Annotated in this window: 52 protein-coding genes, 1 tRNA gene and 1 pseudogene (1 of these 54 running past the window's edge); 27 read left to right on the plus strand and 27 right to left on the minus strand. The window is 69.7% G+C overall.

The window, feature by feature from the left end; all coding sequences use genetic code 11:
- Positions 1-375: 375 nt before the first annotated feature.
- Positions 376-451: transfer RNA gene (locus ACG04R_RS27040), tRNA-Ala, on the minus strand.
- 51 nt (positions 452-502) lie between these two features.
- Here ACG04R_RS27040 and ACG04R_RS27045 point away from each other — a divergent pair.
- Both ACG04R_RS27045 and ACG04R_RS27050 read left to right on the plus strand, forming a co-directional pair.
- The gene (locus ACG04R_RS27045) at positions 503-1,393 is read left to right on the plus strand and encodes an alpha/beta hydrolase (protein WP_394417421.1); all 891 of its coding nucleotides are present in this window, start codon (positions 503-505) and stop codon (positions 1,391-1,393) included.
- A 133-nt stretch (positions 1,394-1,526) separates the two neighbouring features.
- Positions 1,527-2,138 (plus strand): annotated as a pseudogene (locus tag ACG04R_RS27050) (prohibitin family protein); the annotation flags it as partial.
- Positions 2,139-2,461: 323 nt separating this feature from the next.
- Here the strand turns inward: ACG04R_RS27050 and ACG04R_RS27055 are convergent.
- Genes ACG04R_RS27055 through ACG04R_RS27085 form a run of 7 tightly spaced genes read right to left on the minus strand, consistent with a single transcriptional unit; the run spans position 2,462 to position 11,578 of the window.
- Positions 2,462-5,050, minus strand: a complete 2,589-nt coding sequence (locus tag ACG04R_RS27055) for a [protein-PII] uridylyltransferase (RefSeq protein ID WP_394417424.1) — start codon at positions 5,048-5,050, stop codon at positions 2,462-2,464.
- Position 5,051: 1 nt separating this feature from the next.
- Entirely contained in the window at positions 5,052-5,873 is an 822-nt protein-coding gene (gene map, locus ACG04R_RS27060; RefSeq protein WP_394417427.1) for a type I methionyl aminopeptidase, read from the minus strand.
- 7 nt (positions 5,874-5,880) lie between these two features.
- A complete protein-coding gene (locus ACG04R_RS27065; protein WP_394417430.1) occupies positions 5,881-7,341 on the minus strand; it encodes an efflux transporter outer membrane subunit in 1,461 nt (486 codons plus the stop codon).
- Positions 7,338-8,378, minus strand: a complete 1,041-nt coding sequence (locus ACG04R_RS27070; protein WP_394417433.1) for an HlyD family secretion protein — start codon at positions 8,376-8,378, stop codon at positions 7,338-7,340. Before ACG04R_RS27070 ends, ACG04R_RS27065 begins: the two co-directional genes overlap by 4 nt.
- Positions 8,375-8,584, minus strand: a complete 210-nt coding sequence (locus ACG04R_RS27075) for a DUF1656 domain-containing protein (RefSeq protein WP_394417436.1) — start codon at positions 8,582-8,584, stop codon at positions 8,375-8,377. Before ACG04R_RS27075 ends, ACG04R_RS27070 begins: the two co-directional genes overlap by 4 nt.
- Positions 8,581-10,641: an FUSC family protein gene (locus tag ACG04R_RS27080; protein WP_394417439.1), complete on the minus strand. Its 2,061-nt coding sequence runs from the start codon at positions 10,639-10,641 to the stop codon at positions 8,581-8,583. The genes ACG04R_RS27075 and ACG04R_RS27080 overlap by 4 nt, the downstream gene beginning before the upstream one ends.
- A gap of 1 nt (position 10,642) precedes the next feature.
- On the minus strand, positions 10,643-11,578 hold the full coding sequence (locus ACG04R_RS27085) for a LysR family transcriptional regulator (RefSeq protein WP_394417442.1): 936 nt from the start codon (positions 11,576-11,578) through the stop codon (positions 10,643-10,645).
- 397 nt (positions 11,579-11,975) lie between these two features.
- On the opposite strand from ACG04R_RS27085, the gene ACG04R_RS27090 reads away from it, so the two are divergent.
- Complete coding sequence (locus ACG04R_RS27090; RefSeq protein WP_394417445.1) at positions 11,976-12,320, plus strand: DUF4148 domain-containing protein; 345 nt, start codon at positions 11,976-11,978, stop codon at positions 12,318-12,320.
- Positions 12,321-12,404: 84 nt separating this feature from the next.
- Here the strand turns inward: ACG04R_RS27090 and ACG04R_RS27095 are convergent, their stop codons facing one another.
- Positions 12,405-13,229, minus strand: a complete 825-nt coding sequence (locus tag ACG04R_RS27095; protein WP_394417448.1) for an undecaprenyl-diphosphate phosphatase — start codon at positions 13,227-13,229, stop codon at positions 12,405-12,407.
- A gap of 67 nt (positions 13,230-13,296) precedes the next feature.
- On the opposite strand from ACG04R_RS27095, the gene ACG04R_RS27100 reads away from it, so the two are divergent.
- The 3 genes from ACG04R_RS27100 (at position 13,297) to ACG04R_RS27110 (ending at position 16,194) form a co-directional block, all read left to right on the plus strand.
- Positions 13,297-14,007: a TetR/AcrR family transcriptional regulator gene (locus ACG04R_RS27100; RefSeq protein WP_394417451.1), complete on the plus strand. Its 711-nt coding sequence runs from the start codon at positions 13,297-13,299 to the stop codon at positions 14,005-14,007.
- Between the two features lie 45 nt (positions 14,008-14,052).
- A complete protein-coding gene (locus ACG04R_RS27105) occupies positions 14,053-14,706 on the plus strand; it encodes a protein-L-isoaspartate O-methyltransferase family protein (RefSeq protein WP_394417454.1) in 654 nt (217 codons plus the stop codon).
- Positions 14,707-14,844: 138 nt separating this feature from the next.
- The gene (locus tag ACG04R_RS27110) at positions 14,845-16,194 is read left to right on the plus strand and encodes a TolC family outer membrane protein (protein ID WP_394417457.1); all 1,350 of its coding nucleotides are present in this window, start codon (positions 14,845-14,847) and stop codon (positions 16,192-16,194) included.
- A gap of 42 nt (positions 16,195-16,236) precedes the next feature.
- On the opposite strand, the gene ACG04R_RS27115 is transcribed toward ACG04R_RS27110, so the two are convergent.
- Positions 16,237-17,115, minus strand: coding sequence for an MBL fold metallo-hydrolase (locus tag ACG04R_RS27115; protein ID WP_394417460.1), 879 nt, complete (start codon positions 17,113-17,115; stop codon positions 16,237-16,239).
- Positions 17,116-17,193: 78 nt separating this feature from the next.
- On the opposite strand from ACG04R_RS27115, the gene ACG04R_RS27120 reads away from it, so the two are divergent.
- Genes ACG04R_RS27120 through ACG04R_RS27145 form a run of 6 tightly spaced genes read left to right on the plus strand, consistent with a single transcriptional unit; the run spans position 17,194 to position 20,662 of the window.
- Complete coding sequence (locus ACG04R_RS27120; RefSeq protein WP_394417463.1) at positions 17,194-17,508, plus strand: metalloregulator ArsR/SmtB family transcription factor; 315 nt, start codon at positions 17,194-17,196, stop codon at positions 17,506-17,508.
- A gap of 4 nt (positions 17,509-17,512) precedes the next feature.
- The gene (locus ACG04R_RS27125) at positions 17,513-17,947 is read left to right on the plus strand and encodes a YeeE/YedE family protein (RefSeq protein WP_394417466.1); all 435 of its coding nucleotides are present in this window, start codon (positions 17,513-17,515) and stop codon (positions 17,945-17,947) included.
- Positions 17,948-17,957: 10 nt separating this feature from the next.
- A complete protein-coding gene (locus ACG04R_RS27130) occupies positions 17,958-18,374 on the plus strand; it encodes a DUF6691 family protein (protein WP_394417469.1) in 417 nt (138 codons plus the stop codon).
- A 3-nt stretch (positions 18,375-18,377) separates the two neighbouring features.
- Positions 18,378-19,007, plus strand: coding sequence for a DUF599 family protein (locus ACG04R_RS27135; protein ID WP_394417472.1), 630 nt, complete (start codon positions 18,378-18,380; stop codon positions 19,005-19,007).
- 36 nt (positions 19,008-19,043) lie between these two features.
- Positions 19,044-19,823 carry a peroxide stress protein YaaA gene (gene yaaA, locus ACG04R_RS27140; RefSeq protein WP_394417475.1) on the plus strand — a complete coding sequence of 260 codons (780 nt, stop codon included), beginning with the start codon at positions 19,044-19,046 and terminating at the stop codon, positions 19,821-19,823.
- Positions 19,820-20,662 (plus strand): 2OG-Fe(II) oxygenase, encoded by an 843-nt coding sequence (locus tag ACG04R_RS27145; RefSeq protein ID WP_394417478.1) that lies wholly within the window; start codon positions 19,820-19,822, stop codon positions 20,660-20,662. Before yaaA ends, ACG04R_RS27145 begins: the two co-directional genes overlap by 4 nt.
- A gap of 33 nt (positions 20,663-20,695) precedes the next feature.
- On the opposite strand, the gene ACG04R_RS27150 is transcribed toward ACG04R_RS27145, so the two are convergent.
- Complete coding sequence (locus tag ACG04R_RS27150; protein WP_394417481.1) at positions 20,696-21,250, minus strand: LuxR C-terminal-related transcriptional regulator; 555 nt, start codon at positions 21,248-21,250, stop codon at positions 20,696-20,698.
- A 170-nt stretch (positions 21,251-21,420) separates the two neighbouring features.
- Here ACG04R_RS27150 and ACG04R_RS27155 point away from each other — a divergent pair, with 170 nt between their 5' ends.
- The 5 genes from ACG04R_RS27155 to ACG04R_RS27175 all read left to right on the plus strand — a co-directional run bounded on the left by ACG04R_RS27155 (position 21,421) and on the right by ACG04R_RS27175 (position 27,779).
- Entirely contained in the window at positions 21,421-22,128 is a 708-nt protein-coding gene (locus tag ACG04R_RS27155; protein WP_394417484.1) for a CoA transferase subunit A, read from the plus strand.
- Positions 22,129-22,131: 3 nt separating this feature from the next.
- Entirely contained in the window at positions 22,132-22,770 is a 639-nt protein-coding gene (locus tag ACG04R_RS27160; protein WP_394417487.1) for a 3-oxoacid CoA-transferase subunit B, read from the plus strand.
- Positions 22,771-22,886: 116 nt separating this feature from the next.
- On the plus strand, positions 22,887-24,596 hold the full coding sequence (locus ACG04R_RS27165; RefSeq protein ID WP_394417490.1) for a DUF1800 domain-containing protein: 1,710 nt from the start codon (positions 22,887-22,889) through the stop codon (positions 24,594-24,596).
- A 7-nt stretch (positions 24,597-24,603) separates the two neighbouring features.
- Positions 24,604-25,980, plus strand: a complete 1,377-nt coding sequence (locus ACG04R_RS27170; protein WP_394417493.1) for a DUF1501 domain-containing protein — start codon at positions 24,604-24,606, stop codon at positions 25,978-25,980.
- Positions 25,981-26,012: 32 nt separating this feature from the next.
- Positions 26,013-27,779 (plus strand): gamma-glutamyltransferase family protein, encoded by a 1,767-nt coding sequence (locus tag ACG04R_RS27175; RefSeq protein WP_394417496.1) that lies wholly within the window; start codon positions 26,013-26,015, stop codon positions 27,777-27,779.
- A 627-nt stretch (positions 27,780-28,406) separates the two neighbouring features.
- On the opposite strand, the gene ACG04R_RS27180 is transcribed toward ACG04R_RS27175, so the two are convergent.
- Both ACG04R_RS27180 and ACG04R_RS27185 read right to left on the minus strand, forming a co-directional pair.
- Positions 28,407-28,901: a disulfide bond formation protein B gene (locus tag ACG04R_RS27180; protein ID WP_394417499.1), complete on the minus strand. Its 495-nt coding sequence runs from the start codon at positions 28,899-28,901 to the stop codon at positions 28,407-28,409.
- On the minus strand, positions 28,901-29,368 hold the full coding sequence (locus ACG04R_RS27185; protein WP_394417502.1) for a RidA family protein: 468 nt from the start codon (positions 29,366-29,368) through the stop codon (positions 28,901-28,903). The genes ACG04R_RS27180 and ACG04R_RS27185 overlap by 1 nt, the downstream gene beginning before the upstream one ends.
- An 81-nt stretch (positions 29,369-29,449) precedes the next feature.
- Between ACG04R_RS27185 and ACG04R_RS27190 the strand changes: the two genes are divergently transcribed.
- Positions 29,450-31,843: a DNA internalization-related competence protein ComEC/Rec2 gene (locus tag ACG04R_RS27190; protein ID WP_394417505.1), complete on the plus strand. Its 2,394-nt coding sequence runs from the start codon at positions 29,450-29,452 to the stop codon at positions 31,841-31,843.
- Here the strand turns inward: ACG04R_RS27190 and mltB are convergent.
- The 6 genes from mltB to ACG04R_RS27220 form a co-directional block, all read right to left on the minus strand.
- A complete protein-coding gene (gene mltB / locus ACG04R_RS27195) occupies positions 31,806-32,903 on the minus strand; it encodes a lytic murein transglycosylase B (protein WP_394417508.1) in 1,098 nt (365 codons plus the stop codon). The genes ACG04R_RS27190 and mltB overlap by 38 nt on opposite strands.
- A gap of 72 nt (positions 32,904-32,975) precedes the next feature.
- The gene (locus ACG04R_RS27200) at positions 32,976-34,055 is read right to left on the minus strand and encodes an ankyrin repeat domain-containing protein (protein WP_394417511.1); all 1,080 of its coding nucleotides are present in this window, start codon (positions 34,053-34,055) and stop codon (positions 32,976-32,978) included.
- A gap of 17 nt (positions 34,056-34,072) precedes the next feature.
- Positions 34,073-35,092 carry a hypothetical protein gene (locus tag ACG04R_RS27205; protein ID WP_394417514.1) on the minus strand — a complete coding sequence of 340 codons (1,020 nt, stop codon included), beginning with the start codon at positions 35,090-35,092 and terminating at the stop codon, positions 34,073-34,075.
- Between the two features lie 42 nt (positions 35,093-35,134).
- Complete coding sequence (locus ACG04R_RS27210) at positions 35,135-37,156, minus strand: transglutaminase TgpA family protein (protein ID WP_394417517.1); 2,022 nt, start codon at positions 37,154-37,156, stop codon at positions 35,135-35,137.
- Positions 37,153-38,136, minus strand: coding sequence for a DUF58 domain-containing protein (locus ACG04R_RS27215; RefSeq protein WP_394417520.1), 984 nt, complete (start codon positions 38,134-38,136; stop codon positions 37,153-37,155). Before ACG04R_RS27215 ends, ACG04R_RS27210 begins: the two co-directional genes overlap by 4 nt.
- Before the next feature lie 43 nt (positions 38,137-38,179).
- Positions 38,180-39,016: a plasmid replication/partition related protein gene (locus tag ACG04R_RS27220; RefSeq protein ID WP_394417523.1), complete on the minus strand. Its 837-nt coding sequence runs from the start codon at positions 39,014-39,016 to the stop codon at positions 38,180-38,182.
- A gap of 188 nt (positions 39,017-39,204) precedes the next feature.
- Here ACG04R_RS27220 and ACG04R_RS27225 point away from each other — a divergent pair, with 188 nt between their 5' ends.
- Positions 39,205-39,903, plus strand: coding sequence for a FadR/GntR family transcriptional regulator (locus ACG04R_RS27225; protein WP_394417526.1), 699 nt, complete (start codon positions 39,205-39,207; stop codon positions 39,901-39,903).
- Between the two features lie 3 nt (positions 39,904-39,906).
- Here the strand turns inward: ACG04R_RS27225 and ACG04R_RS27230 are convergent, their stop codons facing one another.
- Together ACG04R_RS27230 and ACG04R_RS27235 are read right to left on the minus strand one after the other, a co-directional pair.
- The gene (locus ACG04R_RS27230; protein ID WP_394417529.1) at positions 39,907-40,383 is read right to left on the minus strand and encodes a hypothetical protein; all 477 of its coding nucleotides are present in this window, start codon (positions 40,381-40,383) and stop codon (positions 39,907-39,909) included.
- A gap of 54 nt (positions 40,384-40,437) precedes the next feature.
- A complete protein-coding gene (locus tag ACG04R_RS27235) occupies positions 40,438-41,370 on the minus strand; it encodes an AAA family ATPase (protein ID WP_394417532.1) in 933 nt (310 codons plus the stop codon).
- Between the two features lie 30 nt (positions 41,371-41,400).
- On the opposite strand from ACG04R_RS27235, the gene ACG04R_RS27240 reads away from it, so the two are divergent.
- Both ACG04R_RS27240 and ACG04R_RS27245 read left to right on the plus strand, forming a co-directional pair.
- Positions 41,401-42,336, plus strand: coding sequence for a histone deacetylase family protein (locus ACG04R_RS27240; protein WP_394417535.1), 936 nt, complete (start codon positions 41,401-41,403; stop codon positions 42,334-42,336).
- 114 nt (positions 42,337-42,450) lie between these two features.
- Positions 42,451-43,749 carry a mechanosensitive ion channel family protein gene (locus ACG04R_RS27245; protein ID WP_394417538.1) on the plus strand — a complete coding sequence of 433 codons (1,299 nt, stop codon included), beginning with the start codon at positions 42,451-42,453 and terminating at the stop codon, positions 43,747-43,749.
- Positions 43,750-43,753: 4 nt separating this feature from the next.
- Here the strand turns inward: ACG04R_RS27245 and ahr are convergent, their stop codons facing one another.
- The gene (gene ahr, locus ACG04R_RS27250; protein ID WP_394417541.1) at positions 43,754-44,770 is read right to left on the minus strand and encodes an NADPH-dependent aldehyde reductase Ahr; all 1,017 of its coding nucleotides are present in this window, start codon (positions 44,768-44,770) and stop codon (positions 43,754-43,756) included.
- 216 nt (positions 44,771-44,986) lie between these two features.
- On the opposite strand from ahr, the gene ACG04R_RS27255 reads away from it, so the two are divergent.
- A complete protein-coding gene (locus ACG04R_RS27255; protein WP_394417544.1) occupies positions 44,987-45,712 on the plus strand; it encodes a hypothetical protein in 726 nt (241 codons plus the stop codon).
- On the opposite strand, the gene ACG04R_RS27260 is transcribed toward ACG04R_RS27255, so the two are convergent.
- On the minus strand, positions 45,709-46,176 hold the full coding sequence (locus tag ACG04R_RS27260; RefSeq protein ID WP_394417547.1) for a GNAT family N-acetyltransferase: 468 nt from the start codon (positions 46,174-46,176) through the stop codon (positions 45,709-45,711). The two genes, ACG04R_RS27255 and ACG04R_RS27260, sit on opposite strands and share 4 nt — an antisense overlap.
- A gap of 103 nt (positions 46,177-46,279) precedes the next feature.
- On the opposite strand from ACG04R_RS27260, the gene ACG04R_RS27265 reads away from it, so the two are divergent.
- Positions 46,280-46,567 carry a hypothetical protein gene (locus ACG04R_RS27265; protein WP_394417550.1) on the plus strand — a complete coding sequence of 96 codons (288 nt, stop codon included), beginning with the start codon at positions 46,280-46,282 and terminating at the stop codon, positions 46,565-46,567.
- A gap of 10 nt (positions 46,568-46,577) precedes the next feature.
- Here ACG04R_RS27265 and ACG04R_RS27270 read toward each other — a convergent pair whose 3' ends face one another.
- The gene (locus tag ACG04R_RS27270; RefSeq protein WP_394417552.1) at positions 46,578-47,549 is read right to left on the minus strand and encodes an NAD-dependent epimerase/dehydratase family protein; all 972 of its coding nucleotides are present in this window, start codon (positions 47,547-47,549) and stop codon (positions 46,578-46,580) included.
- Positions 47,550-47,692: 143 nt separating this feature from the next.
- On the opposite strand from ACG04R_RS27270, the gene ACG04R_RS27275 reads away from it, so the two are divergent.
- Complete coding sequence (locus ACG04R_RS27275) at positions 47,693-48,697, plus strand: AraC family transcriptional regulator (protein ID WP_394417554.1); 1,005 nt, start codon at positions 47,693-47,695, stop codon at positions 48,695-48,697.
- Here ACG04R_RS27275 and ACG04R_RS27280 read toward each other — a convergent pair.
- Positions 48,694-50,232, minus strand: a complete 1,539-nt coding sequence (locus ACG04R_RS27280) for a fumarate hydratase (RefSeq protein ID WP_394417557.1) — start codon at positions 50,230-50,232, stop codon at positions 48,694-48,696. The two genes, ACG04R_RS27275 and ACG04R_RS27280, sit on opposite strands and share 4 nt — an antisense overlap.
- A gap of 86 nt (positions 50,233-50,318) precedes the next feature.
- Here ACG04R_RS27280 and fumC point away from each other — a divergent pair, with 86 nt between their 5' ends.
- A complete protein-coding gene (fumC, locus tag ACG04R_RS27285; protein WP_394417560.1) occupies positions 50,319-51,704 on the plus strand; it encodes a class II fumarate hydratase in 1,386 nt (461 codons plus the stop codon).
- Between the two features lie 243 nt (positions 51,705-51,947).
- Here fumC and ACG04R_RS27290 read toward each other — a convergent pair whose 3' ends face one another.
- Positions 51,948-52,541, minus strand: coding sequence for a TIGR00645 family protein (locus ACG04R_RS27290; protein ID WP_394417563.1), 594 nt, complete (start codon positions 52,539-52,541; stop codon positions 51,948-51,950).
- 116 nt (positions 52,542-52,657) lie between these two features.
- On the opposite strand from ACG04R_RS27290, the gene acs reads away from it, so the two are divergent.
- Complete coding sequence (gene acs, locus ACG04R_RS27295) at positions 52,658-54,619, plus strand: acetate--CoA ligase (RefSeq protein ID WP_394417566.1); 1,962 nt, start codon at positions 52,658-52,660, stop codon at positions 54,617-54,619.
- A gap of 88 nt (positions 54,620-54,707) precedes the next feature.
- Here acs and ACG04R_RS27300 read toward each other — a convergent pair whose 3' ends face one another.
- On the minus strand, positions 54,708-55,004 hold the full coding sequence (locus tag ACG04R_RS27300; RefSeq protein ID WP_394417569.1) for a c-type cytochrome: 297 nt from the start codon (positions 55,002-55,004) through the stop codon (positions 54,708-54,710).
- 66 nt (positions 55,005-55,070) lie between these two features.
- On the opposite strand from ACG04R_RS27300, the gene ACG04R_RS27305 reads away from it, so the two are divergent.
- On the plus strand, positions 55,071-55,241 hold the 5' portion of the coding sequence (locus ACG04R_RS27305; protein ID WP_394417572.1) for a TIGR04438 family Trp-rich protein. The gene runs 90 nt beyond the window's last position; the window shows 171 of its 261 coding nt (coding positions 1-171); it begins with the start codon at positions 55,071-55,073; the stop codon falls past the right edge of the window.

Below are 55,241 nucleotides of genomic sequence, written 5' to 3' on the forward strand. Positions count from 1 at the left end.
GACGAGGCGGGCTGACCGAGCTCAGCGCTACAGTTGTCCACAGCCGGCGTCAGCCGATGCCGGCCCCAAGCCCTGGGTCAAAGTTCAATCGGCAGGGTGGGTCAAATTTAGATCGGCGCCAACACATTGAGCAAAGGGCAGGTGGATCGGCCCACCGCAAACACCAGGCGCGGCTTGGCGCCTAAACAAGATCGCGCTGGACGGCGGCTGGCTGCTCCGTTTCCCTAGGATCAGATTCCTATGCCGACTTGCTCAGTGCAAACAGACCAGCCTAGATGCATATCTTTGCCGGCGTCTCCAGGATGCATAAAGCTGCCATTGCGGCAGCTTTATGTGTCGAGGCCCAAGAGGTTTCCCTCTGAGGCCTGCATCGGTTGGTGGAGAGGAGGAGGATCGAACTCCCGACCTCCGCATTGCGAACGCGGCGCTCTCCCAGCTGAGCTACCCCCCCACGCGAGTCGCGCAGTATAGCCCCCGCGCCGGGCTGCTATCGTGAGCCGCCATGACGTCACGCAAGACAGCGGCCTGGTTCGAGGCCCAGTACGACAACCGGAAACGGGTGGCCGACAGCGCCGAGGTTCTCAAGCGCTGGGCCGAGGCCTCGGCGCTGGTGCGCCGCCACGCGAATTGCCGGCTGGATCTGCGCTACGGCGCGGACCCTGGGCAGACGCTGGACGTCTTCACGCCCGACCCCGCCTTCGCTGGCGGCTTTGCGCCGGTGCTGGTGCTCATCCATGGCGGCTGGTGGCGGTCGCTGGACAAGTCGGACTACAGCTTCCTGGCGGCCAGCTTCACCGACGAAGGCGCGCTGGTCGTCGTGCCCAATTACGACCTGTGCCCGGACGTGCGCATCGAGCACATCGCGATGCAGCTGACCGAGGCCGTGGCCTGGGCCTGGCGGCATGCCGCCGAGCATGGCGGCGACCCGAGCCGCATCGTGTTGCTGGGGCATTCGGCCGGCGGGCATCTGGCGACGATGCTGAGTTGCTGCGACTGGAAGCGCGTGGCCAGGGACCTGCCGCGGCGGCTGGTGCAGGGAACGATGTCCGTGTCGGGCGTGCATGACCTGGCACCGTTGCTGCGCGTGCCTTTCCTGCAGAACGACCTGCGGCTGGACGCGGCCGCCGTGCGCCGCCTGAGCCCGGTTCACTTCCCCGCGCCGGCCGTGCCGCAGACGTTGTTCGCGCTGGCAGGGGCGCAGGAGAGCGAGGAGTTCCGCCGCCAGAACCGGCTCATCCGCGACGCCTGGGGTGCGCGTGCCGTGCCGGTGTGCGAGGAACTGCCGGGCTGCAACCACTACACCGTGCTGCACGACCTGGCCGACCCCCAGGGGCGCGCGCATCAACTGGCCCGGCAACTGCTGGGCCTGCGCTGGTACAGCGGGCTGCTATAGATGCGTTCCTAACGCGCCTGCTGGCACAGTGCGGCTGCGTCGGGGGCGCGTGCCGGCCCGATACCAACATAAAGGGAGGACCTTGATGAGCTTCGAACCGAACCGCTTTCCGAACGGCCTGTTGCGCCTGATCATGGCGGTCGTCGCGATCTTGCTGCTTTGGCTGCTGGCGCCCTATGGCACCGTGCCCGCGGGCTCGCGCGGCGTGATGACGACGTTCGGTCATCCGGCGGACGAGGTGCTTGACGAGGGCATCCACTGGCGCGTGCCGCTCGCCCAGACCATCCACCTGCTTGAAACGCGGGTGCAGAAGAGCGAAGGAGAGGGCGACGCGGCGTCCAAGGACCTGCAGGCCGTGCACACGCGCGTCGCGATCAACTACCACCTCGAGCCGCACCAGGTGGCGCAAGCCTTCAAGACCATCGGCCCGAGCACGGATGTGATCGCTGACCGCATCATCCTGCCGGCGGCGCAGGAGTCGATGAAGGCTGTCACGGCGCGCTTCACGGCGGAGGAACTGATCACGCGGCGCACGGACGTGCGCGAGGGCATCGCGTCGCTGCTGCGCGAGAAGATGCAGCGCCACGGCCTGGTGCTGGACGAGTTCGCCATCGTCAATTTCCGCTTCTCGGAGAGCTTCTCCAAGGCGATCGAGGCCAAGGTGGGCGCCGAGCAGGACAAGCTGCGCGCGGAGCGCGACCTGCTGCGCATCCGTGTCGAGGCCGAGCAGAAGGTGACGCAGGCCAAGGCCGAGGCCGAGTCGCTGGCGCTGCAGCGCGCGCAGGTCACGCCGGAGTTGCTGAAGCTGCGCGAGATCGAGAACCAGCGCGCGGCCATCTCGAAGTGGAATGGCGTGCTGCCGACGACGACCTACGGCCAGGTGCCGCTGATCGGCATCGCCGCCGGCACGGCAAGGGCTGCTCGCATTGCAGGCCGAGCGCCGGGCCGCTCCCAAGCCGGCCCGCCTGGGCGACGTGCTCGTGGCTCGATGCCGCGAGCATCGCCGTCCCCTCGGGGGACCGCCCAGACCCACCCGCGTTCAGCGGCGGGGCTGCGCGAGGGGCATATTCATGCCGGCAGCGACACCGCGTCCAGCAGCTCGCTCTCGATCTGCAACTGCGCCTTGTTCTGCTGCAGCGCCGGGCCGTCGAGCAGGAAGGTGTCTTCCACGCGCTCGCCCAGCGTCGAGATCTTGGCCAGCTGCAGGTTGATGCCGTGGCGGGCCAGCACGCGGGCGATGGCGTAGAGCAGCCCCGCGCGATCGCTGGTGCTGATCGTCAGCAGCCAGGCAGTGGCGCGCTCGTCGGGGCGCAGCGAGATGCGTGGCGTGTAGGGGAAGCTCTTGACGCGGCGCGACAGGCGCCCGCGCCGCGGCTCGGGCAGCGGGCCGCCGGCCTGCAGGATGGCGGCAAGCTTCTGCTCGACCATCGGCACGAGGTCGCGGTGGTGCACGTCGGCCTCGGGGCGGATGGCCTGGAAGGTGTCCAGCGCGTAGCCCTTGCGCGTCGTGTGGACCTTGGCGTCGAGGATGCTGAAGCCGGCGGTGTCGAAGTAGCCGCAGATGCGCGCGAACAGGTCGGGCTGGTCGGGCGCGTAGACCAGCACCTGCAGGCCTTCGCCGATGGGCGAGGGGCGGGCGCGCACGACCGGCACGGTGGTCTCGACGTGGCGCCATAGCGAGCGCGCGTGCCAGGCCAGTTCGGCGCCGTCGTGGCGGGCGAAGTAGCTGACGGCCAGCGTGGCCCACAGCGGCTCCTCGGTGCCTGGCAGCTGCGAGTGCAGTGCCAGGTCCTGACGGGCCTCCTGCTTGCGGGCCTCGATCTCGGCGTCGGCATTGATCTTGGCGCCGCCCAGTGCGCGCAGCGTGATGCGGTAGAGGTCTTCCAGCAGCTTGCCCTTCCAGGCGTTCCAGACCTTGGGGCTGGTGCCGCGGATGTCGGCCACGGTGAGCAGGTACAGCGCCGTCAGATGGCGTGTGTCGCCCACCTTGGCCGCGAAGGCGGCGATGACCTCGGGGTCGGCGAGGTCCTCCTTCTGCGCCACGCGGGACATCGTCAGGTGGTGCTCGACGAGGAACACGCACATGGCCGTGTCGTCGGCGTTCAGGCCGTGCTGGCGGCAGAAACGCTTCACCTCGACGGCACCCAGCTCGGAGTGGTCGCCGCCGCGGCCCTTGGCCACGTCGTGGAAGAGGGCGGCGATGTAGAGCAGCTCGGGCGCGTCGAACTGCGCGGCGAGCTGCGAGCAGAACGGGTACTCGTGCGCGTGCTCGGGCACGAAGAAGCGCCGCACGTTGCGCAGCACCATGAGGATGTGCTGGTCCACCGTGTAGACGTGGAACAGGTCGTGCTGCATCTGGCCGACGATGGCGCGGAACACCCACAGGTAGCGGCCCAGCACCGACGTCTGGTTCATGAGCCGGAAGGCGTGCGTCTGGCCTTCGTGATGCCGCAGCATCATCATGAAGGTTTCGCGGTTGACCGGGTCGCGGCGCCAGGCGGCGTCCATCAGGCCGCGCGCGTTGTAGAGCGCGCGCAGCGTGCGTGCCGACAGGCCCTTGATGCCGCGCGTCTGCTGGTAGACGAGGAAGGTGCGCAGGATGGCGTGCGGGTCGCGCTGGTAGAGGTCGTCGCTGGCGACCTCCAGCATGCGGCCGCGGTCGAGGAAGTCGACCTGGCCTTCGATGGGGCGCAGCATGCCGGGCTGCGCGTCGTTGATCTGCTCTTCCAGGTTGAGCAGCAGGATCTGGTGCAGCTGCGTGACGGCCTTGGCTGCCCAGTAGTAGCGCCGCATCAGCACCTCGGAGGCGCGTTGCGAGGCGGTGCTCTGGAAGCCGAAGCTCTGCGCCACGGCGGTCTGCAGGTCGAAGACGAGACGGTCCTCGCGCCGGCCGGCCACCGCGTGCAGCCGGGCGCGGATGAGGCGCAGCTGGCCTTCGTTGCGCTGCAACTGCTTGCTCTCGAACGGCGTGATGAGCCCGCGTGCGCTGAGCGCCTTCCAGGTCTTGCCGAAGCCCGCGGCGCTGGCGATCCAGATCAGCATCTGCAGGTCGCGCAGGCCGCCGGGGCTTTCCTTGCAGTTGGGCTCCAGCGCGTAGGGCGTGTCGTCGAACTTGGTGTGGCGCTGCAGGCTCTCCAGCGTCTTGGCGCGGAAGAATGCCTTGGGGTCCATGGCCAGCATGAAGCGCTTGTGCATCTGCCGGAACAGCTTCACGTCGCCGTCCAGCGGGCGGGCTTCGAGCAGCGCGGTCTGCACCGTCACGTCGCCTTCGGACTCGCTGAGGCATTCGCCCAGCGTGCGCACCGAGGAGCCGATTTCCAGCCCCACGTCCCAGCAGGACGTGATGAAGCTCTCGATGGCCGTCTTGACCGGCCCGGCCTGGTGCGCCTCGACCCCGTCGGGCAGCAGCACGAGCACGTCCACGTCCGAGTGAGGGAACAGCTCGCCCCGGCCGTAGCCGCCGACGGCGGCGAGGCAGGCGCCTTCCGGCATGCCGGCCTGCGTCCACAGGCCACGCAGCGTGTCGTCGACATGGCGGGCGAGGCGGCGCACCAGGCGCTCGGCGCCGGCCTGCGTCGGGCGCTCGGCCAGGAAGCCGTCAATCAGGGACTGCTTGCCGGCCTTGAACTGCTGGCGGAGATCGGCGAGGGTCACCACGTCAGGCCGCCGCCGTGGCGTTCTGCGTGATGAAGGCCGGCGGCGGTGGGCTGCCGGCGGAGAGCGTCATGACCTCGTAGCCGGTGTCGGTGACGAGGATGGTGTGCTCCCACTGGGCCGACAGCGAGCGATCCTTGGTGGCGATGGTCCAGCCGTCGCCCATTTCCTTGATCTCGCGGCGGCCGGCGTTGATCATCGGCTCGATCGTGAACATCATGCCGGGCACCAGTTCGTCCAGCGTGCCGGGGCGGCCGTAGTGCAGCACCTGCGGCTCCTCGTGGAAGACACGGCCGATGCCGTGGCCGCAGAACTCGCGCACGATGGAGAAGCCGGCGTTCTCGGCGAAGGTCTGGATGGCGTGGCCGATGTCGCCCAACCGCGCACCGGGCCTGACCTTGGCGATGCCCTTCCACATGGCCTCGTAGGTGAAGGCGCACAGGCGCTTGGCGGCGATGGAGCCGTCGCCGACGACAAACATGCGGCTGGTGTCGCCGTGCCAGCCGTCCTTGATGACGGTGACGTCGATGTTGACGATGTCGCCGTTCTTCAGCGCCTTGTCATTCGGGATGCCGTGGCAGACCACCTGGTTCACCGACGTGCAGATCGACTTGGGGTAGGGGATGTAGCCCGGGGGGCAGTAGTTCAGCGGCGCTGGAATGCCCTGCTGCACGTTGACGATGTAGTCGTGGGCGAGCTTGTCCAGCTCGTTGGTCGTGACGCCCGGTTTGACATGGGCGGTGAGCATGTCCAGGACTTCGGACGCCAGGCGTCCGGCGATGCGCATGCCTTCGACATCGGCAGCGGTCTTGATCGTGATGGCCATCGGCCGATTATCGTGGCTGTGCGTCGGGCGGCTGGGCGGTGTCGCCGGATTCCCAGCCTCCGCCGAGGGCGAGGAAGACCTGCACCTGGTCCCGGGCGATCTCGGCGCCCTCGGCTGTCAACGCGACGTCGGCGGCGGCCAGTGTCTGGCGGGATTCCAGCGCCGTCGTCAGCGGCCGGCGCCCGGCCTCGACATAGCGCTGCTGGTCCTGCGCCACGGCGGCGGCCTTGGCGCGGGCCTGGCGCAGCGCCGACAGCCGCTCCAGGTCGTGCCGGTAGCGGCTCAACGCGGACTCGACCTCGGCCAGCGCCTGCAGCACCACGCCGTCGAAGCGGGCCAGCGCGGCCTGCTGGTCGGCCTCGGCCATGCGCACGCGGGCCCGCGAGCCGGCGTCCGGGATGCGCCAGCTCAGCAACGGCCCGAGGCTGAAGGTTTGGGTGGCCGGTTCGCCCAGATGGCCGGCCAGCCCGAGCACGCCCAGCGACGCGCCGAAGCTGATGCTGGGATAGAGCTCGGCCGTGGCCACGCCGATGTGCGCCGTGGCCACGGCCAGCTCGCGCTCCGCCTGGCGCACGTCGGGGCGGCGCTTCAGCAGCGTGGCGCCGTCGCCGGCCGGGATGGCCTGTGCCAGCTCGGGCGGCGCGGCGCAGGCGACCTGCTCCGGCGCCAGCTCCTGTGGCGTGCGCCCGAGCAGGTAGGCCAGGCGGTACAGGCCCGCCTCGCGTTCCGCGTCGAAGTGCGGCAACGCCGCGCGCTGCGTCTCGACGAGGCCCTGGGCCTGCAGCACGTCCGCGCGCGTGGCGCGCCCCTCCGCCTCCTGGCGCTCGGCCAGCGCCAGGCTGCGTTCGCGCAGCGCCAAAGCGCCCATGGCGGCGTGCTGCTGCGTCTGCGCATGGCAGACCTGCAGATAGGCCTGCACGACCTGCGAGACGACGCTGATGCGCGCGAGGTCTCGGGCCGCCTCGACGGCCTGCAGGTTGGCCTCGGCTGCTTCTTCACCGCGCTTCAACTGGCCCCACAGGTCCAGCTGGTAGGAGGCGCCAACCACCAGCTCGCCCTCGTTCATGACGGGCAGCTGTTCGGGCAGCAGGAAGGCCTCGCCCGACTCCCGGGCGCGCTTGACGCCGGCCTTGACGCCGGCGTGAGGCAGGCGCTCGGCGTCCACGGCGGTGACGAGGGACGCGGCCCGGCGCAGGTGGGCCGTGGCGACGCGCAGCGAGGTGTTGGCCGCCAGTGCCTGCTCGACGAGGGCGTCCAGCTCGGCGCTGCGGTAGAGCCGCCACCAGCCGTCGGGCAGCGGTGCTGCGTCGGCGGCGGGGCCGCTGGCCTGGGCGAAGGCGGCCTTGGCCGTGGGCCGCTGAAGGGCGGCATTGTCGGGCAGGTGGTAGTCGGGGCCGACCGTGGTGCAGGCGGCCAGCGCCGCGGCGGCCAGCAGTGGCAGGCGTTGCAGGAGGGAGCTGCGTGTCATGACTGGCCTTGCCGGGCACGCTGGCCCTGTGCGGGGGCGTCGTCGACCACCGACACCGTGGCGGTGCGGCCGATGACGGGGCGCTGGCTGGCGGGCCAGTCGTCGATGGCGATGCGCACCGGCACGCGCTGCGCGAGCCGCACCCAATTGAAACTCGGGTTCACGTTGGGCAGCAGGTTGGCGCCGCTGGAGCGGTCGCGGTCCTCGATGCCGGCGGCGATGCTCTCCACGCGGCCGCGCAACTGCCTGTCCTCGCCCATCAGCTGCAGCGTGACGGCCTGGCCGGTGTGGATCTTCTGCAGCTTGGTCTCCTCGAAATAGCCGTCGGCGTAGACGCCGGTCGCGTCGACCATGGACAGCACGTAGCGCCCGGCGCTGACGTAGTCGCCGACGTGGGGGGCGTTGTCGTTGAGGTAGCCGTCGACGGGACTGCGCACGGTCGTGCGTTCCAGGTTCAGCTGCGCCACGCGCACGGCGGCTTCGGCGGCGGCGCGGGAGGCGTCTGCGGCCGCATGCGCCGCCTCGGCCAGCGCCACGGTCGCCTCGGCCTGCTGGACCTTGACGTCGCCCTGCTCCAGCGTTTCCTGCGCCACCAGCCCGGACAACCGGTGGCTGCGCTCCGCCTCGCGGCGCGCCTGGGCGAGTTGGGCACGCTGGTTGTCCAGCGCGGCCCGCGCCTGCGCCGCGCCGGCGCGCGACTGGGCCAGCGTGGCGCGGGCCTGCTCCAGCGCGAGCTGGAAGCGGGTCGTGTCGACCTGGAACAGCACGTCGCCGCGCGCGACGCGCTGGTTGTCGTGCACGCGCACCTCGGTCAGCGGCCCGGACACGTCCGGTGCGACCTGCAGCACGGTGGCGCGCAGCCGCGCGTCACGCGTCCACGGGGCCTCGGCGTAGCGCTGCCAGACGTCCTTGAGCGCCACCAGCGCGACGAGGGCGATGCCGGCCGTGACGAGCACGGGGGCGGTGCGGCGAGCGAACTGGAGCGCGCGGTTGCCGGCGGCGTGGCGCAGCCGCGTGGCGAAGAGTTTTCTTGTCATTGGGTCCATCCGGCCGTCCAGCGGACCGTGGCCTGCAGCACGATCACGAAGACGGAAACATTGAAAAGGGCGCGGTGCCACACCCAGCGGTAGAAGGGCGTGTGGCTCAGCAGCGCCCGCAGTGCGGCCGAGGCCAGATAGGCCATGGCCAGCGGCAGCGCCAGTGCGGGCAGGTAGATGCCGTAGAAGGTCAGGTCGCCGATCATTTCTCTTGGGCGCCGGCGGGCGCGGGCGGGAACAGGGTCAACTGGATTTCGATCAGCGCGTGCAGGGCTTCGCGCGGTGCGTCGGCGGCGTCGTGGCCGACGGCACCGAGGGCAGCGGCCAGGCGGCGTTCCAGCGTCGGGCGCGGCGGCAGAGCAGTGGAGGCCGGCGTGCGCAGGCGGCGGCGGTAGTGGATTTCCAGCGCGTCCAGCAGGCGTTGCAGCGTCAGGCGCGCGGGCGGCCGCAGTTGGCGGCGCAGGCGCAGCAGCAGTGCCGCGCTGAGGCCGACGCGCAGCTCAGCCAGCCCCTCGGTCCCCTGCGAGCCGCTGGTGGCAGCCAGCCGCGGCATCATCTGCGCCAGCCGGTCCAGCATGTGGGCGCGCAGGCGGTCGTCGTCGCCCCGGTGCCGGCCGGCTGCCGTGCGGGCCAGGTCTTGCCAGGCCGAGCGCAGCAGCCGGTGCGCGCTGAGCCGGGTGCCGAAGGGGCGCGCCAGCTGGGTCCAGACCAGCGCCCAGATGCTGCCGGCAATGCCCGCCACGCAGCCGTTGGCGAGCGGCATGAAGTCGGGGCGGTAGGCGTCCGCGACGGCCAGGTTCAGCGTCACCGTGACGCTCAGGCCCAGCGCCAGCGCGGCGAAGGCGGGTCGGGCCAGGTAGCTGCCGGCCACCAGGAAGAACGGTGCCAGCACGAGCACCAGCGTGACGAACTCCTGCGCCGCCGGCAGCGCGCAGAACAGCAGCACGGCGCCGACGACCAGCCCCAGCGTGTTGGCGAGCAGAAAGGTCAGCTGCATCGCCAGCGGCTCGTCCTGCTGGGCGAAGAAGCTGCTAGTCACGGCGCACATCGCCACCGCGCTCGCACCGTCGCTCCAGCCGCTGAAGATCCAGAACAGGCAGGCCAGGAAGGTGGCGCTGCCGGCCGTGAATGCGGCATAGGCCTGCAGGCCGCGGTCGTGGTGGTGGACCTGGGGGTGGCGGCGCCAGCGCGTGAACGCCGGCCGCCAGCCGTCGGCCCAGCGGCCGTCGGCCAGCATCTGCTGCAGCGAGCGGCAGTCCTGCCACAGCTGCACGAGGCTCTCCAGGCGCCGCAGCACGTGACGTAGTTGCAGCGCGTGCGGGTCGTCGCGCACTTCGGCACGGGCGAAGGTGTGCAGGCGCAGCAGCAGCGCTGCGCTGGCCTCGCCGGCGCCGGCCGGCAGCGGCGCGCGCATCCACGTGTAGATGTCTTCGAGCAGCGCCGCCACGAACGCGGGCTCGCCGGCCGGCGAGCGGCGCAGCCCTGCGACCGCATCGCGCAGCGAGCCGAGGATGGGCAGCAGCGCGGACAGGCGCAGCCGCAGTTCGCGGGCGACGCGGGCGGCGTCGCGGTGGTCGCTGTCGTGGCGGAGGTGGTTGATGAGCTGGTCCAGCGCCAGCACGTCGCCGGCCAGGCGGTGCACGCTGACCGAGCGGCGCGCGGCGGACTCGCCCAGCAGCACGCCGGCGGTCCAGTCGGCCGCGTCGTCGAACCAGGCCGAGAACCGGCCTTCCAGCGCCGGCGCGGCCCGCCCCGGCAGCACGAGGGCCGAGACGAGTGCTGCGCAGGTCATGCCCAGGAAGATTTCTTCGCAGCGCGCGACGGCGATGGCGAACACCTGGTCGGGTGCCTGCACGACGGGCAGCGCGATCATCGGCAGCGTGATGGCCGACAGCATGTAGACGTAGCTGCTGGGCATGCGGTCGCGGAACGACAGCTGCAGCAGCACCCCGACCCAACTGGCGATGAACAGGCTCAGCAGCAGCGGCGTGTCGACCAGCAGCGGCACGACGAGAACGGCGGCGAAGGCGGCCAGCAGCGTCCCGATCAGGCGGTAGAGGCCCTTGGACTGCGTGGCTCCCGTCAGCGGACTGGAGACGACATAGGCCGTGGCCATGGCCCAGTAGGGGCGGGGCAGGCCGGCGGCCAGGGCCAGGTACAGCGCCAGCATGGCGGCAGCGAAGGTCTTGGCCGACGTGAGCCACTCGCCCGTGGAGGGCAGTTGTGCGCGCAGGCGGCCGAGGAGCGGGGCGGCGGCATCCATCTCACTGCGCATCGACCAGCGGCGCCCAGGGGTCGGTGGCGCCGCCGGGGAAGACCTCGAACAGGTAGTCGAGGAAGGCCCGCGTCTTGGCCGGCACGTACTTGCGCGTCGGCATGGCCGCGTGCAGCGAGATGCGGTAGAGCCGCCAGCCCGGCAGCACGCGCACCAGCCGGCCTTCGGCGAGCGGCTGGGCGGCGGCATAGCTGGGCAGCGGCACGATGCACAGGCCGGCCAACGCGGACGACAGCACGATGTCCATGCGCCCGCTGGTCAGTGGCGGGTCCTTGGGCGTGAAGCGAAATCCCGAGGCCGTGGGGTCCGAGCCGTCGGGGTGCAGCACCATCTCCTCGCCGGGGTGGTTCGTCAGAAGCTCGTGGTCCATCAGGTCGGCGGGCCGGGCGAGCGCGCCGAAGCGGGCGATGTAGGACGGTGCGGCGCAGAGGATGACGTCCGAACAGGCCAGCTGCCGGGCCACGAATTCGCCGTCGACGGGTGCGCCGCGCGACGCGATCAGGCTGACGTCGTAGTTCGCGTCCAGCGACTCCACCAGGCCCGGCGACGACAGGCTGACCGTCAGCGCGGGATAGCGCCGCCGGAACTCCACCAGCAGCGGGGCAATCTGGCTGGTGGCGAAAGCCGACGGCGCGACCACCTTCAGCACACCGCTGACCGCCAGGCTGCTGGAGCGCACGGAGGCGTCAGCCTCCTCCAGCTCCGACAGGATGCGCCGCACGCGCTCCTGGTAGGCCTCGCCGGCCTCGGTCAGCGACATGCGCCGTGTCGTGCGGTTGATGAGTCGCACGCCGACATGGGCCTCCAGCTCGTTGATCAGGCGCGTGACGGCCGACGGGGCGAGCCCCATGTCGCGGGCCGCGGCGGCAAAGCCCTGCAGCTCCACGACGCGACAGAAAGCCTTCAATGAGTGCAGCCGATTCAAGGTGGGTCCTCTGGTTCTTGCCCGTGTGAGCGGGGCCACCGACGGCCGTCACCCGCACGCCTGGCAACGGTCCAGGGCGGCGAAATGACTCTAGGTTCCAGGGCAGGGTGGGGCAATCGGCTGCGTCAGAACGCAGACTTCTGGGAATCGCAACAATCGCCGGCCGCCTGGGCGTCGGGTTGTTGCGGGAGCGGCAACTGTGACTTGGAGAACAGTGCGCCAGCAACAGTGTGGTGGCCGATATTTCTGCCGCTTGCAATGGTTCATTGCCTCGGGCGGCCTTTTTCGTGGCTGGGCCGAAACCTACATTGACTTCGACGACAGCAATTGCCCGGACAAGACAAGCGCTAGCGCCAATTCAACGTCTGTTCAACCCACAACTGATCGAGGTCTCACCATGCTCAAGCAATCCATCGCCGCCGCCGTCCTGGCCGTCATCGCCACCAGCGTGCTGGCCCAGGGCGACGCCCGTTTCACCCGCCCGGCCGCGCCCGAGGTCGCCGCGACCCGCGCGGAGGTGCTGGCTGATCTGGAAATCTATCGCCAGTCCGGCCTGGAACATTACGACCGCCTGGAGAGCCCGGACTTCGGTTCGCCCGTCTACCGCGCCGCGCAGAAGCGCTACCAGGACCTGCGCAACTCGCCGAGGTACGCCGCGCTGGTGCGCGCCAACGCCGACCGCCTGGGCGAGCGCGTGCAGTTGGCCGGGCAGGCCGCACCGAGCGGCAGCGGCGGCCAGTAAATCGAAACCTCTGCTTCGGCCGGCCCGCGGCCGCTGAGGCAACTGGGGCTGGCCGCTTCCCAGCGGCCAGCCCCGGTGCCGATCTCAGTCGGCCCAGACGACAGTGCCGGTCACCCAGGTCGCCAGCACGACGATGCCGAAGGCGATGCGGTACCAGGCGAAGGGCACGAAGGTGTGGCTGGACACGTAGCGCAGCAGCCAGCGTACGCAGGCCCAGGCGGCCAGGAAGCTGACGACGAAGCCGACCGCGAACAGCGGGAAGTCGGCCATGGACAGCGCGTGGCGCTCTTTCCACAGGCTGTAGCCGCCGGCGGAGATCAGCGTCGGGATGGCCAGGAAGAACGAGAAGTCCGTTGCCGCCTTGCGCGACAGGCCCAGCAGCATGCCGCCGATGATGGTGGCGCCCGAGCGGCTGGTGCCGGGGATCATGCCCAGGCACTGCACCAGACCCACCTTCAGCGCGTCCAGTGGCGTCATGTCGTCCACGTTCTGCACGCGGGAGACCGGCTTGGCGACCTTCTCCACCCACAGGATGATCAGCGCGCCGACGATGAAGGCGCCGGCCACGACCGGCGCGTTGAACAAGTGGGCCTTGATCATCTTGTAGACCGTCAGCCCGACGATGCCGGCCGGCAGGAAGCCGAGGGCGATGTTCAGCACGAAGCGCTGCTGCTTGGCGCTGTTCGTGATGCCGCCCAGCGCCTCGCGGATGCGGGCCCAGTAGACGATGAACACGGCCAGGATGGCGCCGGTCTGGATGGCGATGTCGAAGACCTTGGACTTGCTGTCCGTCATGCCCAGCAGGCTGCCGGTCAGGATCAGGTGGCCGGTGGACGACACGGGCAGGAACTCCGTGAGTCCTTCGACGATGCCCATGATGGCGGCTTTGATCAGCAGGATGACGTCCACGTACAACTCCGGAAAGACAGCGGTTGGAAAAGGCGGCGCAGTGTAGCGAGCCTCTGTTGCAGAAGCCGTGCCTGAACTTGCCGCCGGCTGGCGTGATCGCTACATTACTGACCCTTCGGTCATTAACCCTGCCGCCTTGGCCTCCACCGCTCCCCGTCAACGCCGCAAGGACGCCCGCCCGCAGGAACTGCTGGACGCGGCGCTGGCGCTCATAGTGGAGAAGGGGTTCGCCGCGACCCGAAGCGAGGAAGTCGCCGCGCGCGCCGGCGTCGCCAAGGGCACGCTGTACCGCTACTACCCGAGCAAGGACGAGCTGTTCAAGGCCATGGTGCGCGAGAACCTCTCGATGCACATCGCCGAGTCGGCCGCGCAGGCGGCGCAGTACCAGGGCCCCATCGCCGGGCTGCTGCAGCAGATGATGCAGGCTTGGTGGGCCAAGGTGGGGCACGGTAACGCGGGCGTCGTCTGCAAGATCATGATGATCGAGGCGCGCAACTTCCCGGAGCTGGCCAAGTTCTACGTCGACGAGGTCATCAACCCTTCCAAACGCCTGATCGGAGGGCTCATCGAGCGCGGTATCGCCAGCGGTGAATTCCGGGCCGTGCCCATCGAGGCCACGGTGCACCTGCTGATCGCGCCGATGCTGCACATGCTGCTGCACGAACACTCGTTCGGTGAGCACGACATCTGCCACGAGACCATGACCGCCGAGGAATTGCTGGATGCTCAGATGGCGCTGCTGCTGCACGGGCTGCTGGCGGACTCGTCGCGCACCTAGAATTTTGCTTTTCAGTCCGCCGTACCGCGCCCTCCGGAGAACAAGATGAATCTCGAACAAGCCCGCTTCAACATGATCGAGCAGCAGATCCGCCCCTGGGATGTGCTCGACCCCAGCGTGCTGGAACTGTTGCACGTGGTGCACCGTGAGGACTTCGTGCCCGAGGCGCACAAGTCCCAGGCCTTCGTCGACACCGAACTGCCGCTGACCGACACGCGCCGCATGCTGGCGCCCCGCGTCGAGGCCCGTCTGCTGCAGGAACTCAAGGTGCAGCGCCACGAGAAGGTGCTGGAGATCGGCGCCGCCACGGGTCACCTGGCCGCGCTGCTGGGCCACAAGGCCCAGCGCGTCATCGCCGTCGAGGCCGATGCCGGCCTGGCCGCGTTGGCCACCGCCAACCTCAAGCGCGCCGGCGTGCTCAACGTCACCGTGCAGAACCAGGACGGCGCCGCCGGTCTGCCCGCCGAGGAGCCCTTCGATGCCATCCTGCTGTCCGGCTCGGTCGCGGCTGTGCCGCAAGTGCTGCTGAACCAGCTCAAGGTCGGTGGCCGCCTGGGGGCCATCGTAGGCAGCGAACCGGTCATGCGTGCCGTGCTTGTCACGCGCACCGGCGCCAGCGACTTCAAGACCGTGGAGCTGTTCGACACCGTCGCCGGCCGCCTGCCGGGCTTCGCCGAAGCGTCGGCCTTCAGCTTTTGATCCCGGGTGCCGTCCGTCGTCGCCAGACGCCGTCTGCCGCCCCAGGGCGGCAACTCGTCACATGGCTTCAGTCATCGGCGGACTTTGCGTCTATAACCCCGGCCGCTGCTTAAATCATTGCTCCAGCCAAGGAATCCCATGCCCCTCGCCCCAGCCCAACGCCTGATCCTGCAACCGCTGGTCATCGCCGCCAGCCTTCTGCTTGCCGGCGCGGCCCAGGCCCAGAGTCTGCAAGAGCTGTACGACGCGGCGCGGGGCTATGACGCGACCTATCTCGCCACCAAGGCCAGCGCCGACGCTGCCGCTGCGCGTGCGGCGCAGGCCGAGGCGTTGGTCAGGCCTTCGCTGGGCCTGTCGGCTTCGGGCACGCAGGCCCGCACTGACCCGCCGGGTGGTGGCAACAACCTCAACGCCCGCACGCTGACAGCGGGTCTGCAGGGCAAGTACTCGGTCTACAACGCGGCCAACGCGCCCACGATCGACAAGGCCCGCCGCGGCTACGAGGTGTCGCAGGCCGACCTGGCGACGGCAGAGCAGGATCTCATCGTGCGCCTGGCCACGGCCTATTTCGACGTGCTGGCCGCCAAGGATGCGCTGACCACGTCGCAGGCCAACAAGACCGCCATTGCCGAGCAGTTGGCTTCGGCCAAGCGCAACTTCGAGGTCGGCACCGCCACCATCACCGACACGCGCGAAGCCCAGGCCCGCTACGACCTGGCCGTGGCCCAGGAACTGGCCGCCGACAACGACCTGCGCGTCAAGCGCGTGACGCTGGACCAGTTCGTCGGCCGCGTCGGCGTGGAACCCAAGGGCCTGGCCACGCCGGTGGCGCTGCCGGCGCTGCCGAGCGACAACGTCGACACCTGGGTGGCCGCCGGTGACGAGCAGCACCCTTCCATCCGCAAGGCACGCCTGGGCCTGGAAGTGGCGCAGCTGGACACGCAGATTGCCCGCGCCGCCGACATGCCCTCGCTGGACGCCAACGCCACGCTGGGCGGCCAGAACCTGCACAACAACCTCAACGGCGCGGCTGCGTCGGCCTCGGGTGTCGGTACCACCAAGACCGCCAGCATCGGCCTGACCTTCACCTACCCGCTCTACACCGGCGGCCTGACGCAGAACCGCATCAAGGAAACCCTGGTGCTGGAGGAGAAGGCCCGCAACGACCTGGACTTCGCGCGCCGCAGCGTCTCCGAGGCCACGCGCCGGGCGTTCTTCGGGGTGCAGTCGCTGAAGGCCCAGGTCGCCGCCTACGAGGCCGCCGAGGCGTCCACCAAGCTGGCGCTGGAGGCCACGCAGCTCGGCTACAAGGTCGGCGTGCGCGTGAACCTGGACGTGCTGAACGCGCAGACCCAGCTCTACACGACACAGCGTGACCTCGCCAAGGCGCGCTACGACGTGGTCGTCAACGGCCTCAAGCTGCGCCAGGCCTCGGGCCAGCTGCGCCCTGAAGACCTGAGCGCCGTCAACACGCTGCTGGTTAAGTAAGCGCCGGCCGCCTGCGAGGAACCCCGCCGCGGCGGGGTTTTTTCATGCCTTGCCGCCCAGCACGTTGAGCGGGATCTTCAGGTAGCTGATGCCGTCGTCCTCGGCCGGCGGCAACTGTCCGGCGCGGATGTTGATCTGGATGGACGGCAGGATCAACGTGGGCACGTCCAGCGTGGCGTCGCGGGCCTGGCGCATCCGCACGAACTCGGCCTCGGTGATGCCGTCGCGCACATGGATGTTGCCCGCGCGCTGCTCGGCCACCGTGGTCTCCCAGGCAGGCGTGCGGCCGGCGGGCGGGTAGTCGTGGCAGACGAACATGCGCGTCTGCGGCGGCAGCGCCAGGATGCGACGCATGGAGGCATACAGCGTGTGCGCGTCGCCGCCTGGGAAGTCCGCGCGGGCCGTGCCGACGTCGGGCATGAAAAGCGTGTCGCCGACGAACACCGCGTCGTCGACGACGTAAGCCATGTCGGCAGGCGTGTGGCCGGGCACCAGCAGTGCCCGGGCCTCGACCTCGCCGATGTGGAACACCTCGTCGTCCTTGAAGAGGTGGTCGAACTGCGCGCCGTCGGGCAGGAAGTTGCGCTCCAGGTTGTAGAGCTTCTTGAACGTCGCCTGGACCTCCCGGATGTGCTCGCCGATGGCGATGCGTCCGCCGACGCGCTCCTGCAGGTAGCGGGCGCTGGACAGGTGATCGGCGTGGGCGTGCGTCTCCAGAATCCACTGCACCGTGAGCCCGTGCTGGCGGACGTAGGCGAGCAGGCGGTCGGCCTGGACGGTGCTGGTGCGGCCCGACTTGAAGTCGAAGTCCAGCACCGGGTCCACGATGGCGGCGCAGTGGCTGGCGTTGTCGACGATCACGTAGGAGACGGTGAAGGTCTTGTCGTCGAAGAAAGCCTGGACGGTGGTTCTGGCGGCCATGAGGGCTCCTGGTTGATTCAATATGTTGACTTACATTATATTGGTTGATAAAGTGAAGTCAACTTCACGGAACCAACCATGCCCACTTCCGTCATCCACCCCGACATGCTGCGCCTGGCCGCGGGCCAGGCGGTCAGCGCCCTGAAAGTACTGGCCAACGAAGACCGGCTGCTGCTGCTGTGCCAGCTGTCGCAGGGCGAGATGTCCGTCGGTGATCTCGAAGAGGCGCTGGGCATCCGCCAGCCTACGCTGTCGCAGCAGCTGGCGGTGCTGCGCGCGGAGGGCGTCGTGGACACGCGACGTGATGGCAAGCGCATCTTCTATAGCGTCGCCGATGCCCGCCTGCTGCAGGTGCTGGCGGTGCTCTACGACCTTTACTGCCCGAAGGAGTGAACCGATGAATATCGACTGGAATGCTTTCACGCCGGTGGCCTCGTTGGTGGGCGGCGTGCTCATCGGGGGCGCGGCAGCGCTTTTCGTGCTGCTCAACGGCCGCATCGCCGGCATCAGCGGCGTGCTGGGCGGATTGTTCCGGCCAGTCCGAGGCGATATCGGCTGGCGACTGGCCTTCCTGCTGGGCCTGCTCGGCGCGCCGCTGGTGTATGGGCTGTTCACGGCCGTGCCGTTGCCGCGCATCGACGTGGGCTGGGGAGCGTTGGTTCTCGCCGGGCTGCTGGTGGGCGTGGGCACGCGCTACGGCGCCGGCTGCACCAGTGGCCATGGCGTCTGTGGCCTGTCCCGTCTGTCGCCGCGTTCGCTGGTGGCCACGCTGGCCTTCATGGGCGCCGGCTTCGCCACCGTATTCGTGCTTCGTCACCTCCTGGGCTTCTGAGGGAATCGCCATGCTTGTGATCACCGCTTTGCTCGCCGGCCTCGTGTTCGGCCTCGGCCTCATCCTCTCGGGCATGGCCAGCCCGGCCAAGGTGTTGGGCTTCCTCGACCTGGCCGGCTCCTGGGACCCGTCGCTTGCGCTGGTCATGGTCGGTGCCATCGCCGTCGGGCTGGTCGCGTTCGCGATCGCCAGGCGGCGCACGACTACGCTGCTGGGAGTGCGGCTGTGGTTGCCGACGGTGACCGCCATCGACCGCCGGCTGGTCGTCGGCAGCCTGCTGTTCGGTATCGGCTGGGGGCTGGCCGGCTTCTGCCCGGGGCCGGCGCTGGTGGCGCTGGGCATGGGCGTGCCGAAGGCCGTGGTCTTCGTCGCCGCCATGCTCGCTGGCATGGGCCTGTTCGAGCTGCTTGAGCGCCGCCGGGGCTGAGCCATGAATGCGGACTGGACCTGGGTCTGGCTGACGCTGGCGGTGCTCGCGCTGTACGAGGCCTTGCTCGTGTTGCCGCGGAGCCGGGCCCTGGCCCGGCACGCCGGCCTGCGCGAGGAGTGGTTTCGTGTGGTCTCGGTGCACAAGGGCTCGGAGGTGCTGGCGGTGCAGACGCTGCGCAACTCGCTGATGTCGGCCACGATGCTGGCCTCCACGGCCGCGCTGGCCCTGATGGGCACGGTCTCGCTGGCGGCGCCGTCGCTGCACGAGGGCTTCGATGCCGCCGGTGGACAGGCGACGCTCGGGCCACGCCTGGTGCTTGAACTGGTGCTGCTGGCGCTGCTGTTCGTGTCGCTGGTGTCGAGCATGATGGCCGTGCGCTTTTACAACCACGCCGGGTTCATCGGCGGCATGCCGGTCGACTCGGAGGCGAGGGTTCGCTGGACGGGCGCGGGTGTGCGCTACGTCCGCCGCGCCGGCGTGCTGTATGGCGTGGGTCTGCGCCAGCTGGTGCTGGTCGTGCCCGTCGTCGCCACGCTGCTGCTGCCGGCGTCCGGCCCGGTGGCCGCGGTGGTGGTGGCCGTGGTGCTGTACTCGCTGGACCGCTTCAACGACACCGGCGCCCTCAGCTGACGGCGCGGGTGCAAACAGGCGCGAAAATCCGCGCCCATGCTGTTCCTGCTCTCGCCTGCCAAGTCGCTCGACTACGACACACCCACGCCGCCCGAACTCGCCGACGCGCTGACGCGCCCCCAGTTCCTCGACGACACGGCCGCGCTCATCGACGTGCTGCGCACCAAGACCGTGGACGACGTGCGCGAGCTGATGGACCTATCCGAGCCGCTGGCCCGGCTGAACGTCGACCGCTATGCCGCCTGGAGGCCCCGCTTCACCGACAAGAACAGCAAGCCGGCCGTGCTGGCCTTCAACGGCGACGTCTACGACGGGCTGGATGCGAAGACGCTTTCCGCCGACGACATCGCCTGGGCGCAGGCGCACGTGCGCATGCTGTCGGGCCTGTACGGCGTCCTGCGGCCGCTGGACCGCATGCAGCCGTACCGGCTGGAGATGGGCACGCGGCTGGCCACCGACGCCGGCGCCAGCCTGTACGACTGGTGGGGCGACCGCCTCGCGCTGCACCTCAACAAGCTGGCTTCGGGGCAGAAGGCGCCGGTCATCGTCAACCTCGCGTCGCAGGAGTACTTCCGCGCCGCGGACCGCAAGGTGTTGAAGCCGCGTGTCGTGGAGTGCCAGTTCGAGGACTGGAAGAACGGCGACTACAAGATCATCAGCTTCTTCGCCAAGCGGGCTCGCGGCCTGATGGCCCGCTTTGCCATCCAGCAGCGCCTGGAGACGCCGGACGGTCTCAGGGCCTTCAATCTGGACGGTTATCGTTGGGCCCCCGAGGTGTCTTCCCCCGATCGTCTGGTCTTCCGTCGCAAGTCATGAGTCAACAAGTCATCACCCCCGAACTCTGCGAGTGGATCACCGAGCAGACCCGCGCCGGCCATGCGTCCGAGAGCGTGCTGGCGGCCATGCTGGGCAGCGGCTGGGACGAGTCCATCGCCCGCCAGGCGCTGGCGCGCACGCTGGGCCAGGCGGCCACGCCGACGTTGCCGGCCGGCGCGACGCCCGGCTTGCCCGAGCCCGACCTGAGTCGCTTCGCCCCGGTCATCGACGCTGGTGACCGCCAGGTCAAGGTCATGATGGCGCTGCGCCAGCCGCGAGTGGTCGTGTTCGGCGACCTGCTGTCCGAGGAGGAATGCGACGGCATCATCGCCATGGCCACCAAGCGCCTGGCGCGTTCCGAGACGGTGGCCACCGCGGCGGACGGCAGCGAGGTGAACGCGGCGCGCACCAGCGACGGCATGTTCTTCGAGCGCTGCGAGACCGAGCTGATCCGCAAGGTCGAGTCGCGCATCGCCACGCTGCTGCGCTGGCCGCTGGACCATGGCGAAGGCCTGCAGGTGCTGCGCTACCGCCCGGGCGCCGAGTACCAGCCGCACTACGACTACTTCGACCCCGGCCACGTCAGCACGCCCAACATCTTGAAGCGCGGCGGCCAGCGCGTCGGCACGCTGGTCATCTACCTGAACACGCCGGTGGCCGGCGGCTCGACCATCTTCCCGGACATCGGCCTGGACGTTGCGCCCGTCAAGGGCAATGCCGTGTTCTTCAGCTACGACCGGCCGCACCCGTCCACGCAGACGCTGCACGGCGGCTCGCCGGTCATCGAGGGCGAGAAGTGGGTGGCGACCAAGTGGCTGCGCCAGGGCGTGTTCAACTGAGTTCCGGCCTTCGGGCCGGCCTGGGGCGTCTGTTCATGCCGACAGCAGCTTGTTGATCAGCTCGGGTGTGCTGCCCGCCTGGTATTTCTTCATCAGCCGGGCGCGGTAGACATCCACCGTGCGGGGGCTCACGCCCAGGCGGCGGCCGATGAGCTTGCTCGTCTGGCCCTCGACCAGCAGTGCTGCGATCTCCCGCTCGCGGGGCGTGAGGTCGGCGCTGATCTGCCGGCGCGCCGACAGGTCCTCGAAGCTCCAGATGCCACGGGCGTGCGGGTCGGCCGGGTCCAGCGCGCGGCCCGTTACGTGGCACCAGAATGGCTCGCCAGTGGACAGCCGCCGCATGACGCGGTCGTCCGCATAGTGGCCCAGCACGTCCAGGCTCGCCACGATGCGGGCGCCGGTGCGCTCGAACTCCGCCGCGCTCGGGTACATCACCGCGAAGCTCTGGCCGACCAGCTGGGCTCGCGTGGCGCCGAACATCTGCAGCACGCGCTCGTTGCAGTCGACGATCTGGCGCTGGACCGACAGCACGAGGCCGACCGGGGCCAGCTGGAAGGCGCTGCGGTAGTCAAAGGCGTCGGAGCTCACGCGAAGGGCAGGGGTGGCAGGGCGGATGATCCTACCCGGGCGGGTGCGTCGCCCGAGCCGTCCCGGGGTGGCTGGCGGCCGCCGCAGCAGCGGCGCATTAGTCAAATTTGCGTAATCGACGTGACCGGAGTCGGGCGCTACGCTTCGCGCTTCTTGCAGCAGGAGACAGCATGAACAAGGTGTACCCGAGCGCTGACGAAGCGCTTCGTGGCGTCGTGAAGGACGGGCAGTTGCTGGCCGTTGGTGGTTTCGGCCTGTGTGGCATCCCGGAGGCCCTGATCAAGGCGCTGCGCGACAGCGGCGTGAAGGACCTGACGGTCATCTCCAACAACGCGGGCGTGGACGGCTTCGGCCTGGGCCAGCTGCTGGAGACGCGGCAGATCAGGAAGATGATCTCCAGCTATGTCGGCGAAAACAAGGAGTTCGAGCGCCAGTATCTGGCCGGCGAACTGGAGCTGGAGTTCACGCCGCAGGGCACGCTGGCCGAGAAGCTGCGCGCCGGCGGCGCCGGCATCCCGGCCTTCTTCACGAAGACCGGCGTCGGCACCATCGTGGCCGAGGGCAAGGAGCTGCGCGAGTTCGACGGCGAGACCTACGTCATGGAGCGGGCGCTCGTGCCGGAGGTGGCGCTGGTCAAGGCCTTCAAGGCCGACAAGAGCGGCAACCTCGTCTTCCGCCGCACCGCGCGCAACTTCAACCCGGCTGCGGCGATGGCGGGCAAGCTGACGGTGGTGGAGGTGGAGCAGCTCGTCGAGACCGGCAGCATCGACCCGGACGACGTGCACCTGCCGGGCATCTATGTGCACCGCATCGTCGTCAACGCCAATCCGGAAAAGCGGATTGAGAAGGTGACCCTCTCTCCCAAGAAGGAGGCCTGAACCATGGCCTGGACTCAAGATCAGATGGCTGCCCGCGCGGCCCAGGAGCTGGAAGACGGCTTCTACGTGAACCTCGGCATCGGCATCCCGACGCTGGTGGCCAACCATGTGCCCCCAGCCAAGGAAGTCTGGCTGCAGAGCGAGAACGGCATGCTGGGCATCGGCCCGTTCCCGACCGAGGACGAAGTCGATGCCGACCTCATCAACGCCGGCAAGCAGACGGTCACCACGTTGCCTGGCTCCAGCATCTTCGGCAGCCACGACAGCTTCGCGATGATCCGCGGCGGCAAGATCAACCTCAGCATCCTGGGCGCGATGCAGGTCAGCGGCAAGGGCGACCTGGCCAACTGGATGATCCCCGGCAAGATGGTCAAGGGCATGGGCGGGGCGATGGACCTTGTGGCCGGCGTGAAGCGCGTCATCGTGCTGATGGAGCACGTGGCCCGCAAGAAGGACGGCACCGAGGACCTCAAGATCATCCCGAACTGCACGCTGCCGCTGACCGGCGTGGGCGTGGTGGACCGCATCATCACGGACCTCGGCGTGTTCGACGTCGAGCCCGAAGGGCTGAAGCTCGTCGAGCTGGCCGAGGGAGTGACACGCGAGTTCGCCCAAAGCAAGACGGGCGTGCCCCTGCTTTGAATCGCGGGAGATGTTTCTCCCGGTAAGTGCAATGACGTTTCTCACGCCACGCGCTTGAGGGGCGTACGCGGGGTTGTAGGGTTGGCATCATCCAGCCCGCAACTCCGCCACGCCTCATGCAAGACCTGCCCGACCTGATCGCCTCTGCGCCGCCTCCCGCGGCCAACGAGGCGGGTTCCTCCGCCTCGTTGGCCGCGGCTGCGCTGGCCGCGGCCTCGCTGCTGAGCGCCTGTGGTGGAGGCGGTGGAGGCAGCAGCAGCGCCGCCCCCGGCTCGGAGCCGACCGCCGCGCCGCCGCCGCCGCCGGCTCCGCCCACCGATGCGGAGGCTGCGCGCTTCCTCGCGCAGGCGGGCTTCGCGGCGAAGAGCGCCGACATCGCCACCGTCAAGGCCAACGGCTATGCCGCGTGGCTGGACGCGCAGTTCGCGCTGCCGGTCAGCGATGGTCATTTCGACTGGATGGTGGCGCAGGGCTACGCGGTCGACGCCAACCGCAACAGCTTCGCGGGCCTGGACAACACGCTGTGGCGCAAGTTCATGTCGGCCCCCGACACGCTGCGCCAGCGCGTCGTGCTGGCGCTGTCGGAGATCTTCGTCATCTCGATGGCCGGCCTGCCGGTGCAGTGGCGCGGCTTCGTCGGCGCGGCCTACATGGACATGCTGGAGGCGAATGCCTTCGGCAACTACCGCGCGCTGCTGGAGGCGGTGACGCTGTCCACCGGCATGGGCGTCTACCTCAACATGCGCGGCAACTTGAAGGAAGACCCCAAGACCGGCCGCGTGCCCGACGAGAACTACGCGCGCGAGGTCATGCAGCTGCTCACCATCGGCCTGCTGCAGCTCAATGCCGACGGCAGCGTCAAGCTGGGCGCGGACGGCAAGGCCATCGAGACCTACAACCAGACCGACATCACCAACCTGGCCCGCGTCTTCACCGGCTGGGACTACGACGGCACCAGCGCCACCGACCCGGCCTACGTGAAGAAGCCCATGGTCAACATCGCGTCGCGCTTCTCCACCGGTGCGAAGAAGGTATTGAACGTCGACATCCCCGCCACCGCCGATGGCCCGGCCGCGATGAAGACGGCGCTGGACACGCTGGCCAACCATGCCAACGTGGGCCCCTTCATCGGCCGCCAGCTGATCCAGCGCCTGGTCACGTCCGACCCCAGCGCCGCCTATGTGGGCCGTGTGTCTGCCATCTGGGCCGACAACGGCAGCGGCGTGCGAGGCGACCTGAAGGCCGTCATCCGCGCGGTGCTGCTGGACACCGAGGCGCGTGCACTTTCCACGTCGCCGTCCGCCGGCAAGTTGCGCGAGCCGATCCATCGGCTGCTGCAGTGGGCGCGCAGCTTCGGCGCCACGTCGCCTACCGGCGCCTGGAACGTCGGCGATACGAGCAACCCCGCCACGCGGCTGGGCCAGAGCCCGCTGCGCAGTCCGTCGGTATTCAACTTCTTCCGCCCCGGCTACGTGCCGCCGGGCTCCACGCTGGGCGCCAACGGCGTCACCGCGCCGGAGTTCCAGCTCTGCAACGAGAGCACGACCGCGGGTTATCTCAACTTCCTGCAGACCACCATCGCCAGCGGCGTGGGCGAGGTCAAGGCCAGCTACACGGCCGAGCTGGCGTTGGTGGCTGACCCGGCCGCGCTGGTGGCCGACCTCGCTCTGCGGCTGGGTGGCGGTGGCATCTCGGCGGCGACGCAGTCGACCATCTCGACGGCCATTGCCTCCATCGCCGTGACGACCGACGCCGGCAAGCTCAACCGCGTCTACGCGGCCATCCTGATGCTGATGGCCTGCCCCGAGTATTTGATTCAAAAGTGAGGCCGGCATGAAGCTCAACCAACTCCCCGAGCTGCAGCGCCGCGAGTTCCTGCGCCGTGCGTCGGCCCTGTCCATCGCCGGCACGGCTGCGCCGTGGGCGTTGTCGCTGGCCGGCATCGGCGAGGCCGCTGCGGCCACGGCGCCGACCGACTACAAGGCCCTCGTCTGCCTCTTCATGTACGGTGGCAACGACTACGGCAACACGCTGGTCCCCTACGACACGAGCAGCTACAACGCCTACGCCACCATCCGCCAGACGCTGGCCACGCCGCGCGACACGCTCGCGGCCACCGCACTGCCCGCCGGTACCGACGGCCGGCAGATGGCACTGGCACCGCAGCTCGGCAAGCTCAAGAGCCTGTGGGATGCCGGCAGGCTGGCCGTGCAGCTCAACGTAGGCACGCTGGTGCAGCCCACCACGCTGGCCCAGTACAAGGCGCTGAGCGTGCCACTGCCGCCCAAGCTGTTCTCGCACAACGACCAGCAGTCCGTCTGGCAGGCCAGCTCGCCCGAGGGCGCCACGTCCGGCTGGGGCGGCCGCATGGGCGATCTCTTCCTGGGCGGCAACGGCACGTCGACCTTCACCTGCATCAACGTGTCGGGCAATGCCGTCTTCATGGCCGGCAAGCAGGCCGTGCAGTACCAGGTGGCCACCTCCGGCGCGGTGCCCATCAACGGCGTGACGAAGTCGCTGTACGGCTCGGCGGCCTGCTCCACGGCGCTGCGCTCGCTGATCACGGCCGACCGCACGCACTGGATGGAGGCGGAGCTGAACCGCGTCGTCAAGCGCTCTATCGACGCACAGTCCACGCTCAGCACGGCATTGGCCGCGGTGCCCGCGCTGACGACGACGTTCGACACCAGCGCCAGCCTGTCCTCGCAGCTGCTGATGGTGGCCAAGCTCATCGCCGCGCGCCAGGCGCTGGGCGCGACACGGCAGGTCTACTTCGTGTCGCTGGGTGGCTTCGATCTGCACGACCTGCTCGTCGCTCAGCACCCGGCGCTGCTCACGCAGGTCAACGATGCACTGGCCAGCTTCTATGCAGCCACCGTGGAGCTGGGTGTGGCCGACAAGGTCACCACCTTCACCGCCAGCGACTTCGGCCGCACGCTAACCAGCAACGGCGACGGCAGTGACCATGGCTGGGGCAGCCACCACTTCGTGCTGGGCGGCGCCGTGAAGGGCGGGCGTTTCTACGGCACGCTGCCGTCGGTCAGCGTCAACGGTCCTGACGACGTGGGCCAGGGCCGGCTGCTGCCCACCACGGCGGTGGATCAGCTCGCCGCGACGCTGGCGACGTGGATGGGCGTATCGGCCACCGACCTGCCGACCGTCCTGCCGCAGATCACCAACTACACGGCGCGGGATCTGGGCTACTTCTGACAGGGCCGGGGCGTGCTGCCTAAGATGGCCGCATGCCCTTCAAGCCTTTCTGGATGGCCGTGCTGATGGCCTCGGCCACCGCGCTGGCCCAGCCGGTCGAGCAGCCCGAAGCTGCCACCACGCGTACCGCCAGGACGCCTGGCCTCACCAAGCCGGCCCAACACTTCGCCGTCACGTCCGCCAACCCGCTGGCCGCACGCGTGGGCCTGCAGATGCTGCGTGCCGGCGGCTCGGCCATCGACGCCACCATCGCCATGCAGGCCGTGCTGGGCCTCGTCGAGCCGCAGTCCAGCGGCATCGCCGGCGGCGCTTTCCTGCTGCACTGGGATGGCAGGCAGGTGCAGGCCTACGACGGCCGCGAGACCGCTCCCGCCGCGGCCACGCCGCAGATGTTCCTGAAGCCCGACGGCCGGCCGCTGGCCATGCGCGACGCCGTGCTGAGCGGCCTGTCCACCGGCACGCCCGGCGTGCTGGCCATGCTGGCCGAAGCCCACAAGGCCCACGGCAAGCTGCCGTGGGCGCGGCTGTTCGAGCCGGCCATCCGCCTGGCCGAACAGGGCTTCGCCATCAGTCCGCGGCTGTTCGAGCTGTTCTCGGCCGAGACGGCGCTGCGCAGCGACCCGCAGGCCGGGCCGTATTTCTTCGACGCGGCCGGCAACGCCAAGCCGGTCGGCACCATACTGAAGAACCCGGCCTACGCGGCGGTGCTGCGCGGCATCGCCCGGCAGGGCACCGCGGCGTTCTACGAGGGGGCGGTCGCCGAAGACATCGTGCGCCGCGTGAAGGGCCATGTGCGGCCCGGGCTGCTGACGACGGCCGACCTCGCGGCCTACCGGCCCGTCGTGCGCCCGCCGCTGTGCAACGACTGGCGTGCCTACCGCGTCTGCGGTTTCGGGCCACCGACGTCGGGGCACCTGACGCTGATGCAGATCCTGGGCCTGCTCGACACCCAGCCCAAGGCGGTTGCCGCCAAGGGCATCACGGCCGACTGGATGCATGCCTACGCCGAGTCCGCCAAGCTGGCCTTTGCCGACCGCGCGCAGTTCATCGCCGACCCCGGCTTCGTCGGCGCGCCGGGCGGCGACTGGCTCAACCTGCTGGCGCCGGCTTACCTGAAGGAACGCGGTGCACTGATCGGCGAACGCGCGATGGCGCCCGCGACGGCCGGTGACCCCGGCGCCGTCAGGCAGGCCTTCGCCCCGCAGGCCGAGCAGCTGGAGTCCGGCACCAGCCAGGTCAGCGTCGTCGATGGACAGGGCCAGGCCGTGTCCATGACCACCAGCGTCGAGGCCGCTTTCGGTAACCGCGTCATGAGCGACGGCGGCACGGGCCTGGCCGGCGGTTTCATGCTGAACAACCAGCTGACCGACTTCTCGTTGAACCCGACCGGCGCGGACGGCAAACCGGTCGCCAACCGCGTGGAGGCCGGCAAGCGCCCGCGTTCAAGCATGGCGCCCACGCTGGTGTTCGACCGCGGCGGCCAGCTCCTCATGGTGGCCGGCTCGCCGGGCGGGCCGGTCATCATCCACTACGTCGCCAAGGTGCTGACCGGCGTGCTGGCCTGGGGGCTGCCGGTGCAGCGCGCGGTGGACCTGCCCAACTTCGGCCACTTCAACGGTGGCCAGCTCATTGTCGAGCGCGGGGCGCTGACGGCGGGGCAACTGGCGGACCTAAGGGCACGCGGCCACATCGTCATCGAGACCGACTTGACCAGCGGGCTGCAGGTGCTGATGCGCGTAAAGGGCGGCTGGACGGGCGGCACCGATCCGCGCCGGGAAGGCGTGGTGCTGGGCGAGTAGGGCGGCACGGCAGGAGATTGGTTGGGTTGCTTTGGCGAAGAGCCTTCTGACCCGGTGCCGTGCCGCCGGAATCCGCCCGGCGAGGGCGTGTAACTTTTCTCTGTCGCGCCAGAGAAAAGTCACCAAAAGAGAGGCGCCAACGCAATCCACACTCGAGCGGGAAGTCGCGCTCGCAAGCTCGGAGCTAGACCCGCCCACCTGCGAACCGCTTCGCTCTCGCCCACCACTTGTGCCGGGCACCACAACTCGAACCGGCATCCCGCTTACCGCGCGGCTGCACGCCGGCGCTAGGCAGCCTGAATACCGAACAGCCGCGCCGCCCTGGGCGGCGCTGCATTGGGCTGCTCTGCTGAGCACGGCGTGCAGCCGCGCGTCGGACGGGCAGGTGGGGCGATGGCTGGTGCTCGTCACAAGTCAGACGCGAGAGCGCAGCGGTTCGCATGTGGGCGTGCCGCTTTCGACTGTTGCACGGCGCAGCTCATGCACGTGGTGATCGTGTGCGGTTCAGCGCATCTTCTTTGGTGACTTTCTTCTGGCAAGACAGAAGAAAGTCACCCCGCCGCCGGGCGGGACTCCCGGCAATGCACCGAGCAGATGCTTCCTGCGCAAAAGCAACCCGACTGACGATCAGCGTTTCGTGAGCACGATGAGGCCGAGCGCGCCCAGACCGGCAAACAGCAACCCGCTCCAGACCTCATACGGCAGCCCCAGCAGCTTGTAGGCCGCCGCCTCCGAGCAGTTGGCCGTGATCATGAAGACCGACGGCCACAGCTCTTCAAGGCCCAGCGCGGTGACGATCTTGTCGGCCAGGCCCAGTGCGCAGCTGGCGCTTTCGGCCGCCACCTCGTGCTGGAACACCGCCGCCGTCAGCCCGGCGGCGCACATCACCAGCACCAGCACCACGGCCGCCTGACGCAGCGAGCGCTTGGCCTGCACCAGCCAGCCCAGCAGCGACAGCGCGCCGATGACGAGGAAGATGGCGCGCTGCAGCACGCACCAGGGGCAGGGCTTCACGCCGAACTGATGTTGGGCGATCAACGCCACGCCGACGGCGGCGAAGCTCGCCACGGCCATGCCTGCCAGCGCGCGGGCCGGCAACTTGGAAGGCTGAACGAAGAGCATCAGTCGCGCACTTCCGCGATCAGCTCAATCTCGACGCAGGCCCCCATCGGGATCTGCGCCACGCCGAAGGCGCTGCGGGCGTGCTTGCCGGCATCGCCCAGCACCGTGGCCAGCAGCTCTGAGGCGCCATTGGTGACGAGGTGCTGCTCGGTGAAGTCGGGCGTGCTGTTGACCAGGCTCATGACCTTGACGACGCGCACGACCTTGCCCAGGTCGCCCGTGGCGGCCTGCAGCGTGCCGAGCAGGTCGATGGCCACGGCGCGCGCGGCGGCCTGGCCGGTGGCGGTGTCGGTGTCCTTGCCGAGCTGGCCGACCCAGGGCTTGCCGTCCTTCTTGGCGATGTGGCCCGACAGGAAGACCAGGTTGCCCGTGCGCACGAAGGGCAGGTAGGCAGCGGCTGGAGTGGCAACGGGCGGCAGCGTGATGCCGAGTTCGGCCAGCTTGGCCTGGATGGCGGAGGAGCTCATGCGGGGAAGCGCCGTGGCGCAGGGAAAAAACGGCGGCCATGCTACACCCCGAGGCCGATTCGGCAGGAGTGAGGAAGGGCATTGGCAAAGCGGCCGTGGGACGCGCGTGAGCTGGTGGCGACCGGGCTGGCCTGGCTGGCGGGTCTGGCGTTGCTGCATCGCTGCGAGCGGCTGCCGAGCGGGGTCGAGACGGCGGCGCTGGCTGGCGCCTGCGTGCTGCTGTTCGCGCTGCGGCGGCGGCATTGGCTCGTGCTGGCAGGCTGCGTTGCCGTGCTGGCCTTCACGCAGGCCGCGCTGCGCGCCGAGTGGCGGCTGACGCCCGAACTGCATCCCGCCTGGGAGGGGCGCGACCTGGTGCTGACGGGTCGGGTCGACTCGCTGCCCATCGCCATCACCGGCCAGGGCGGCGTGCCCGGCTGGCGCTTCGAGTTCGCCGTCGAGGCGGTCGGGCCGACTGGTGTCGCGCTGCCGCCCGAGGTGCCGCACCGGCTGATGCTGCTCTCCTACGACGGCCCGGACATCACGGCCGGCGAGCGCTGGCGCTTCACGGCACGGCTCAAGCGCGCGCACGGGCTGGCCAACCCGGGCGGCTTCGATGCGGAGCTATGGCTATTCGAGCAGGGACTGCGCGCCAGCGGCGTCGTTCGCTCGGGCGAGCGGCTGCAGGCCGCGCCGTGGTGGGAAATCGACGCGGCCCGCCAGCGGCTGCGCGCGGCCATCCGCGAGCGTGTGGCCGATCCGGCGATGGCCGGCGTGCTGGCCGCGTTGAGCCTGGGCGACCAGAACGCCATCGCCCACGCCGACTGGGCGCTGCTGCGCGACACCGGCGTGGCGCACGCCTTCAGCATCAGCGGCCTGCACGTGACGATGTTCGCCTGGCTGGCCGCCGCGCTCACCGGGGCGCTGTGGCGGCGCAGCAGCCGGCTGTGCCTGCGCCTGCCTGCGCCCGCGGCCGCGCGTTGGGCCGGCGTGCTGGCCGCGTTGGGCTATGCGCTGTTCTCGGGCTGGGGTGTGCCGGCGCAGCGCACGGTAGTCATGCTGGCGGCCGTGGCGGTGCTGCGCAGCCTGGGCCTGCGCTGGCCCTGGCCACTGGTGCTGCTGGCCGCGGCGGTCGTCGTCACGGCGGTGGACCCGTGGGCGGTCATGCAGCCCGGCTTCTGGCTGTCCTTCGGCGCCGTGGGCCTGCTGATGGCCGCCGGCGGCGAGCACGAGGAAGGCTGGCGGGCTCGGCTGAAGGCGGCCTTGCGCACCCAGGCCGTCGCCACGGTGGGCCTCGCGCCGCTGAGCCTGATCTGCTTCGCGCAGCTGTCCGTCGTGGGGCTGCTGGCCAATCTGGTGGCGATCCCCGTCATCAGCTTCCTCATCACGCCGCTGGCGCTGCTGGGTGGTGTCGTGCCGCCGCTGTGGGCGCTGGCCGCCTGGGTGACGCATGGCCTGATGGTCTGGCTGAAGCTGCTGACGGCGCTGCCGGGCGCCGTGTGGTGGTTGCCCGCGGCGCCGCCGTGGGCGCAGGGACTGGCGCTGCTGGGAGCGGCGCTGATGGTCATGCGCCTGCCGTGGCGGCTGCGGTTGGCGGGCCTGGCGATGACGCTGCCGCTGCTGTGGCCCGCCGTGCCGGGGCCGGCGGCGGGCGAGTTCGAGCTGCTGGCGCCGGACATCGGCCAAGGCAATGCGGTGCTGGTGCGCACGCAGCGCCATGCGCTGCTGTTCGACAGCGGCCCGGCCTACTCGCCCGGCCAGGACGCTGGCGAGCGCGTGCTGCTGCCGCTGCTGCGCTCGCTGGGCGTGGGCCGGCTGGACATGCTGATGCTCAGCCACCGCGACTTCGACCATGTCGGCGGCGCCGCGACGCTGCTGCAGGCCTTGCCCGTGGGCGAGCTGCGCAGCTCGCTGGAGCCCGGCCATGCGCTGTTGCGCGCGGCGCCCGCACAGATGCGTTGCGAGGCCGGCCAGGGCTGGACCTGGGACGGCGTGCGCTTCGACGTGCTGCACCCGACCGCGGCGCACTACGACGCGGGGCTCAAGCCCAACGACCTGTCCTGCGTGCTGCGCATCACGTCGGCCTCGGGCCGGCGTGTGCTGCTGGCGGGCGACCTGGAGGCGGACCAGGAGCGCCGGCTCGTGCGCCGCGAGTCGGACCTGAAATCCACGGTGCTGCTGGTGCCCCACCACGGTAGCAAGACCTCGTCCAGCGCCGAATTGCTGGCAGCCGTGCAGCCTGCGGTCGGCCTCGTGCAGGCCGGCTACCGCAGCCGCTTCGGCCACCCGGCACCGCCGGTGCTGGCGCGTTACCAGGCGGCGGGCATCGCCGTTGTGGCCAGCCCGTCATGCGGGGCCTGGCGGTGGTTCAGCGATGGCCGGCCGGCAACCTGCGAGCGCGACTTGAGCCGGCGCTACTGGAGCGACCGCGTGGCGCCGCCCATCGCGCCGGACGTCGTCACGGGGCCTGACTTGCCGCTGGAGGACGGCTGGTGAGCCAGCGCGCCTTCACCGCCTGCCCCAGCTCGATGACGGCCAGTGCGTAATAGGCCGACCAGTTGTAGCGCGTGACGACCCAGAAGTTCTGTGTGCCCAGCAGCACCGTCGTCGGCTTCTTCGGGCCGTTCTGCAGTTCGATGACGGCGAGCAGGCCGTCATCCTCGCGTGCGGCCTCGGACGGCTCGGCGCCGGCCTCCACGAGTTGCGCGGCCGTGAAGGAGGGCTTGATGTCGGGCGCCAGCAGGCGGCGCCGCGTGATCGGGTCGGCCGGCAGCCGCACGCTGTAGTGCGTGGTCTCGCCCGCATTCCAGCCGTACTCGGACAGGTAATGCGCCACGCTGCCGATGGCGTCCTCCGGGCTGGCGATGAGGTCGATGCGGCCGTCGCCGTCGAAGTCCACGGCGTGTTGCCGCCAGCTGCCGGGCATGAACTGCGGCCAGCCCAAAGCGCCGGCGTAACTGCCCCGCACGTCGGCGGCGTCAAGCCCGTTCTCGCGGCACAGCTTCAGGAACTCGGCCAGCTCGCTGCGGAAGAAGGCCTGGCGCTCGGTGGCCCGTGGGTGTTCGCGCGGGAAGTCGAAGGCCAGCGTGGCCAGCGCGTCCAGCACCTTGAAGCCGCCGGTGATGCGGCCGTAGAAGGTCTCCACGCCGATGATGCCGACGATGACCTCGGCCGGCACGCCGTACTGGCTCTCGGCGCGGGCGAGCGCCGCCTCGTGTTCGGCCCAGAAGGCCACGCCGGCGTCCAGCCGCTTGGGCTCGATGAAGCGGTCCCGGTAGGCCGTCCAGTTCTTGGCCGTGCCTGCAGTGGCGGGCAGGATGAGCTGCTTCACGCGTGGCAGGTCCAGCGCCTGGCCGAGCTGCTCGCGCAGCGCGGCGGCGTCCCAGTTCTGCGCGGTGGCGAGGTCGTCGGCGAAGGCGACGAGGGCGGGACGCGGCCCCAGTGGTTGGGGCGGCGGCGGGGCCTTGGCGTGGCGGGGTTTGGCAGCGTGGGCGCAGAGGCTCAGCGCGAGTCCGGCGCAGAGCGGCAGGAGGAAGCGAAGGCGTGTCACGGGCACAGCATACGGGGCCGCGGTTGGCCGAAGGGCCCTGCCGGCGAACTGCCAGCGCACGGCCCCAGCGCGACGCGCTCAATCGATCTTGAACTGGAACTCTTGCTCGAAGACATGCTGGCCTTCGCATTCATAGCCGGCCAGCGCCTCCAGGATGCGTGCGCGGAAGTACGGGACCACGTCGTCCTCATGCCGGCCGCTGACCTTGAGCGCGTCGATGTCGGCCACTTCGATGACGCCTGCCCGCGTGCTCGCAACGACCATCAGCACCACCTCGCCCGACCACCGGATGTTGCCCTTGAGCGTCGGCAACGGCCTGCTCACGCAGGGCAGGTCGCGGATCTGCAGCAGCGGCGTCACGCGCAAGGCCCGAGCTTCCGGGCCTGCCGTGATGAACCTCATGCCCTTGGGCGGGAAGTCCGGGAGGCTGTCGACAGACTGTCTCGCTGTCTTGTTGAACTCGGCTTGCCGCGCGATGGCGTGGGCGACCAGCGTCTGCAACAGGTCGCCGTCCTGCGCCAGCGCCCCCCGCAGTTCGGCTGAGCTGTTGGGGCAGCGGGCCAGCCAGGCGCGTCGGGCTGCCTCGGGCTGAGGTTCGGCGCCGGCGGCTTCCAGCGCGCGCACGATGACGCCGAGGGCCGCGCCGCGATTCTTCAGCAGGTAGCCCATGCGCGCCAGGTAGGGCGGCAGCAGCACGTAACGTTCGCGTGTGAGCGCGCCTGGCTGGCAGGCGACCAGCGTCAGCGTGGGTGCGAAGCTGGCCATCATCCAAGGCGTCTCGCCTGCCTCGTCGGGGGCGTTGATCGCCAGCCTCACGCTGGGGGAGACCAGCAGCGCCTCGACGATCTGCGCGTAGCCGCTGCTGACGGCCAGCATGAGCGGCGTTGTCCCATGGATGTCGGGCTGGGTCAGCGACAGGTGGTCCGGGGTGCTGTTGACCAGCGCGGAGATCTGCTCGGCCGCGGCATGCTCGGCGTCGTCAGGCGTCCTGGTGGCCTTGGGGTCGGCCAGGATGCGGCGGATCTCGACATCCAGCTTCTCGATGAGCTGTTGCGGTGTGCGCTGAGGCTCGGCCTGCGCAGGTTGCAGTGAGAGCCAGAGTGCGGCCAGCAGGGCCAGGGCGTGCGAGCGGCGGAGAAAGGTAAGGGTGACGGGCATGAGCAGTCGGGCGGGCGTCATTCGACCTTGAACTGGAATTCCTGCTCGAAGACGTGATCGCCTTCGCACTGGTAGTTGGATAACGCGCGGATCAGCGCGCCGCGGAAGTGATCGACGATGAAGGGCTGAGGGGCATCGTCCGACGCCACGGTGATGTCGGCGGCCTCCACGATGCCCGCACGCGTTGCGGCGACGACGTGCAGCCGCAGGGTGCCGGACCAGTTCAGCGCACCGGGCAGCGTGGGCCTGGGCAGGCTCGCGCAGCGCAGTGCTGTGAGGCTCGCCGGCCGGTCGACCGGGTTGATGAACTTCATCTGCGCGGGCGGGCGCTGCGGGATGCTGGCGAGGCCGGCGGCACGGGCCTTGTTGAAACGCATCTGCCGGTCAAGTGCGTCATTGACGAGCACGGTCATCAGATCGCCGCGTGCGAGTGCGTTGCGCAAGTCGGGATCGGTGTTGGGGCAGCGCGCCAGCCAGGCTCGGCGGGCCGCGTCGACATCCCTGCTGGCGCCGGCCTCCTCCAACGCCTGGGCGATGCCGACTGTGACGGACTTGCGGTTCGACATCAGCGAGACCATGCGGCGCAGGTAGGGCACGAGCAGCGGGTAGCGATCCAGTGTCAGCGTGCCGGGTTGGCAGGCCACCAGCGTCATGCCGGGCGCGAACTGTGCCTTCATCCACGCGGTCTCGCCGCTGGCATCGGTCATGTTGATGGCGGCCCGCACACTGGCGTCGGTGAGCAGCGCCTGCACCACCGGCAGGTAGCCGCCGCCGACAGCCTGCATCAGCGGCGTGCGGCCCTGATCGTCAGCCTCGGTCAGTGCAGCGTCCCCGGGCGTGGCGTGGATCAGCGCGGCAATCTCGCCGGCAACGGCGCGTTCAGCGTCCGCGACGGCGCGCTCGGCTGGCCTGGTGCTGCTCAGCGCGCGGCGCACCTGCAAGCCCAGCTGCGCAATGAGCTCGTGAGGCGTCGGGGCCGCAGCGGCGTGGGCGCTGGCGAGCGCGAGCGTCAGCAGGAACAGGGCGGCAGGTTTCACTTCGCGGGGCTGCGTTGCGGCGGTGCCGGAGTGTCTCCGACCTCAGCCCCGTAACCGCCGGATCGCGCGGTGGAATTCACCCCAGGCCGGTGCCGCCCCAACAGCCGCATAGCGAGCGCGCTCCAGTTGCTCCAGCCACAGCGCCGCCGGCTCGGCCGGCTGGCCCAGCTGCTGGCGCAGCGCGCGCGCCCACGCGGCGGGACTTTCGTGGGGGCGCACGACGACGCCCGCGCGCGCCAGCCGCGCGGCGATGCGCGCTCGTTGCCGGCTCCACGCGTCGTGCGGCCGGCTGCTCCAGCGTATCCAGGCCGTGGCCGCCAGCGCGAAGACGAGGATCACGCCGGCGATGGCCTGGCCCAGGCCGACCCAGTCCGGGCGCTCGAAGCCCATCTTCTTCAGCAGGTCGAACTGGTTCTCGCGCGAGTAGTTCAGCACCAGCTGCTGCCAGCGGTTGTTGACGGTCTCCCAGCCGCTGCGCATGGCGCGCCACAGCGTCGGGTTGATCTGCCCGATGACACCCGGCTGCGGCTGCAGCGCCAGGCCCTGGATGACGCGATTGGGCGCGACGGCGGCGGTGGGGTCGCTGCGCAGCCAGCCCTTGCCGTCGACCCAGTACTCGGCCCAGGCGTGGGCGTTGGCGTTGCGCACGACGAGGTAGCTGTCCTGCGGTTCGGCATCCCAGCCCTGGAAGCCGGTGACGATGCGCGCCGGCACGCCCATCGCGCGCATCAGTACGACGAAGGCGGAGGCGAAGTGCTCGCAGAAGCCCAGGCGCCGGTCCAGCCAGAACTCGTCGATGACGTGGGGCGAGGCCTCGCCGTAGCGACCGGGCGACAGGGTGTAGATGTAGTCGGCGTTGCGCACATGGTCCAGCAGTGCGGCGGCCAGCGCCTCGGCGCGCGGGCCCGGTTCCAGGTTGGAGAAGCGCGGCTGCGCGGCCAGCTCGTGGGCCCAGGCGATGGCGCGCGGGTTGCGGCCGGGCGGCAGCTCCAGGTTCTTGCCCTGCTGCAGTCGGTTCAGCCGCAGGCCGGCGCTCCAGCCCGCATGGGCGCTGGCGTTGAGCCTCAGCCTTTCGGTGATGGGGCGCGGCGAGGCCCACTGCAGCTCGGCGCCGCGTGTCAGCGTCAGGTCGGGCAGCGAGAGTTGCGTGCCTGGGTTGCCGGGGCTCATCTCCAGCAGCGGCAGCACGGGGATGCGCAGCGGCTCCAGCGTCATCTCGTAGCGGAACGCGGGGCCGCTGGTGGCGAGGTCGTCGCGGCCGCGCAGCCAGGCCTCGCTCGGGCGGGCGTCGGGCGCGCGCCAGGTCTTGCCGTCGAAGCGGGTCAGCACCGGGCCGCGGAAGTAGCGCTGGTCGGGCGGCGGCACCGGGCCGTCGAACTTCAGCCGCATCGCGATGCTGTCGTCGTTGGCGATCTCGTTCATCGCCCCGAACTCCATCTGGTTGGACAGGCCCGTCCTGCCGATGGCCTCGGTCGGCACGCCCCACAGCGGCGCGATGCGCGGGAACAGCACGAACAGCAGCACCATGACCGGCAGACCCAGCGCCGTCGTGCCGGCGGCGCGGCGCGCGGCGATGGCGATGCTGGGCACACCTGTGGGCATCTGCGCCAGCACGACGGCCGCCAGCAGCCCCCACAGCGACACCAGTGCGCCGACGGCCGTCGGCAGCGACTGCGAGTAGAAGAACTGCGTCAGCACGAGGAAGAAGCCGAGGAAGAACACGACGAAGGCGTCGCGGCGCGCGCGCAGCTCCATCGTCTTCAGCGCCATCAGCACGGTCAGCAGCGTGATGCCGGCCTCGCGGCCGACGAGGGTGCGGAAGGTCAGCCAGGTCAGCGCGGCGTAGATGGCGGCGATGCCGATCAGCCACCAGCGGCTGGGCAGCGGGCGCTGGCGCCAGGCGAGCTGGCCGCGCCATAGCAGCACAAGGCCGGTCAGCGCCGTGGCCCACGGCGGCAGATGGCCGGCGTGCGGCGCCATGACGGCGGTGATGACGGCCAGCAGGAAGAAGCTGTCGCGCGTGTCCCGCGGCAGCCGGCCCCACCATGAGGAGAGCGCGTTCATGCGGCGAACCCCGCCAGCAGTTCCAGGCAGGCCTGGCGGTGCACCGCACCCAGCGACGGCGCCAGCTCGCGGCCGGCCAGGCGCAGGCCGTAGGGCTGGCCCTGGCGCTCGGCGGCCAGCACCCACGCCGTGAGGCGGGACAGGCGCGCCTCGGTGTCACGGCCCTGCGTGTCGCGCCAGTCCAGCCACAGGTCCTTCGCCAGCGGCGCCTCGGTCTCGCGCACCCACAGCGGCAGGCCCTGTTCCAGTGCGAGGGCGGACTTGCGCCACAGGATCTGCTTCATCGAGTCGCCGCGGCGGTAGCTGCGCACGCCGGAGAAATCGGTCCCGCTGGCGGACTGATGCGTGGACGCGGCCTCGCCGGCGCCGGCCTCGGCCTGCGTGGGGAAGGGCGCCGGCACGTCCTCGGCGCGCGGGTAGACCCAGACCTTGGCCGCAGGCCGCCAGTAGCTCCAGGCGCGGAAGAAACCCAGCGGGAAGCGTGTGGAGACGACGAGGCGCGGCAGCTCGCGCAGGCCGCGCTGCAGGGCTGGCAGGCGCAGGCGCAGCACCGCGTGGCCCCGTGCCGGTACGTCCACCCAGGCGGGCTCGGTGAGGCGGCCATCGAGCTGGGCGCTGACGGCGATGCCAAAGCGCGCGCTGCCGGTGTTGTGCAGGCGCAGCTCCAGCGTGTATTCGTCGCCGGCGTGCACGCCTTCGGGCGCCCTCAGGTCCATCTGCAGGCCGCGCAGGTTGGCGTGCGTCGTGTGCATGGACGCCAGGCCCGCGCCGGTCAGCGCGAAGGTGAGGCCGTAGCCCAGGCTCAACTGCTCGTTGATGCTGGCCAGCAGCAGCACGCCCAGCGTGCCGCAGAAGGACAGGCCGGCCAGCGTCGGCACGATGTAGACGTTGCGCTGCGTGGTCTGGTGCGTGTCGGCCGGCGCCTGGCGGGCCTGCCACCAGGCTTGCCAGCGGGCGCGGAGGGCATGGGGAACAGCCATGCCGGCAGGATAAGCGAGGCCCTGCGAACGGTCCGCCAGAGGGTCAGGCGGCAGGCAGCTGCGCCCGCAGCGCCGCCAGCTCCTGCCGCAGCGCCGCGTTCTCGGCCTCCAACTCCGCGACGCGCTGGCGCAGCGAGTCGAGGGTGGGTTCAACCGTCTCAGGCGCCGCGGCATCGGTGGCCGGCGTGTCGGCTTCGGGCGCCTCGTCGACCGGTACCACGACCCGGCGCTTGGCCTCGCGCACGCGCTTGGCGGCCTGCTTCAGTTCGTCGGCACCGGCATTCGCCGCAGCGGCCTGTTCCTCGGCCGGCAGCGTGGCGACGGCCGCGGCCGCGTTGATCGAGATGGTGCCAGCCTTCACGGCGGCCACCAGTTCAGGGGCGGCCTGTTTCTGGATCTTCTCGATCATCACCATCTGGTTGCTGCTGACCCGCGCAGCCTTGGCCAGCGCCTCGCGGGTCTGCAGCGCGTCGTCGGCGGGCGCGGGCGCGGTGGTCACGGCCGCCTCGACGGCGGCCGGCGCCTCGGGCTCGGCCGCAGGCGCGCTGCGCGCGCGCCGGTCGGCGACGATCTCGCGCTTGCGCAGCGCCAGCACGCCGCGCTGGAAGTCCGAGATGCTGCGCCGGCCCAGGTGCTGGTCGATCATCCACAGGTGCACGTCCTCCATGGACTGGAAGCGCGGGTTCTGCACCGTCTGGAAGGGCAGTCCGTGCTTCATGCAGATGCCGTAGCGGTTGTGACCGTCCACCAGCACATTGCCCCACAGCACCAGCGCATCGCGGCAGCCCTCGGCCAGGATGCTGCGCTCCAGCGCGTCGTGCTCATCCGGTGTCAGCGGATCGATGTAGGCCTTGAGTTCTTCTTTGACGACGATGTCCATGGAGACCGGGCGCGGTGGCGTGGGCGAAAAAGGCGCGGATTCTAGAGACCGCCCCGACCGCCGACCGCAGCGATGCTCGCGTCGTGGCGCTGGGCCGCCCAGGCCGATGGCGAAGATTGGCCTGACCTTGTGAGCCGAATCGGTTGATTTTGGATGATTGGTCAGGCCGGCTCCGTGACAATCCCTCCATGATCGAACAGCTCAAGGGCGCCGACACCCGGCGCCTGTACCACCAGATCGCGGACCAACTCCGCGATCTGATCCGCCAGGGGCACTACGACATTGGCAGCCGCCTGCCTCCCGAGCGCGAACTGGCCCAGCAGCTGGGCGTGTCGCGGCCCTCGGTGCGCGAAGCGCTGATCGCGCTGGAGATTGCCGGTTGCGTGGAGGTGCGCATGGGCGCCGGCATCTACGTTCGCGGCAGCGGCGAGGTGGCCGAGACGGCCGGCCTGGGCGAAAGCCCGCTGGAGCTGATGCAGGCCCGCGTCGTGCTGGAAGGTGGGCTGATGCCGCAGGCCTGCGCACGTGCCACGCCCGAGGGACTCGCGGCGGTGCGAGCGGCCGTGGACGACATGCGGGACGCCATCGCCGCCGGCAGGTCGGCGCTGGACGCCGACCGCCGATTCCACCAGGCCGTCGCGGCGCTGGCGGGCAACTCCGTCGTGGAACGGCTGGTCGGTGAACTATTCAACGGCCGCTACAGCCCGATGTCACTGCAGCTCAGTGCGTTGGCCGACACGCATCAGAACTGGGAGGACGCGCTGCGCGAGCACGAGCGCGTGCTGCTCGCGCTGGAGGCTAACGACCCGCTGGCCGCGCAGGCGGCAATGCGGGCGCATCTGTTCAATGCGCAGGATAGGTGGGCGGGGAATCGGTTGAAGGGGTGACGGCTACTCAATGCCGTTGGACGTCACGACAAAGTGGGGCTTGTCATGTTCAGGCGACAAGAGTCGCCAAAACTCGTCCGCTTCATCTGAGGGGCGGGGGGCTGGGACCACCTCCAAATAGAGGCCGCCTTCAAGAGCGAGCGCGAAGGCTCCTGCTCGAACGCATTCAACGGCCAGCACGCTGGGCCCGCGCAGAAGGGCTTTCTCGACGATGGCAAGGATCTGTGGCGTGTTGTCGCGCTCGTCGTGGCAGTGATGGTCGATGGACCCAATGATGATCTCGTCGGATGTCGAAAGCCGCCACAACGCCTGAATGTGGAGAGCGCGCTCACCGACAAGAGTCGCCTTTCCGTTCCTCGTTGTCGTTTCGCGCTTGCCGCCGAATTGCACGGACAACGTGCCAGCTGCAAACGTAGCTTTCCAGGCGGGAAGTCCAACGAGCTTTTGAAGCTCTTGTTTGATTTCGGCGGAAGGAAGCATGTTCGGAAGAAAGAGTTTGGGTGTGTCGCACCTGAGCGCGCATTTGGCCGTGACTCAAGGCAGCGCAATCGCCTCAATCATCGCCCGCACCTGCTCCCTCGCCCCACGCCCCGCACCCGCCCGCGGCTGCAGCCGGTGCGCGATGGTCTGCGGCAGGATGGCCTGGATGTCGTCGGGGGACACGTAGTCCCGCCCCTGCAGCAGCGCCCGCGCGCGTGACGCGCGCAGCACGGCCAGGCCCGCGCGCGGCGACAGGCCTTCGACGAACCACTGGCCGGAGCGCGTCGCGGCGATCAGTGCCTGCAGGTAGTCGATCAGCGGCGGCGCGGCGTGGATCGCCTTCACGGCGGCCTGCACCTCGATCAGCTCGGCCGGCGTCATGACGGGCTTGAGCGCCTTCAGCTGCTCCCGGCTGTCGCCGCCCATCAGCAATTCGCGCTCGGCGCCGGCGTCCGGGTAACCCAACGAGATGCACATCAGGAATCGGTCCAGCTGCGACTCCGGCAGCGGGAAGGTGCCGAGCTGTTCGCTCGGGTTCTGCGTCGCGATGACGAAGAAGGGCTCGGGCAGCGGGTGGCTGACGCCCTCGATGCTGACCTGGTGCTCCTCCATCGCCTCCAGCAGCGCGCTCTGCGTCTTGGGGCCGGCGCGGTTGATCTCGTCGGCCAGCAGCACCTGCGCGAACACCGGGCCGGGGTGAAAGGCAAAGCCGTTTCTCTCGCGCTCGTAGACCGACACGCCCAGCAGGTCGCTGGGCAGCAGGTCGGCCGTGAACTGCAGCCGCGAGAACTTCAGCCCCAGCGAGATGGCCAGCGCGTGGGCCAGCGTCGTCTTGCCCACACCGGGCAGGTCTTCGATGAGGAGATGGCCGCCGGCCATGAGGCAGGACAAGGAATCGGCGATCTGCGCGGGTTTGCCCTTGATGACCGTGCTAATCTGGTTTTGCAGGGCCTGCAGTTGGCCCGCCAGCGTTCGTGATTGCGTCATGGCGCGGACCATATCAAGAGACATCGGTAAATGCCTACCGCGTACTTCAACCCCCCCGAATGCCGCCGCCACGAGATGGGCGCCGGTCATCCCGAATGCCCCGAGCGGCTGGCCGCCATCGACGACTGGCTGATCGCCTCCGGCGTGGCGCCTGCGCTTGAACACCATGACGCCGCGCCGGTGGACCTGAAGGCCGTGGAGCGTGCCCACACGCATGGCTACGTGGCCGAGATCGGCGAGCTGCTGCGCGGCTGCGCCGAGCGCGGCGAGCGCGCCGCGGTGGACCCGGATACGTCCGCCAACGCCCACACCTGGGCCGCGGTGCTGGCCGGCGCCGGTGCGGCCGTGCAGGCCACCGACCTGGTCATCGACGGCGGTGCCGACAACGCCTTCTGCGCCGTGCGCCCGCCGGGCCATCACGCCACGCGGGACCAGAGCATGGGCTTCTGCTTCTTCAACAACGTGGCCATCGCGGCGCGGCACGCGCTGGATGATCGCGGCCTGCAGCGCGTGGCCATTGTGGACTTCGACGTCCACCACGGCAACGGCACCGAGGACATCATCGCGGGCGACGACCGCGTGCTGATGGTCAGCCTGTTCCAGCATCCGCTGTACCCGTACAGCGGCGCCGTGCCCAAGGGCACCAACATGGTCAATGTGCCGGTGCCGGCCTACACGCGAGGGGGGGAGATTCGCGAGATCATCGAGGCGATGTGGCTGCCTGCGCTGGAGCGCTTCAAGCCGCAGATGATCTTCATCTCTGCCGGGTTCGACGCCCACCGCGAGGACGACCTGGGCCAGCTGGGCCTCGTCGAGGCCGACTACGAATGGATCACGCTCAGGATCAAGGACGTGGCCGCGCGCCATGCCCAGGGGCGCATCGTGTCGGTGCTGGAGGGCGGCTACAACCTCCACGCGCTCGCGCGCAGCGTCGGCGTGCATCTGCGGGCGCTGGCGGATATCTAACCTTTGCGGGACAGACCGCCCGAGCGCAGCGAGTAGCTCTGTCCCCAACGAATTTGCAACCCTTTCCCTGACCATCGGCCCGTGAGCTCACGGACCGAGGCCTACATGAATTCAATGCACCAACCTCTGAGCCTGAACGAACTGCAGGCCTTGCTGGCTCGTGTCTTCAGTGCCGACGCGCTCGCCGAATGGGCACTGCTGCTGGGTTGCCTGACGTTGGCCGCAATGGTCAGCTGGGCGCTGTTCCACGCCGCGACCAAGCGTGACAACAGCGTGCTGTTCGGCGAACGTGTCATCGATGGCGCGCTGTTCCCGCTGCTCGCGCTGGCGCTGGCCTTCGGCGCCCGCCGGCTGCTGCCGCTTTGGGGGCTGACCCCCGCTCTGTTCAGGCTGGCGCTGCCGGTGCTGGTGTCGCTGGCCGTCATCCGCCTCATCGCCCGCGTGCTGCGCGCTGCCTGGCCCGATTCGACCGCGTTCAAGGCCCTGGAGCGGCTGGGCTCCTGGCTGGTGTGGATCGGTGCGGTGCTGTGGATCACGGGTCTGTGGCCGGTGATGATGGACGAGCTGGACGACATTGGCTGGAAGTTCGGCGCCGTCAAGCTGACGTTGCGCAACCTCATCGAGGGCGGGCTGACGGCGATGCTGGTGCTGGTCCTCGCGCTGTGGATCTCGTCGGCGATCGAGGCGCAGCTGCTGCGCCGCGAGTCGCTGGACCTCTCCATGCGCAAGATCGCCGCCAACGCGATCCGCGCGCTGCTGCTCTTCATCGGCCTGCTGTTCGCGCTGTCGGCTGCCGGCATCGACCTGACGGCGTTGGGCGTGCTGGGCGGCGCGCTCGGCGTGGGCCTGGGCTTCGGCCTGCAGAAGCTGGCGGCCAACTACGTGAGCGGCTTCGTCATCCTGGCCGAGCGCTCCCTGCGCATTGGCGACATGGTCAAGGTTGACGGCTTCGAGGGCCGCGTCACCGACATCAAGACGCGCTTCACCGTCATCCGCTCGCTGGGCGGCAAGGAAGCCATCGTGCCCAACGAGCTGCTGATCACGCAGCGGGTCGAGAACTCCTCGCTGGCCGACCCGCGCGTGCTGTTGAACACGGTCGTGCAGGTGGACTATGGCTGCGACATCGGCGCGGTGATGAAGTCGCTCGCTGCCGCGCTGGCCGAGGTGCCGCGCGTGCTGAGCGACCCGGGGCCGTCGGTGCAGCTGACCCGCTTCGCCGACAGCGGCCTGGAGCTGACCGTGTACTTCTGGATCTCGGACCCCGAGAACGGCAGTGGCGGCGTGCGGTCGGACGTGAACCTCGCCATCCTGAGCACGCTGAAGCGGCTGGGCGTGGACATTCCATACCCGCAGCAGGTGCAGCACCAGCCCAAGCCGGCGTCCGGCGCGACGGAGAGCCCTCCGGCGCCGTGAGGGCTCAGAAGTCCGCGTCCAGCACGACGCGATAACGCGCCTTGCCGGAGCGCAGGTGATTGAGCGCGTCGTTGACGCGGCTCATCGGGAAGCGCTCCACCTGCGGCAGGATCTGGTGGCGGGCCGAGAACTGCAGCATCGTCGCCAGCACCGACGGCGGCGGCGTGGGCGAGGCGGACAGGCCCTTCTGCCAGCTCAGCAGGCCGCCGCTCTTGAGGCTGAGCGCATCGGTCACAACGCCGACGAGGTGCATGCGGCCCTTGGGCGCCAGCGTGGCCAGTAGCGCGTCCCAGTTCAGCGCGGCACCGACGGTGATGAGCAGGAAGTCCAGGCTGCCGGCCGCGGCCTTCAGCTCGGCCTTGTCAACGCTGGAGACGGTGCGGTGCGCTCCCAGCGCCAGCGCCTCGTCGCGCTTGGAGGCCGATGACGTGAACGCCGTGACCTCGCAGCCCCAGGCGCGCGCGAACTTGACGGCGATGTGGCCCAGCCCGCCGATGCCGACGACACCGACGCGGTCGGTCGGCTTGATGGCGTGCAGCACGAAGGGCAGGAAGACGGTGCCGCCGCCGCACATCAGCGGTCCCGCGGCGGCTGGGTCCAGCGCGTCGGGCAGCGGGATGGCCCAGCTCCAGTGCGAGCGCAGCCGGTCGGCAAAGCCGCCGTGGCGGCCGATCAGCGTCGGCTGGCGCTTGGCGCACAGGTGCTGCTCGCCGCCGATGCAGAAATTGCAGTGCGTGCAGCTGCCCGTGTGCCAGCCCACGCCGACGCGCTGGCCCAGCTGCCGGCCCTTGGCGCGCGGGCCCAGGGCGGTGATGCGGCCGACGACCTCGTGGCCCGGCACGACGGGGTAGCTGGCCGGGAACCACTCGCTGTCGATCATGGCGAGGTCCGAATGGCAGACGCCGCAGTGCTCGACCGTGATCTCGACGTCCTCCTCGCCCAGCGGGCCGGGGTCGAAGTCGAAGCGTTGCAGAGGGCCGCCCGCGGTGTGGGCAGCGTAGGCGCGGATGGGGGTGGACATGCGGGTCTCCTCGTCGAGCGATGTTGGGGCGTTGCCGCGGGCAAGCGTTGAAAAGCTGTCGCAGCGTCTCGATTGCTTCCGATTCTGTGCGCGGCAGGATACCGCCGCGCGACGTGGCGGCGCGGCTGCCCATCGGGCCGCCTGTCGGCCGGCCGGGTTGTTTCCGGCGGCGGCGCGGCGCATAGTCCTGCCGCAAGACGAGCGCGGGGAGACGACATGCCGCAACTGCGGGTCCTGTGGTGGGCTGGGCTGCTGGCCTTGCAGGCTGCTTCGGTCATGGCTGCGCCGGTGAAGCTCCGGCTCTGCGTGTCCGACCAGCCTTTCGCGCCCTACACGAACCCTGACGGCAGCGGCCTGTTCCAGCAGCGAGCGCTGGCCGCGGCCAAGGGAGTGGACGTGAGCATTGAGCAGTACGCCGCGCCACGGGCGCGCTGTCTGCAGGACAGCCGCCAGGGCCGCGCCGACGCGCTGATCGGCGTGTTCTCGCCCGACCGGCTGGGCTGGCTGGCCTACCCGATGCGCGACGGCCAGCCGCTGGCCGAGCAGGGTGTGGGCAGCATCCAGGTTATGGTGTTCCGGCGCGTGGGCAGCCCGGTCGCCTGGGACGGCGCGCAGTTGACCGGCCTGGGCGGCCAGCCGCTGGGCCTGCGCTTCGGCTTCGCCTACGGTGCCAGGCAGGAGCGCCTGGGTGTGCCGCTGGATGATCGGGCCATGTCCAGCGAGCAGCTGATCGCCAAGCTGGTGAAGGGCCGTGTCGGTGCCATCCTGTTGACGGACGAAGCCCTGCCTCAGGTGGCACGGCTGCCGCCAGGGCAGATCGAGGCCTTGCCGCGGCTGTACGACACGCTGGCGCTCTACCTGATCGTCACGCGCGACTTCGAGCAGCGCCACGCGGAGCTGGTCCACCGGCTGTGGGCCAACCTGGCTGTCGGCGGGCGTTAGGCGTCGTGGCTGTACACGATGAAGCCGAGGTGCCGCGCGACCTGGTCGTACAGCGCGCGGGCCGTGGCGTTGCCGCTCTGCGTGTGCCAGTACACCCGCCGCGTGCCGGCCGCCAGTGCTGCCGCGTAGACGGCCTCGATGAGCGCCCGGCCCACGCCGTGGCCGCGCGCCTCGGGCGTGGTGAACAAGTCCTGCAGATAGCAGACCGGCTCGATGCGGTTGGTGCTGCGGTGGAAGAGGTAGTGCACCAGGCCCAGCAGCTCGCCGGCCTCACCCTCGGCGACCAGGGCGTGCACGGGCTCTGCCGGGTCAAGGAAGCGGGCCCAGGTCGTGTCGGTGACCGCGGCGGGCAGGGCGGTCTCGCCGGCCCGGCCGTAGAAGGCGTTGTAGCCATCCCAGAGGGGCTGCCAGGCGGTGCGGTCGGCGGGCTGGACGGGGCGCACTTGCATCGGTGTTGCTGTCATGTCGTGGCGAGGCGCGGATTGTGAAGGTGCCGGCACAGACTGCATATCAGCCGGATACGTCGCGTGAGCAACATGAGCCGTTCACTCTTTTTGGGAGACCCGGATGAAGAAGACCACCCTGATCGGCAGCCTGCTGCTGGCCGCGGCTCTCGGCGCCAGCGCCCAACCGCAGGGCGGCCCGCCACCCGATGGCGAGCACCGCGGCCCGCCGCCAGAGGCGGTGGCGGCCTGTAAGACGTCCAAGGCCGGCGCGGACTGCAGCTTCACGATGCAGAGCCGCACGGTGAAGGGCAGCTGCTGGGCGCCCGAGGGGCGGGCACTGGCCTGCCGGCCCAAGGACATGCCGCCGCCGCCGCCCGGCGGCGCATCGGCACCGCCGCCGCAGCGCTGACGCGCATTCCTCAGGCCGAGGCCAGCCACGCGAAGCCGGCGGCCAGCGCTTCGGCCGGTGGTCGCGGCGCGTAGCCCAGCTCGCGCGTGGCCTTGGCCGTGTCGTACTCCTGCCGCACGCCGTGGAAGAGTCGCACCTGGCTGCGCAACAGCTCGGGAGCGCGGCCGGTCAGGCGGGCCATGGCCTCCTGCATGCCGGCCAGTGCCATCAGCAGGCCGCGCGGCGCGCGCGCGGGCGGGCGGCGTCCACCCAGCACCTGCAGCATGTCGGCCAGCGACGCGCTGCACCGGTTGGCGAGGATGTAGCGCTCGCCGGGCCGGCCGCGTTCGGCCGCGGCGATCATGGCCTCGGCCACGTCACGCACATCCACGAAGTTGAAGTGGAAATCGGGGTCCAGCGGCAGCTTGCCCTGGCGCACCGTCTGCAGGAACTTCATCGTGTCCGTCAGTCGGTGGGCGTACGGGCCCACGAGGGCGCCGGGCAGCACCGTCACCAGCGGCAGCCCGAGGCGCTGCGCCGTCTCCCACGCGGCACGTTCCGATTCGATCTTGGAGCGGTAGTAGGCATTGCCGGTCTCGTCGTTCCAGCGGCTCTCGCCGAGCGGCGTGCCGTCATGGCCGACCGCGGCGACCGAGCTGACATAGACGACCTTGCGCACGCCCGCGGCCGCGGCGGCTTGCAGAACCAGACGCGTGCCATCGACGTTGGTCTGCACGATGTCGCGCTCCGGGTCGGGTGCCCAGTGCCTGAAGACGGCGGCGACCTGGTAGAGCACGTCCACGCCGGCCAGCGCGCGACACAGCGAAGCGGCGTCCATCAGCTCCAGCGGCACGCGCTCGCACGGCACGCCCTCGAACGGGCGCTCGTCGTCCAGGCGCCGCACGCCGGCGCGCACGACATGGCCGTGAGCGAGAAGTGCACGCACCAGCGTGTTGCCGAGATGGCCGTTGGCGCCGGTCACCAGTGAAATCTTGGCCGTCATGCGAGGTCTTCTCCTTGAGGTGGGGTGTGCGGGCCAATGTAGGCAGCCGGGCCGCGAAAGACACGGCACCGGCACGCCAAGCTTCGGCACCGGCGCGCCATCGCGCAGGGCGCGGTGGCGCATCCGCTATAACCGCGCCCGTCATGAGCACTTCCGCCAGCTACACCGTCTCCGCCGCCTTCGTCGAGAACCTCGTCTGGGCCGCTGCCGAGGAGGGGCTGGACGTGGCCCGCTGGCAGGCCGACCTCGCCGGCCGGCACCGGGACGACGACCGGCTGCCGCTGTCCTTCTTCAGCGAGCTGTGGGTGGCGCTGCTGGCGCAGACGGACGATCCGCTGATCGGGCTGAAGCTCGGCGCGCGCTTCCGGCTCGGGCGCTACGGGCTGGTCGAGTTCTTCCTGCTGAACGCGCGTACGGTGCAGGAGGCGATGGCACAGGCCGTGGGCTACTGGCGCCTCGTCATCGACGAGGAGAAGAGCGTCCGTCTCGTCGCGCGAGGCGACGCGCTGCGGCTGCTGATCGAGCCGCGCGTCCGCCACCCGGTCGCGGCCTACGAGATGGACCTCTGCTACGTGCTGCGCATGATGTCGCTGCTGCTTGGGCGGCCGTCTGAAGGCCTGGGCCTGATGCTGGGCCTGGGTCACGCGCAGCCCGCGAGCACGTCGCTGGACGACTACCGCACGCGGCTTGGCTGCGATGTCCGGTTCGACGAGGATTGCTACTGGCTTGAACTGCCCGCCGCGCTCGCGCGCCAGGACCTGCCAGGCAGCCACCCCGTGTTGTTGCAGGCGTTGGCAGCGCAGGCGGAACTGCAGCTCAAACTGCTGGACCGCTTGCCGGCCGTGGTCGCTCAGGTGTCTCAGCTCATCGAGCTGGGCGCCAACGACGTGGACGCCGTCGCCGTGCGCATCGGCCTGAGCGCCCGCACGCTGCAGCGGCGACTGAAGGAGGAGGGCGCGAGTTTCGGCGCGCTACGCGACGACGCCCTGCGGCGCCGTGCGGAGAAACTGCTGGCCGAACCGCGCATGGCGCTGAAGGAGGTGGCCTTCTTCCTCGGCTACGAGGAGCGCGGCCTGGCCCAGGCCTGCCAGCGCTGGTTCGGCGCTTCGCCCGGCGCGCTGCGCGCGCGCCGGTTGGCTGAGGCTTAGGCCGTCGCGACCGGGATGCCCACCGGCTTGCCGGAGGCGATGCGCTGCTTCCAGTCCGCCGGGCCGGTGATGTGGGCGCTCGTGCCGCTGGCGTCGACAGCCACTGTCACCGGCATGTCCACCACGTCGAACTCGTAGATGGCTTCCATGCCCAGGTCGGCGAAGCCGACGACCTTGGCGCCCTTGATCGCCTTGCTGACGAGGTAAGCGGCACCGCCCACCGCCATCAGGTAGGCGCTCTTGTGTTGCTTGATGGACTCGATGGCCACCGGGCCGCGCTCGGCCTTGCCGACCATGGCGATGAGGCCGGTCTTGGCCAGCATCATGTCGGTGAACTTGTCCATGCGCGTGGCCGTCGTCGGGCCGGCCGGGCCGACGACTTCGTCGCGCACCGGGTCCACGGGGCCGACGTAGTAGATGACGCGGTTGGTGAAGTCCACGGGCAGTCGCTCGCCCTTGGCCAGCATGTCCTGGATGCGCTTGTGCGCGGCGTCGCGGCCGGTCAGCATCTTGCCGTTCAGCAGCAGCGTGTCGCCGGGCTTCCAGCTCGCCACTTCAGCGGGCGTCAGCGCGTTCAGGTCGACGCGCTTGCTCTTGTTGTAGTCGGGCGCCCAGTTCACGTCGGGCCACAGGTCCAGGCTCGGTGGCTCGATGTAGCTCGGGCCGCTGCCATCCAGCACGAAGTGCGCGTGACGCGTGGCTGCGCAGTTCGGGATCATCGCGATGGGCTTGCTGGCCGCATGCGTCGGGAAGGTCTTGATCTTCACGTCCAGCACGGTGGTCAGGCCGCCCAGGCCCTGCGCGCCAATGCCCAGCGCGTTGACCTTCTCGTAGAGCTCGATGCGCAGCTCTTCGAGCTTGTTCTGCGGGCCGCGCTGCAGCAGTTCGTACATGTCGATGTCTTCCATCAGCGCCTGCTTGGCCAGCAGGGCGGCCTTCTCGGCCGTGCCGCCGACGCCGATGCCCAGCATGCCGGGCGGGCACCAGCCGGCGCCCATGGTCGGTACGGTCTTCAGCACCCAGTCGACGATGTCGTCGCTGGGGTTGAGCATGTAGACCTTGCTCTTGTTCTCGGAGCCGCCGCCCTTGGCCGCGACGATGACGTCCACCGTGTTGCCGGGCACCACCTCCATCTGCACGACGGCGGGCGTGTTGTCCTTGGTGTTCTTGCGGGCAAAGATGGGGTCGTCCAGCACGGACGCGCGCAGCTTGTTGTCGGGGTTGAGGTAACCCTGGCGCACGCCCTCGTTGATGGCGTCCTCGATGCTGCCGCTGAAGCCTTCCCAGCGCACGTCCATGCCGATCTTCAGGAACACGTTGACTATGCCGGTGTCCTGGCAGATCGGGCGGCGGCCTTCGGCGCACATGCGGCTGTTGGTGAGGATCTGCGCAATCGCGTCCTTGGCCGCAGGCGAGGCCTCGGTCTCGTAGGCGCGGGCCAGATGGGCGATGTAGTCGGCCGGGTGGTAGTAGCTGATGTACTGCAGGGCGGCGGCGACGCTGTCGATGAGGTCTTGCTGGCGGATCGTGGTCATGGCAGGGCGGGGGAGGGTGAACTGCGGGCGAGATTATCCGGTGCGCCGCCCACTATGCTGCTGACAGCCCGTCAGGAGACCCTTGGATGAACACCCGCATCGAACGCGACACCTTCGGCCCTATCGAGGTGCCGGCCGACAAGCTCTGGGGCGCGCAGACGCAGCGCTCGCTGCAGAACTTCGACATCTCCGGGGAGCGGCAGGCGCCCGAGCTGATCCGGGCGCTGGCGCGGGTCAAGCGGGCCTCGGCCGTCGTCAACCAGGCGCTGGGACTGCAGGACGCGACGAAGACCGACGCCATCGTCAAGGCAGCCGACGAGGTGATAGCCGGGCTGCACGCCGACGAGTTTCCTCTGGTCGTTTGGCAGACCGGCTCGGGCACCCAGACCAACATGAACGTCAACGAGGTGCTGGCCAACCGCGCCAGCGAGCTGCTGGGCGGCGAGCGTGGCGAAGGCCGGCTGGTGCACCCCAACGACGACGTGAACCGCAGTCAGAGCAGCAACGACGTGTTCCCGACCGCCATGCACGTGGCGGCCGTGCAGGCGCTGCAGGAGCGCCTGCTGCCGCCGTTGCGGGCGCTGCGCGCGACGCTGCAGGCCAAGGCCGAGGCGTTCGACGGCATCGTCAAGATCGGCCGCACGCATCTGCAGGACGCGACGCCGCTGACGTTGGGGCAGGAAATCTCGGGCTGGGTGGCGCAGCTGACCCACGGCGAGCGTCACGTGCTGGCGGCGCTGCCGCACCTGCACGAGCTGGCGCTGGGCGGCACGGCGGTCGGCACGGGCCTGAACGCGCCCACGGGCTACGCCGAAGCCGTCGCGGCCGAACTGGCCCGGCTCACCGGACACCCCTTCGTCACGGCGCCCAACAAGTTCGAGGCCATGGCCTCCTGCGACGCGCTGGTCCACGCCCACGGCGCGCTGAAGACGCTGGCAGCCAGCATGACCAAGATCGCCAACGACGTGCGCTGGCTGGCCAGCGGCCCGCGTAGCGGCATCGGCGAGATCCGCATCCCGGAGAACGAACCGGGCTCGTCCATCATGCCGGGCAAGGTGAACCCGACGCAGAGCGAGGCGGTGACCATGCTGGCCGCGCAGGTGATGGGCAACGACGTGGCGATCAACATCGGCGGCGCGTCGGGCAACTTCGAGCTGAACGTGTTCCGCCCGATGGTCATCCACAACTTCCTGCAGAGCGTGCGGCTGCTGGCCGACGGCATGGCCAGCTTCGACAGGCACTGCGCCGCGGGCATCGAGCCCAACGAGGAGCGCATCGCCGAGCTGGTGGCGCGCTCATTGATGCTCGTGACGGCGCTCAACACCCACATCGGCTACGACAAGGCCGCCCAGATCGCCAAGAAGGCCCACAAGGACGGCTCCAGCCTCCGCGAGGCGGCGCTGGCGCTGGGCCATGTGACGGCCGAGCAGTTCGACGCCTGGGTCGTTCCCGGCCAGATGGTGGGGCGCTAGGGCCTGTTAACACGACGGCAAGGGGTCGCGAAGGGCCGCCGCCAGCACTTGCGTGCGGGCAAGTGCTGCAACGACGAGTGGCCCCTGGCGGCGGCCCTTCCCGCAGGGTTGCAACCAGAAAGGCCGCGCGCCGCGTTGCAAATCCTCGCCGGGTGTTCAACCCGGCTGCGGTTTGCGCCTTGCTCGCAGCCTTTCTGGCTGCAACGCGACCCCTTGCCGTCGTGTTAACAGGCCCTGGCCCGCTCAGTGCTTGTCGCCGTGGTGCGTGGGATCGGGCAGCAACCGGTCCGTCACGGCAATGGCCATCGCCGACAGCAGGAAGGCGACGTGGATCAGCGTCTGCCACATCAGCGTCTTCTGCTCGTAGTTGTCCGCGTTGATGAAGGTGCGCAGCAGGTGGATGGAGCTGATGCCGATGATGGCCGTGGCCAGCTTGACCTTCAGCACCGAGGCGTTCACGTGGCTCAGCCACTCGGGCTGGTCGGGGTGGCCCGTCAGGTCCATGCGCGACACGAAGGTCTCGTAGCCGCCCACGATGACCATGATGAGCAGGTTGGAGATCATGACCACGTCGATCAGCCCCAGCACGACCAGCATCAGGATGGTCTCGTTGAGCGCGCTGGGCAGCACGTCGGCCTTGTAGCCTGTGCTGTTGATCAGCAGCCCCAGCGCCTGCTGGTTGCCGAATGCCGCCTCGATGAGGTGCACCAGCTCCGTCCAGAACTGGAACACGTAGACCGCCTGCGCCAGGATCAGCCCGAGGTACAGCGGCAGCTGCAGCCAGCGGCTGGCGAAGATGAGGCGGGGCAGGGGGCGGAGCTGGGGATCTGGGCGCATGGAGAGGACCGAGCAGAATTGGTGGAAATTCTAGGCGGCGTCAATGACGCCACGCCGTCAGGGCATCGTCAGATGGCGGCAGCACAGTCCGCGGCAATCAACTCAAGGAGACGTCGATGAGCACGCTGAACACCTACCCTCCCAGCCCCGAGTGGGTGGCCAACGCCCACGTGAAGGGCGAGGCCGGGTACGCGGCGCTGGTGGCCGAGGCGGAGGCCGACTACGCCGGCTACTGGGCCCGCCTGGCGCGCGAGCTGCTGAGCTGGCAGACGCCGTTCACCAAGACGCTGAACGACAGCGAAGCGCCGTTCTTCAAGTGGTTCGAGGACGGCAAGCTGAACGTCTCCTACAACTGCCTGGACCGCCACGTCGAAGCTGGCAAGGGCGACAAGACGGCGCTGATCTTCGAGGCCGACGACGGCACGGTCACGACGGTCACCTACTCGGAGCTGCTGGCCAGGACCAGCCAGCTCGCCAACGCGCTGAAGGCGCGCGGCATCCAGAAGGGCGACCGCGTCGTCATCTACATGCCCATGTCCGTCGAGGGCGTAGTGGCCATGCAGGCCTGCGCCCGCATCGGCGCGACCCACTCGGTCGTGTTCGGCGGCTTCTCGGCCCAGTCCCTGCGCGACCGCGTGCAGGACGCCGGTGCCGTGGCACTGATCTGTGCCGACGAGCAGGCGCGTGGTGGCAAGGCGCTGCCGCTGAAGGCCATCGTCGACGAGGCGCTGGACGGCGGTTCCTGCCCGACGCTGAAGGACGTCATCGTCTACAAGCGCACCGGCGGCAAGATCGGCTGGGTGGAGGGGCGCGACCTCTGGCTGCACGAGCTGACCGCCAGCCAGCCGACGACCTGCGCGCCCGAGTGGGTCGAGGCCGAGCACCCGCTGTTCCTGCTCTACACGTCGGGTTCCACCGGCAAGCCCAAGGGCGTGCAGCACAGCAGCGGCGGCTACCTGCTGCATGCCGCGCTGACGACCAAGTGGACCTTCGACCTGAAGGACGACGATGTCTTCTGGTGCACCGCCGACATCGGCTGGGTCACCGGCCACAGCTACATCACCTACGGCCCGCTCGCCCTGGGCGGCACCGAGATCGTCTTCGAGGGCGTGCCGACCTACCCGGACGCCGGCCGCTTCTGGCAGATGATCCAGAAGCACAAGGTCACGATCTTCTACACGGCGCCCACGGCCATCCGCTCGCTGATCAAGGCGGCCGAGACCAACGCCGCCGTGCATCCGCGCAACTACGACCTGTCCAGCCTGCGCCTGCTGGGCTCGGTGGGCGAGCCCATCAACCCGGCCGCCTGGGAGTGGTACCACCAGCACGTGGGCGGCGGCCGCTGCCCCATCGTCGATACCTTCTGGCAGACGGAGACCGGCGGCCACATGATCACGCCGCTGCCCGGCGTGACGACGCTGGTGCCGGGCTCCTGCACGCTGCCCTTCCCGGGCATCACGGCGGCCATCGTCGACGAGACCGGCAACGACGTGCCCAACGGCCAGGGCGGCATCCTGGTCGTCAAGAAGCCGTGGCCCAGCATGATCCGCACGATCTGGGGCGACCCCGAGCGCTTCAAGAAGAGCTACTACCCGGCCGAGCTTAAGGGCTACTACCTGGCCGGCGACGGTGCGATCCGCGACGCCGAGACCGGCTACTTCACCATCACCGGCCGCATCGACGACGTGCTGAACGTGTCGGGCCACCGCATGGGCACGATGGAGATCGAGTCGGCGCTGGTGAGCTGCACCGAGCTGGTGGCCGAGGCCGCGGTCGTCGGCCGCCCGGATGACACCACCGGCGAGGCCATCTGCGCCTTCGTCGTGCTGAAGCGTCCGCGCCCCACCGGTGACGAGGCCAAGGCCATCGCCAAGCAGTTGCGCGACCACGTGGCCAAGGAGATCGGCCCCATCGCCAAGCCCAAGGACATCCGCTTCGGCGACAACCTGCCCAAGACGCGCTCCGGCAAGATCATGCGGCGCCTGCTTCGCTCGGTGGCCAAGGGCGAGGGTGTCACGCAGGACACGTCGACCCTGGAAAATCCCGCGATCCTCGAGCAGCTGGGGCAGGCCTACTGATCCGTCCCGCGTGCGCCGGGCACCGGCGCGCGGCGCCCAAACGACAACAGGCCCCGCGGGGCCTGTTGTCTTTGTGGAATATGGCAGCTTACTTCTTGAGCGACAGCACCCACTTGGCCAGCGTTTCGGCCTCGGCCGGCGTGACGGCGTTGGGCGGCATGGCGATCTGGCCCCAGACGCCTGAGCCACCCTTCTGGATCTTCTCGGCCAGCTTCTTGTAGGCGTCCTTGTCCTTGGCGTACTTGGCGGCCACGTCCTTGTACGCCGGGCCGACGATCTTGTTGTCGATGCCGTGGCAGTTCATGCACATCTTTGCTTTCGCCAGCTCCGGATTGGCGAAGGCAGCGGGAGCGATCAGTGCAAGGCTGAGGAGCAGGACTTTCATGGAGAACCTTTCGGGACGTTGAACTACAGTGGTTGCCAAAGATACCTGAACTGAAGGAGATGCCGCATGGCATTCGTGTTGATCGGCGTTCTCTTCATTGTGCTGCACCTTGGAGGCTGGGTGCAGTTTCACAAGGATGGCTTCTGGGCCTGGGCGATTGTGTTGTCGCCCTTTGCCTTGGCACTCGTATGGTGGGCCTGGTCGGACAAAAGCGGGTTGACGCAGCGCAAGGCCATG

It is taken from the genome of Pelomonas candidula (assembly GCF_043555985.1).
Classification (GTDB): domain Bacteria; phylum Pseudomonadota; class Gammaproteobacteria; order Burkholderiales; family Burkholderiaceae_C; genus Pelomonas; species Pelomonas candidula.

Coding starts and splice junctions, on each gene's coding strand:
- ACG04R_RS27200 (WP_394417511.1), bottom strand. CDS start 34,055: ATGCCCGTCACCCTTACCTTTCTCCGCCGCTCGCACGCCCTGGCCCTG.
- ACG04R_RS27220 (WP_394417523.1), bottom strand. CDS start 39,016: ATGGACATCGTCGTCAAAGAAGAACTCAAGGCCTACATCGATCCGCTG.
- ACG04R_RS27105 (WP_394417454.1), top strand. CDS start 14,053: ATGAATCTCGAACAAGCCCGCTTCAACATGATCGAGCAGCAGATCCGC.
- ACG04R_RS27160 (WP_394417487.1), top strand. CDS start 22,132: ATGGCCTGGACTCAAGATCAGATGGCTGCCCGCGCGGCCCAGGAGCTG.
- ACG04R_RS27125 (WP_394417466.1), top strand. CDS start 17,513: ATGAATATCGACTGGAATGCTTTCACGCCGGTGGCCTCGTTGGTGGGC.
- map (WP_394417427.1), bottom strand. CDS start 5,873: ATGGCCATCACGATCAAGACCGCTGCCGATGTCGAAGGCATGCGCATC.
- ACG04R_RS27115 (WP_394417460.1), bottom strand. CDS start 17,115: ATGGCCGCCAGAACCACCGTCCAGGCTTTCTTCGACGACAAGACCTTC.
- ahr (WP_394417541.1), bottom strand. CDS start 44,770: ATGTCCACCCCCATCCGCGCCTACGCTGCCCACACCGCGGGCGGCCCT.
- ACG04R_RS27145 (WP_394417478.1), top strand. CDS start 19,820: ATGAGTCAACAAGTCATCACCCCCGAACTCTGCGAGTGGATCACCGAG.
- ACG04R_RS27110 (WP_394417457.1), top strand. CDS start 14,845: ATGCCCCTCGCCCCAGCCCAACGCCTGATCCTGCAACCGCTGGTCATC.
- ACG04R_RS27180 (WP_394417499.1), bottom strand. CDS start 28,901: ATGCTCTTCGTTCAGCCTTCCAAGTTGCCGGCCCGCGCGCTGGCAGGC.
- ACG04R_RS27225 (WP_394417526.1), top strand. CDS start 39,205: ATGATCGAACAGCTCAAGGGCGCCGACACCCGGCGCCTGTACCACCAG.
- ACG04R_RS27240 (WP_394417535.1), top strand. CDS start 41,401: ATGCCTACCGCGTACTTCAACCCCCCCGAATGCCGCCGCCACGAGATG.
- ACG04R_RS27280 (WP_394417557.1), bottom strand. CDS start 50,232: ATGACCACGATCCGCCAGCAAGACCTCATCGACAGCGTCGCCGCCGCC.
- ACG04R_RS27235 (WP_394417532.1), bottom strand. CDS start 41,370: ATGACGCAATCACGAACGCTGGCGGGCCAACTGCAGGCCCTGCAAAAC.
- ACG04R_RS27210 (WP_394417517.1), bottom strand. CDS start 37,156: ATGAACGCGCTCTCCTCATGGTGGGGCCGGCTGCCGCGGGACACGCGC.
- ACG04R_RS27165 (WP_394417490.1), top strand. CDS start 22,887: ATGCAAGACCTGCCCGACCTGATCGCCTCTGCGCCGCCTCCCGCGGCC.
- ACG04R_RS27080 (WP_394417439.1), bottom strand. CDS start 10,641: ATGGATGCCGCCGCCCCGCTCCTCGGCCGCCTGCGCGCACAACTGCCC.
- ACG04R_RS27170 (WP_394417493.1), top strand. CDS start 24,604: ATGAAGCTCAACCAACTCCCCGAGCTGCAGCGCCGCGAGTTCCTGCGC.
- ACG04R_RS27090 (WP_394417445.1), top strand. CDS start 11,976: ATGCTCAAGCAATCCATCGCCGCCGCCGTCCTGGCCGTCATCGCCACC.
- ACG04R_RS27260 (WP_394417547.1), bottom strand. CDS start 46,176: ATGACAGCAACACCGATGCAAGTGCGCCCCGTCCAGCCCGCCGACCGC.
- ACG04R_RS27245 (WP_394417538.1), top strand. CDS start 42,451: ATGCACCAACCTCTGAGCCTGAACGAACTGCAGGCCTTGCTGGCTCGT.
- ACG04R_RS27155 (WP_394417484.1), top strand. CDS start 21,421: ATGAACAAGGTGTACCCGAGCGCTGACGAAGCGCTTCGTGGCGTCGTG.
- ACG04R_RS27135 (WP_394417472.1), top strand. CDS start 18,378: ATGAATGCGGACTGGACCTGGGTCTGGCTGACGCTGGCGGTGCTCGCG.
- ACG04R_RS27215 (WP_394417520.1), bottom strand. CDS start 38,136: ATGGCTGTTCCCCATGCCCTCCGCGCCCGCTGGCAAGCCTGGTGGCAG.
- ACG04R_RS27065 (WP_394417430.1), bottom strand. CDS start 7,341: ATGACACGCAGCTCCCTCCTGCAACGCCTGCCACTGCTGGCCGCCGCG.
- ACG04R_RS27185 (WP_394417502.1), bottom strand. CDS start 29,368: ATGAGCTCCTCCGCCATCCAGGCCAAGCTGGCCGAACTCGGCATCACG.
- ACG04R_RS27175 (WP_394417496.1), top strand. CDS start 26,013: ATGCCCTTCAAGCCTTTCTGGATGGCCGTGCTGATGGCCTCGGCCACC.
- ACG04R_RS27120 (WP_394417463.1), top strand. CDS start 17,194: ATGCCCACTTCCGTCATCCACCCCGACATGCTGCGCCTGGCCGCGGGC.
- ACG04R_RS27270 (WP_394417552.1), bottom strand. CDS start 47,549: ATGACGGCCAAGATTTCACTGGTGACCGGCGCCAACGGCCATCTCGGC.
- ACG04R_RS27075 (WP_394417436.1), bottom strand. CDS start 8,584: ATGATCGGCGACCTGACCTTCTACGGCATCTACCTGCCCGCACTGGCG.
- ACG04R_RS27230 (WP_394417529.1), bottom strand. CDS start 40,383: ATGCTTCCTTCCGCCGAAATCAAACAAGAGCTTCAAAAGCTCGTTGGA.
- ACG04R_RS27265 (WP_394417550.1), top strand. CDS start 46,280: ATGAAGAAGACCACCCTGATCGGCAGCCTGCTGCTGGCCGCGGCTCTC.
- ACG04R_RS27045 (WP_394417421.1), top strand. CDS start 503: ATGACGTCACGCAAGACAGCGGCCTGGTTCGAGGCCCAGTACGACAAC.
- ACG04R_RS27130 (WP_394417469.1), top strand. CDS start 17,958: ATGCTTGTGATCACCGCTTTGCTCGCCGGCCTCGTGTTCGGCCTCGGC.
- yaaA (WP_394417475.1), top strand. CDS start 19,044: ATGCTGTTCCTGCTCTCGCCTGCCAAGTCGCTCGACTACGACACACCC.
- ACG04R_RS27275 (WP_394417554.1), top strand. CDS start 47,693: ATGAGCACTTCCGCCAGCTACACCGTCTCCGCCGCCTTCGTCGAGAAC.
- ACG04R_RS27070 (WP_394417433.1), bottom strand. CDS start 8,378: ATGACAAGAAAACTCTTCGCCACGCGGCTGCGCCACGCCGCCGGCAAC.
- ACG04R_RS27300 (WP_394417569.1), bottom strand. CDS start 55,004: ATGAAAGTCCTGCTCCTCAGCCTTGCACTGATCGCTCCCGCTGCCTTC.
- ACG04R_RS27255 (WP_394417544.1), top strand. CDS start 44,987: ATGCCGCAACTGCGGGTCCTGTGGTGGGCTGGGCTGCTGGCCTTGCAG.
- fumC (WP_394417560.1), top strand. CDS start 50,319: ATGAACACCCGCATCGAACGCGACACCTTCGGCCCTATCGAGGTGCCG.
- ACG04R_RS27290 (WP_394417563.1), bottom strand. CDS start 52,541: ATGCGCCCAGATCCCCAGCTCCGCCCCCTGCCCCGCCTCATCTTCGCC.
- acs (WP_394417566.1), top strand. CDS start 52,658: ATGAGCACGCTGAACACCTACCCTCCCAGCCCCGAGTGGGTGGCCAAC.